At 43.5% G+C, this 57671-nt stretch carries 58 protein-coding genes, 4 tRNA genes, 2 riboswitches and 1 other annotated feature (1 of these 65 running past the window's edge); of the genes, 16 read left to right on the forward strand and 46 right to left on the reverse strand.

All coding sequences use genetic code 11. The features are described 5' to 3' along the window. Positions 1–76: 76 nt before the first annotated feature. The 5 genes from V6B33_RS19025 to V6B33_RS19045 form a co-directional block, all read right to left on the reverse strand. A tRNA-Asp gene (locus V6B33_RS19025) sits at positions 77–153 on the reverse strand. Between the two features lie 111 nt (positions 154–264). Next, positions 265–336: transfer RNA gene (locus V6B33_RS19030), tRNA-Glu, on the reverse strand. Positions 337–356: 20 nt separating this feature from the next. Beyond that, a tRNA-Ser gene (locus V6B33_RS19035) sits at positions 357–447 on the reverse strand. Between the two features lie 7 nt (positions 448–454). Beyond that, a tRNA-Asn gene (locus tag V6B33_RS19040) sits at positions 455–529 on the reverse strand. A gap of 135 nt (positions 530–664) precedes the next feature. Beyond that, the gene (locus tag V6B33_RS19045) at positions 665–1132 is read right to left on the reverse strand and encodes a SprT family protein (RefSeq protein WP_334219263.1); all 468 of its coding nucleotides are present in this window, start codon (positions 1130–1132) and stop codon (positions 665–667) included. Positions 1133–1271: 139 nt separating this feature from the next. On the opposite strand from V6B33_RS19045, the gene cmpA reads away from it, so the two are divergent. Then, complete coding sequence (gene cmpA, locus V6B33_RS19050) at positions 1272–1388, forward strand: cortex morphogenetic protein CmpA (protein WP_334219264.1); 117 nt, start codon at positions 1272–1274, stop codon at positions 1386–1388. 444 nt (positions 1389–1832) lie between these two features. Here cmpA and V6B33_RS19055 read toward each other — a convergent pair whose 3' ends face one another. The 14 genes from V6B33_RS19055 to acpS form a co-directional block, all read right to left on the reverse strand. Continuing rightward, positions 1833–3995 (reverse strand): Tex family protein, encoded by a 2163-nt coding sequence (locus V6B33_RS19055; protein WP_334219326.1) that lies wholly within the window; start codon positions 3993–3995, stop codon positions 1833–1835. A gap of 84 nt (positions 3996–4079) precedes the next feature. Beyond that, complete coding sequence (locus V6B33_RS19060) at positions 4080–4676, reverse strand: PP2C family serine/threonine-protein phosphatase (protein WP_334219265.1); 597 nt, start codon at positions 4674–4676, stop codon at positions 4080–4082. Continuing rightward, entirely contained in the window at positions 4676–5473 is a 798-nt protein-coding gene (sigB, locus tag V6B33_RS19065) for an RNA polymerase sigma factor SigB (RefSeq protein ID WP_334219266.1), read from the reverse strand. The genes V6B33_RS19060 and sigB overlap by 1 nt, the downstream gene beginning before the upstream one ends. Further along, positions 5451–5921, reverse strand: a complete 471-nt coding sequence (gene rsbW, locus V6B33_RS19070; protein ID WP_334219267.1) for an anti-sigma B factor RsbW — start codon at positions 5919–5921, stop codon at positions 5451–5453. The genes sigB and rsbW overlap by 23 nt, the downstream gene beginning before the upstream one ends. Next, positions 5918–6253 (reverse strand): anti-sigma factor antagonist, encoded by a 336-nt coding sequence (locus V6B33_RS19075; protein WP_334219268.1) that lies wholly within the window; start codon positions 6251–6253, stop codon positions 5918–5920. Before V6B33_RS19075 ends, rsbW begins: the two co-directional genes overlap by 4 nt. 76 nt (positions 6254–6329) lie before the next feature. Beyond that, positions 6330–7340 (reverse strand): PP2C family protein-serine/threonine phosphatase, encoded by a 1011-nt coding sequence (locus tag V6B33_RS19080; protein WP_334219269.1) that lies wholly within the window; start codon positions 7338–7340, stop codon positions 6330–6332. 11 nt (positions 7341–7351) lie between these two features. Then, on the reverse strand, positions 7352–7753 hold the full coding sequence (locus V6B33_RS19085) for an anti-sigma regulatory factor (RefSeq protein WP_172251688.1): 402 nt from the start codon (positions 7751–7753) through the stop codon (positions 7352–7354). A gap of 3 nt (positions 7754–7756) precedes the next feature. After that, on the reverse strand, positions 7757–8113 hold the full coding sequence (locus V6B33_RS19090) for an STAS domain-containing protein (RefSeq protein WP_058300003.1): 357 nt from the start codon (positions 8111–8113) through the stop codon (positions 7757–7759). After that, the gene (locus V6B33_RS19095; RefSeq protein WP_334219270.1) at positions 8110–8940 is read right to left on the reverse strand and encodes an RsbT co-antagonist protein RsbRA; all 831 of its coding nucleotides are present in this window, start codon (positions 8938–8940) and stop codon (positions 8110–8112) included. Before V6B33_RS19095 ends, V6B33_RS19090 begins: the two co-directional genes overlap by 4 nt. Positions 8941–9551: 611 nt before the next feature. Further along, entirely contained in the window at positions 9552–9902 is a 351-nt protein-coding gene (gene ndoA / locus V6B33_RS19100) for a type II toxin-antitoxin system endoribonuclease NdoA (protein WP_006838214.1), read from the reverse strand. A 4-nt stretch (positions 9903–9906) separates the two neighbouring features. After that, positions 9907–10188: a CopG family ribbon-helix-helix protein gene (locus tag V6B33_RS19105; protein ID WP_032085355.1), complete on the reverse strand. Its 282-nt coding sequence runs from the start codon at positions 10186–10188 to the stop codon at positions 9907–9909. A gap of 155 nt (positions 10189–10343) precedes the next feature. Further along, positions 10344–11516 carry an alanine racemase gene (alr, locus tag V6B33_RS19110; protein ID WP_334219271.1) on the reverse strand — a complete coding sequence of 391 codons (1173 nt, stop codon included), beginning with the start codon at positions 11514–11516 and terminating at the stop codon, positions 10344–10346. Between the two features lie 473 nt (positions 11517–11989). Then, positions 11990–13003, reverse strand: coding sequence for a LolA family protein (locus tag V6B33_RS19115; RefSeq protein WP_334219272.1), 1014 nt, complete (start codon positions 13001–13003; stop codon positions 11990–11992). Positions 13004–13212: 209 nt separating this feature from the next. Then, positions 13213–13563, reverse strand: a complete 351-nt coding sequence (gene acpS / locus V6B33_RS19120) for a holo-ACP synthase (RefSeq protein ID WP_334219273.1) — start codon at positions 13561–13563, stop codon at positions 13213–13215. A 110-nt stretch (positions 13564–13673) separates the two neighbouring features. On the opposite strand from acpS, the gene V6B33_RS19125 reads away from it, so the two are divergent. Beyond that, positions 13674–14258 carry a rhomboid family intramembrane serine protease gene (locus V6B33_RS19125; protein ID WP_334219274.1) on the forward strand — a complete coding sequence of 195 codons (585 nt, stop codon included), beginning with the start codon at positions 13674–13676 and terminating at the stop codon, positions 14256–14258. Positions 14259–14319: 61 nt separating this feature from the next. Here the strand turns inward: V6B33_RS19125 and V6B33_RS19130 are convergent, their stop codons facing one another. From V6B33_RS19130 to V6B33_RS19165, 8 genes are all read right to left on the reverse strand, one after another. Further along, positions 14320–15786, reverse strand: a complete 1467-nt coding sequence (locus V6B33_RS19130; protein WP_334219275.1) for a PH domain-containing protein — start codon at positions 15784–15786, stop codon at positions 14320–14322. Then, entirely contained in the window at positions 15776–16255 is a 480-nt protein-coding gene (locus tag V6B33_RS19135) for a PH domain-containing protein (protein WP_334219276.1), read from the reverse strand. Before V6B33_RS19135 ends, V6B33_RS19130 begins: the two co-directional genes overlap by 11 nt. Positions 16256–16542: 287 nt before the next feature. Further along, positions 16543–17505, reverse strand: a complete 963-nt coding sequence (gene uvsE, locus V6B33_RS19140) for a UV DNA damage repair endonuclease UvsE (protein WP_334219277.1) — start codon at positions 17503–17505, stop codon at positions 16543–16545. A 62-nt stretch (positions 17506–17567) separates the two neighbouring features. Next, the gene (locus tag V6B33_RS19145) at positions 17568–18533 is read right to left on the reverse strand and encodes a nuclease-related domain-containing protein (RefSeq protein ID WP_334219278.1); all 966 of its coding nucleotides are present in this window, start codon (positions 18531–18533) and stop codon (positions 17568–17570) included. 282 nt (positions 18534–18815) lie between these two features. Next, complete coding sequence (locus V6B33_RS19150; RefSeq protein WP_334219279.1) at positions 18816–20324, reverse strand: DEAD/DEAH box helicase; 1509 nt, start codon at positions 20322–20324, stop codon at positions 18816–18818. 342 nt (positions 20325–20666) lie between these two features. Next, positions 20667–21356: an alpha/beta hydrolase gene (locus V6B33_RS19155; protein ID WP_334219280.1), complete on the reverse strand. Its 690-nt coding sequence runs from the start codon at positions 21354–21356 to the stop codon at positions 20667–20669. Positions 21357–21492: 136 nt separating this feature from the next. Further along, positions 21493–22866 carry a UDP-N-acetylmuramoyl-tripeptide--D-alanyl-D-alanine ligase gene (locus V6B33_RS19160; protein WP_334219281.1) on the reverse strand — a complete coding sequence of 458 codons (1374 nt, stop codon included), beginning with the start codon at positions 22864–22866 and terminating at the stop codon, positions 21493–21495. A gap of 109 nt (positions 22867–22975) precedes the next feature. Next, the gene (locus V6B33_RS19165; protein WP_334219282.1) at positions 22976–24055 is read right to left on the reverse strand and encodes a D-alanine--D-alanine ligase; all 1080 of its coding nucleotides are present in this window, start codon (positions 24053–24055) and stop codon (positions 22976–22978) included. Positions 24056–24360: 305 nt separating this feature from the next. Here V6B33_RS19165 and V6B33_RS19170 point away from each other — a divergent pair, with 305 nt between their 5' ends. Then, on the forward strand, positions 24361–25548 hold the full coding sequence (locus tag V6B33_RS19170) for a dicarboxylate/amino acid:cation symporter (RefSeq protein WP_334219283.1): 1188 nt from the start codon (positions 24361–24363) through the stop codon (positions 25546–25548). A gap of 46 nt (positions 25549–25594) precedes the next feature. Here V6B33_RS19170 and rbsK read toward each other — a convergent pair whose 3' ends face one another. Then, complete coding sequence (gene rbsK / locus V6B33_RS19175) at positions 25595–26467, reverse strand: ribokinase (protein WP_334219284.1); 873 nt, start codon at positions 26465–26467, stop codon at positions 25595–25597. 116 nt (positions 26468–26583) lie between these two features. Here rbsK and V6B33_RS19180 point away from each other — a divergent pair, with 116 nt between their 5' ends. Beyond that, positions 26584–27141 (forward strand): GNAT family N-acetyltransferase, encoded by a 558-nt coding sequence (locus tag V6B33_RS19180; RefSeq protein WP_334219285.1) that lies wholly within the window; start codon positions 26584–26586, stop codon positions 27139–27141. A gap of 38 nt (positions 27142–27179) precedes the next feature. Here the strand turns inward: V6B33_RS19180 and V6B33_RS19185 are convergent, their stop codons facing one another. Next, on the reverse strand, positions 27180–27833 hold the full coding sequence (locus tag V6B33_RS19185) for a TVP38/TMEM64 family protein (protein ID WP_334219286.1): 654 nt from the start codon (positions 27831–27833) through the stop codon (positions 27180–27182). Between the two features lie 196 nt (positions 27834–28029). Here V6B33_RS19185 and V6B33_RS19190 point away from each other — a divergent pair, with 196 nt between their 5' ends. Next, positions 28030–28524, forward strand: coding sequence for a BsuPI-related putative proteinase inhibitor (locus tag V6B33_RS19190; RefSeq protein WP_334219287.1), 495 nt, complete (start codon positions 28030–28032; stop codon positions 28522–28524). Positions 28525–28681: 157 nt separating this feature from the next. Here the strand turns inward: V6B33_RS19190 and V6B33_RS19195 are convergent, their stop codons facing one another. Further along, positions 28682–29455, reverse strand: coding sequence for a hypothetical protein (locus V6B33_RS19195; RefSeq protein ID WP_334219288.1), 774 nt, complete (start codon positions 29453–29455; stop codon positions 28682–28684). A gap of 514 nt (positions 29456–29969) precedes the next feature. On the opposite strand from V6B33_RS19195, the gene V6B33_RS19200 reads away from it, so the two are divergent. From V6B33_RS19200 to V6B33_RS19210, 3 genes are all read left to right on the forward strand, one after another. Then, entirely contained in the window at positions 29970–31145 is a 1176-nt protein-coding gene (locus V6B33_RS19200) for an FtsW/RodA/SpoVE family cell cycle protein (protein WP_334219289.1), read from the forward strand. Positions 31146–31200: 55 nt separating this feature from the next. After that, positions 31201–31404, forward strand: a binding site (T-box leader). 44 nt (positions 31405–31448) lie between these two features. After that, entirely contained in the window at positions 31449–33137 is a 1689-nt protein-coding gene (gene argS / locus V6B33_RS19205) for an arginine--tRNA ligase (RefSeq protein ID WP_442915561.1), read from the forward strand. A gap of 263 nt (positions 33138–33400) precedes the next feature. Then, positions 33401–33982 (forward strand): YqaA family protein, encoded by a 582-nt coding sequence (locus V6B33_RS19210; RefSeq protein ID WP_334219290.1) that lies wholly within the window; start codon positions 33401–33403, stop codon positions 33980–33982. A gap of 63 nt (positions 33983–34045) precedes the next feature. On the opposite strand, the gene V6B33_RS19215 is transcribed toward V6B33_RS19210, so the two are convergent. The 3 genes from V6B33_RS19215 to V6B33_RS19225 all read right to left on the reverse strand — a co-directional run bounded on the left by V6B33_RS19215 (position 34046) and on the right by V6B33_RS19225 (position 35609). Further along, entirely contained in the window at positions 34046–34948 is a 903-nt protein-coding gene (locus V6B33_RS19215; protein WP_334219291.1) for a diacylglycerol/lipid kinase family protein, read from the reverse strand. 150 nt (positions 34949–35098) lie between these two features. Next, on the reverse strand, positions 35099–35383 hold the full coding sequence (locus V6B33_RS19220) for a hypothetical protein (protein ID WP_334219292.1): 285 nt from the start codon (positions 35381–35383) through the stop codon (positions 35099–35101). 67 nt (positions 35384–35450) lie between these two features. After that, positions 35451–35609: an Lmo0850 family protein gene (locus V6B33_RS19225; protein WP_312857768.1), complete on the reverse strand. Its 159-nt coding sequence runs from the start codon at positions 35607–35609 to the stop codon at positions 35451–35453. Between the two features lie 158 nt (positions 35610–35767). Here V6B33_RS19225 and safA point away from each other — a divergent pair, with 158 nt between their 5' ends. The 4 genes from safA (at position 35768) to V6B33_RS19245 (ending at position 39133) form a co-directional block, all read left to right on the forward strand. Further along, positions 35768–36388: a SafA/ExsA family spore coat assembly protein gene (gene safA / locus V6B33_RS19230; RefSeq protein ID WP_334219293.1), complete on the forward strand. Its 621-nt coding sequence runs from the start codon at positions 35768–35770 to the stop codon at positions 36386–36388. A 237-nt stretch (positions 36389–36625) separates the two neighbouring features. Next, a complete protein-coding gene (locus V6B33_RS19235) occupies positions 36626–37039 on the forward strand; it encodes a CBS domain-containing protein (RefSeq protein ID WP_334219294.1) in 414 nt (137 codons plus the stop codon). Between the two features lie 160 nt (positions 37040–37199). Continuing rightward, complete coding sequence (locus tag V6B33_RS19240; RefSeq protein WP_334219295.1) at positions 37200–37364, forward strand: hypothetical protein; 165 nt, start codon at positions 37200–37202, stop codon at positions 37362–37364. Between the two features lie 338 nt (positions 37365–37702). Beyond that, the gene (locus tag V6B33_RS19245) at positions 37703–39133 is read left to right on the forward strand and encodes an alanine/glycine:cation symporter family protein (protein ID WP_334219296.1); all 1431 of its coding nucleotides are present in this window, start codon (positions 37703–37705) and stop codon (positions 39131–39133) included. 85 nt (positions 39134–39218) lie between these two features. On the opposite strand, the gene V6B33_RS19250 is transcribed toward V6B33_RS19245, so the two are convergent. The 5 genes from V6B33_RS19250 to V6B33_RS19270 form a co-directional block, all read right to left on the reverse strand. Next, positions 39219–40328 (reverse strand): ABC transporter permease, encoded by a 1110-nt coding sequence (locus tag V6B33_RS19250; protein ID WP_334219297.1) that lies wholly within the window; start codon positions 40326–40328, stop codon positions 39219–39221. Beyond that, entirely contained in the window at positions 40325–41593 is a 1269-nt protein-coding gene (locus tag V6B33_RS19255) for an ABC transporter permease (RefSeq protein ID WP_334219298.1), read from the reverse strand. The genes V6B33_RS19250 and V6B33_RS19255 overlap by 4 nt, the downstream gene beginning before the upstream one ends. 11 nt (positions 41594–41604) lie before the next feature. After that, the gene (locus V6B33_RS19260) at positions 41605–42537 is read right to left on the reverse strand and encodes an ABC transporter ATP-binding protein (RefSeq protein WP_334219299.1); all 933 of its coding nucleotides are present in this window, start codon (positions 42535–42537) and stop codon (positions 41605–41607) included. 158 nt (positions 42538–42695) lie between these two features. Further along, entirely contained in the window at positions 42696–43328 is a 633-nt protein-coding gene (locus V6B33_RS19265) for a response regulator transcription factor (protein ID WP_334219300.1), read from the reverse strand. After that, on the reverse strand, positions 43325–44428 hold the full coding sequence (locus V6B33_RS19270; RefSeq protein WP_334219301.1) for a sensor histidine kinase: 1104 nt from the start codon (positions 44426–44428) through the stop codon (positions 43325–43327). The genes V6B33_RS19265 and V6B33_RS19270 overlap by 4 nt, the downstream gene beginning before the upstream one ends. Positions 44429–44658: 230 nt before the next feature. Here V6B33_RS19270 and V6B33_RS19275 point away from each other — a divergent pair, with 230 nt between their 5' ends. Further along, positions 44659–44922: a DUF2533 family protein gene (locus tag V6B33_RS19275; RefSeq protein ID WP_334219302.1), complete on the forward strand. Its 264-nt coding sequence runs from the start codon at positions 44659–44661 to the stop codon at positions 44920–44922. A 224-nt stretch (positions 44923–45146) separates the two neighbouring features. Here the strand turns inward: V6B33_RS19275 and V6B33_RS19280 are convergent, their stop codons facing one another. After that, a complete protein-coding gene (locus V6B33_RS19280; protein WP_334219303.1) occupies positions 45147–45419 on the reverse strand; it encodes a DUF2187 family protein in 273 nt (90 codons plus the stop codon). Between the two features lie 967 nt (positions 45420–46386). Further along, positions 46387–47559, reverse strand: a complete 1173-nt coding sequence (locus V6B33_RS19285; RefSeq protein ID WP_334219304.1) for an MFS transporter — start codon at positions 47557–47559, stop codon at positions 46387–46389. 281 nt (positions 47560–47840) lie between these two features. After that, positions 47841–47946: riboswitch (SAM riboswitch) on the forward strand. A gap of 222 nt (positions 47947–48168) precedes the next feature. Here V6B33_RS19285 and V6B33_RS19290 point away from each other — a divergent pair. Beyond that, on the forward strand, positions 48169–49485 hold the full coding sequence (locus V6B33_RS19290; protein WP_334219305.1) for a Na+/H+ antiporter NhaC family protein: 1317 nt from the start codon (positions 48169–48171) through the stop codon (positions 49483–49485). 62 nt (positions 49486–49547) lie between these two features. Here the strand turns inward: V6B33_RS19290 and V6B33_RS19295 are convergent, their stop codons facing one another. From V6B33_RS19295 to V6B33_RS19320, 6 genes are all read right to left on the reverse strand, one after another. After that, the gene (locus V6B33_RS19295; protein ID WP_334219306.1) at positions 49548–50303 is read right to left on the reverse strand and encodes a (S)-benzoin forming benzil reductase; all 756 of its coding nucleotides are present in this window, start codon (positions 50301–50303) and stop codon (positions 49548–49550) included. Positions 50304–50429: 126 nt separating this feature from the next. Then, on the reverse strand, positions 50430–50894 hold the full coding sequence (locus tag V6B33_RS19300) for a helix-hairpin-helix domain-containing protein (protein ID WP_334219307.1): 465 nt from the start codon (positions 50892–50894) through the stop codon (positions 50430–50432). A gap of 15 nt (positions 50895–50909) precedes the next feature. Next, positions 50910–52868, reverse strand: a complete 1959-nt coding sequence (locus tag V6B33_RS19305; protein ID WP_334219308.1) for an ABC transporter permease subunit — start codon at positions 52866–52868, stop codon at positions 50910–50912. A 201-nt stretch (positions 52869–53069) separates the two neighbouring features. After that, positions 53070–53783: an EAL domain-containing protein gene (locus V6B33_RS19310; protein WP_334219309.1), complete on the reverse strand. Its 714-nt coding sequence runs from the start codon at positions 53781–53783 to the stop codon at positions 53070–53072. Positions 53784–53860: 77 nt separating this feature from the next. Next, a riboswitch (cyclic di-GMP riboswitch) is annotated at positions 53861–53943 on the reverse strand. Between the two features lie 108 nt (positions 53944–54051). Then, positions 54052–54636, reverse strand: a complete 585-nt coding sequence (locus V6B33_RS19315) for a DNA-3-methyladenine glycosylase (RefSeq protein WP_334219310.1) — start codon at positions 54634–54636, stop codon at positions 54052–54054. 74 nt (positions 54637–54710) lie between these two features. Then, the gene (locus V6B33_RS19320) at positions 54711–55760 is read right to left on the reverse strand and encodes a DmpA family aminopeptidase (protein ID WP_334219311.1); all 1050 of its coding nucleotides are present in this window, start codon (positions 55758–55760) and stop codon (positions 54711–54713) included. 277 nt (positions 55761–56037) lie between these two features. Here V6B33_RS19320 and V6B33_RS19325 point away from each other — a divergent pair, with 277 nt between their 5' ends. Beyond that, positions 56038–56817, forward strand: coding sequence for a CAP domain-containing protein (locus tag V6B33_RS19325; RefSeq protein ID WP_334219312.1), 780 nt, complete (start codon positions 56038–56040; stop codon positions 56815–56817). 201 nt (positions 56818–57018) lie between these two features. After that, positions 57019–57671: the 5' portion of a LiaG family protein gene (liaG, locus tag V6B33_RS19330; RefSeq protein ID WP_334219313.1), read on the forward strand. The gene runs 211 nt beyond the window's last position; the window shows 653 of its 864 coding nt (coding positions 1–653); the start codon lies at positions 57019–57021; its stop codon lies beyond the right edge, outside the window.

The following is a 57671-nucleotide window of genomic DNA, read 5'->3' on the forward strand; positions in this document are numbered from 1 at the left end:
GCCTCAAAAAGTGACGAGGTTTATATAATAACATGTCCAACTGTTTATCGTCAATCACTTTTTTAAATAAATATTCTGGCGGTCCGGACGGGACTCGAACCCGCGACCTCCTGCGTGACAGGCAGGCATTCTAACCAACTGAACTACCGGACCAAAGTTGTTTGTGATAGCTAAATAACTATTTTTGCGCGTAAAAAAAAGATTTTTCATTTATTTGCTTTAGCAATGTCATTAATATGCTTCGGCGAAGGTGAAATTGAAAAATGACCCGTACGGGATTCGAACCCGTGTTACCGCCGTGAAAGGGCGGTGTCTTAACCGCTTGACCAACGGGCCAGGATAATGATCAAATAGTATGGCGGAGAAGGAGGGATTTGAACCCTCGCGCCAGTTGCCCGACCTACACCCTTAGCAGGGGCGCCTCTTCAGCCACTTGAGTACTTCTCCATAAAAATGGCTCCGCAGGCAGGATTCGAACCTGCGACCGATCGGTTAACAGCCGATAGCTCTACCACTGAGCTACTGCGGAACGTGAAGTATTCTAACGCTTTTAATAAATGTCTTATCGACTCTTTCGATTATAATGACTCTACTACTTCTTGTCAACTGTTTCAAAGGAGATTTTCAAGCCGAAAATACTTCAGCTTACTCCTTTATCAGCCGCTTAGGAGTCTTGTTTTATCTCTTCCCGAAAAACAAGTTTTCCCTTACAGCGACCGCATACATATTTAGATGTATTGATCCTTCTTTTCCTCTTGAATGTCAGATTGCATTTTGAACACGAGTAGATCAGGTTACGCTGGTTCCTGTTAGTTGTTGTCAGTGCGGAACAATGCCTCGGGGCATCTACTTTTTGGAGCAGGTTTCTGAAATCGGGATCTCTGTGTTTGTAGCCTCTGCCTTCAATATGAAGATGGTAATGACAAAGTTCATGTTTGATAATTCCAACCAGTTCCGCTGTTCCGTGTTCTTCCAAATACTTTCGGTTGAGATCAATATTATGGCTACCCAGCATGTATCTTCCGCCTGTCGTCCTGAGTCTTGGATTGAAATAGGCTCTATGACGAAATGGTTTATGAAAATACTGAAGTGAAATTTCTTCAACCAAGGTTTGCAGCTCATAGTTCGTCATACTATTCTCCTCACCATTTCCCGTTTTTCGGCACGGGACAATCTTTTCTTTCATACATATAGATTATATAACATACTGGAGGTATAGGCACCGGCTGACGGATCAAAAATCTGGGAGATTGGAATAAGGAGGGTACCTTATGCCAAACTGGCTCGTCAATCAGATGAGGAAGGCATATCTAGAGAAAAATCGTTATCAGATTAGACTTCTTAATCAATGCTGGAATTTTTATAGGAAGAAAAACTTCCCACACTAATGATTTCAAAAAAGCGCATGCGGCTCGCTCAGGCCCGACAAGCATAAGATGAATGGGCTGAGAAGGCGTTTTTTGCCTTCTTGGACCATTTAGCTTATGACCTCGAGGGCCTAGCCGGAGCTGGACAATAAGAAATGCGGAGGCGGCTCGCTCAGGTCCGACAAGCATAAGATGAATGGGCTGAGAAGGCGTTTTTTGCCTTCTTGGACCATTTAGCTTATGACCTCGAGGGCCTAGCCGCCGGAGCTGGACAAATAGAAAAGCGGAAGGGCTTTGCTCAGAGGCGTGTGGCATAAGACGAATCGGCCGGGAAGGCGCTTTTTGCCTTTTTGGACGGTTTGGCTTATGACATGTGCCTCTAAGCCCTGGAGCTGGACAAAAGAAAAAGCTAATTTGATGACCATTCCCGCCATCAAGTCAGCTCTTCATTATTTTTACCTTATATCATGCTTGAATCATGGTCAGAGCTACTCTTCCTTTTTTCACATCGACGCTGTCAACCCAGACCGTTACTACATCTCCAACCGACACGACATCCAACGGGTGTTTGACGAATCCTTGTTTCAGCTTGGAAATATGGACGAGTCCGTCCTGCTTGACACCTACATCGACAAACGCACCGAAATCGACTACATTCCGAACCGTGCCTTGAAGTTCCATTCCTTCCGTGAGATCCTCAAGTTTCAGTACATCTTTCTTCAGCAGCGGCTTAGGGAATTCGTCACGGGGATCCCTGCCCGGGCGAACCAAAGCATCGATGATATCTTTAAGAGTCAGCTTACCGATACCCAGTTCTTCTGATACTTCATTAAGATTCAGTTGATTAAATGCCTGTTTTAACTCCTCGCTGCCGATCGCTTCCACGCTGAATCCCGTCTTGGAAAGAAGCTGTTTAACATCTCCGTAGTTATCCGGGTGAATCGGCGTGCGATCCAGCAGTTCTTTGCCTTCCATGATGCGAAGGAATCCTATACTTTGTTCATACGTCTTGGCGCCTAGTCTTGGTATCTTCTTTAATTGAGCCCTGGACTTGAATTTACCCTCTTCTTCTCTTTTTTTTACGATATTATTGGCGACCGTCTTCGAGAGACCCGCCACATACTGCAGCAAGGAAGAGGAGGCTGTATTGACATTTACCCCCACCTGGTTGACGGCTGTCTCAACCACGAAAGTAAGTGATTCGTTCAGTTTCTTCTGGGAGACATCATGCTGGTATTGCCCCACTCCCACTGATTTCGGGTCAATTTTCACCAGTTCAGCAAGCGGATCCTGCAGTCTTCTGGCAATCGAAACTGCACTTCTTTCCTCCACTTGAAGGGAGGGGAATTCTTCCCTTGCCACATCGGAAGCGGAGTAAACGCTGGCCCCGGCTTCATTCACAATTAAGTAGAATATTTCATTATCAATATTCTTCAGGACATCTGCCACAAATTGCTCCGTTTCCCTGGAAGCCGTTCCGTTCCCGATGGCCACAACCTCTATTGAATATTGATTGATCATCTTTTTCATGACATCTTCAGATGCAGCTTTATTTGACTTAGGCGGGTGTGGATAAATAACATCCACTTTAAGCATTTTCCCTGTTTCGTCAATAACGGCAAGCTTGCAGCCCGTTCGGTAAGCTGGATCCACAGCCAATACCATTTTTCCTTTCATTGGAGGCTGTAAGAGAAGCTTCCTCAGATTTTCCGAGAAAATATGAATGGCTTGATTCTCTGCCTTTTCTGTTAAATCATTGCGTATTTCCCTTTCGACAGAGGGCTGAATCAGCCGTTTGTAGCTGTCCTCGATTGCTTCCTTTACAATAGCCGCCACTGGAGAATGTACATTTTTGATAACTTGTCTTTGTAAATATTGAAGGATGTCCTCCGCGTCCGGCAGGATATTCACTTTAATAATATCCTCTTTTTCTCCTCTATTCATCGCGAGCACCCGGTGCGGTACGACCTTGTTCACGGGCTCCCGGTATTCATAGTACATTTCGAAAACATTCTTCTCATCTTTATCTTCATTCTTCACCTTTGTTTCGATTATGCCCTTTCGAAATGTGTGATTTCGTATGTATTCACGATAAGCCGCCTCGTCGGAGATGGTTTCTGCGATGATATCCTTGGCTCCGGCAAGCGCTTCTTCAGCTGTCTTCACGTCATTTTTTTCAGAAACATAACGGGCCGCTTCATTATCAACATTGCTCGCCGTTGGAAATGTTAAGATCCACTGAGCTAAAGGCTCCAACCCTTTTTCTTTGGCTACCGTTGCCTTGGTGCGCCGTTTTTGTTTATAAGGACGATATAGATCCTCGACCTTTTGTAATTTGTCAGCTTTTTTTATTGCTTGAGACAATTCATCTGTCAGTTTATTTTGTTCATCGATCAGCCGAAGGACTTCTTCTTTTCGCTGCTCGAGATTTTGCAGGTAATTCCACTGCTCCATTATGTCTTTGATCTGTACTTCGTCCAATGCCCCCGTTTGCTCCTTACGATAGCGGGCAATGAATGGCACCGTGTTACCTTCTTCCAATAAGGAAATGACATTCTTTACGTTTTTAAGAGATACATTCACGTTCTTTGAAACGATTTGCAGTAAGTTTTCTTGATTCGTTATCATTACAGTCAATGTTTCGACCTCCATCTACAAGGGTTCTCAATAAGTTTACCATAGGTTCAAGCAAAAAAAGAAAGCTTACCCTGATTAGAGCAAGCTTCCTACTATATAGGTGGTATCATCAGCGGTTCCATCCACTAAGGATTGGATGTCATGCATAGTGCTATGCAGTGTAGGATACTTTTGAAGGACAGCCTTAACACCTGAAATATTCAATCCATCCGAATGCAGCAGAAATCTTGAGTTTGCTTCGTAGGAATAACGTTTTGTCTGATACTTCTGTGGTCTTCCAGATAGAAAGCCCGTCACAGGCAAAGGATATGTAATCTTTCCTTCAGGAGAATACATGTAAAACCTGATATTACCGACACAACTATAGACAAATTCTTTCGAGTGGTAATATGCCTTTATAATCGCGACTGCAGCTCCACGTTTCTTTTGAAGCGCGTTATTGCATAAATCCATGAGGATCCCTACATCCTCATGATGATTCTGTTCCACGATTTCTACTACTTCATGAGAAGATTCATAAGCATACTTCCCACTTCCCAAACCATCGGCTAACACACAGACAAAGTAATCATTTGTAGAGGCATAATAATAACTGTCCCCACAATAAGGGTTCCCGTTTTTTGACACTTGTTCTGCATACAACTCAATTTCATTTTGTTGAAAATAACCCATTAATAAGGACTCTCCGACTCGAAAGCCTCATCTTGGATGGCTTCACGCAGTTTCTTGATCGCTCTGCGCTGCAAACGGGAGACATGCATTTGAGAAATGCCAAGTTTCTCGCCGGCTTCTTTCTGACTCAGGTTTTCCAAATACGTATATTGGATAATCGCTTTCTCCCTTTCAGAAAGAACATGCAGTACTTTCTCCAGTACCATGCGCTGATTGACCTTTTCATAACCTTCATCCTGATTCCCTACAATATCTAAGATTGTAACGGTACTTCCCTCAGAATCAGCTTCTATGGAATGGTCCACTGAAAGGGCTTGGTAACTCCTGCCCATCTCCATTGCTTCCAGCACTTCTTCTTCACTCACTTCAAGATACTCAGCAATTTCATGAACTTGTGGAGAACGTTCCAATTTATTGGTTAATTCTTCGACGGTGGATTTAATCTTCGGGCCGAGCTCTTTGATCCGTCTCGGGACATGGACGCTCCATGTCTTATCACGGAGGAAACGCTTGATTTCCCCGATGACGGTGGGGATTGCAAAAGCTTCAAAGGATCTTCCAAACGATTCATCGTAACGTCTGATTGCCCCAAGCAGCCCGATCATTCCCACTTGAATAATATCTTCGTGAAATGATCTGCCTTTGGAATATTTCCTTGCAATCGACTCAACAAGATTCTGATAATGGAGAATTAGCTGACTTTGAGCATCATCGTCCTGATGCTCCTGATAAGCTTTGATCCATTGAAGGACTTTTTCCTTTTGTTCCTGCTGGTTAGGTTGAGATAGTTTTTTCATCCCTCTCCACCTGCTCTCCTGATAGGAATTTGGTCATGAAGACCGTCACTCCCTCTTTATGATGGACTTTCACATCGTCCATGAGACTTTCAATAAGGTAAAGACCTAACCCACCTTCTCTAAGGAATTCCACGGAATGGTCTGCATGATATGGTCCTACGGCACTTCGGATTGCTTTAAAGTCGAAGCTTTCCCCATGATCAGCTACCATTACCTCTAGTCGGTCCTCGTAAAGGGCAAAGCCGACCACCACTTCCCCGCCATCTCCTTTGTAAGCATGCTGCACGGCATTCGTGATCGCCTCGCTTGTCGCGATCTTCAAGTCTTCTATCGCATCATAATCAAAGCCCATACGGCTTGATATCCCTGACAGCGTCAGACGAATAACCCCTACGTATTCAGGCTTTGCAGGAATCTTCATCTCGATGTAATCAAAAGCTTGCATCATTCCACTCCACCTTCTACTTTGGAATTTATATTCATAATATCCCCTAAACCGGTGATATCAAACAACCTTTGTAAACGCTCAGATAAACCAACTAGCTTCAACTGGCCTCCGCGGGCATTAATAGTCTTGAATAAGCCTACGAATACGCCCAGTCCGGTACTGTCCATATAGGAAACCTCTGAAAGATCTACAACGATATCTTTATCATTTTCAGCTTCAGCAGAAGGTTGAAGAGTTTCTTTTAATTTAGGTGCTGTATATGCATCAATTTCGCCGGCAACTTTCACGAATAATTCGTTTTCTCTCTCTTGGATATCTATTGACAAGTTCATAAAAAGACCACCTTTTTTAACAACATAATAAAATCTCTTATTCGTTTACCCTATTACATAACAAGATAAACAAGATTCAGGAAATTCTTTTTATAATAATAAGGGTGAAGTCATCGCGCAGTTCAAAATGCTGCAATTTCTCTAATTCTTTATAAACATTGGTCACAATTTCATCCGAAGGCAGGTGTTTATGCTGACTGATCAGTTCGACTAAATCTTCCCGTTCAATAAAGCCTTCCTCCGTGCGGCATTCGGTGACTCCGTCAGATAACAGGATGATCATGTCCCCGAGCTCCACCCGTCTCTCATATTGTCTGTACTTAGCTCTCTTATCCACTCCAAGTAAAAGCCCTTTCGCATCCAGGTCTTCGAATTGGCCTGATGCTGCATTATAGAAGAAGCCGGGTTCATGACCGGCTGATGAATAAGAAAACAAGTGCTTATGAGAATTGTAGACACCGTAGAACATCGTAATGAACATACTTGCATCCACGTTCTGTTCCACGACCCTGTTCAAACTTTCCAATACGGCATTAGGTTCATTACGGTATTCCGGCAGACTGTCCATCGCATATTTAATCATCGACATACAGAGTGCAGCCGGTATCCCTTTACCGATTACGTCCGCAATGGCTACGCTGACTGTGTCGTTTTCGTCTTGTACAAAGTGATAGTAATCACCATTCATTTTCTTCGCAGGTACGCTGACTGCAGCGATATCGAGTTCATTCACTTCCGGCACGCTTGTCCCCAGCAGGGTTTGCTGCATGTTGGAAGCAATATCGATCTCATTGTTCAATTCCTGCTGTTTGCTCCGCAGGCTTTGGTGCTCACGATAAGCAAACCCATATCCGATCATGACTTCCAGTAAAATATCAAAGGCATGCAGGACATGGTGCGGAATATCCGGTTCCATCTCAATGATTACACTTTTATGAAGGCTGATGATCTCTTCCGGTGACACATGGTGCTCAATAGATTTGCGACTGAATTTTTGACCGAGATACAAAGCCTTTTCATCCTGTTCATTCAGGTAGTGCTCAATGATCTCTCTATATTTTGAATCCATCAATTCTCTAAAGTTCAATGTAACTCCCCCTAGCGGAGCCATTTTGTTGCCCGGATGTCTGTCCCTTCTCCAGGTACAGATTCTACGTTAAATTCATCCATCAAACGTTTAACTCCAGGCAGCCCGGCTCCTAAACCACCTGATGTGGAATAACCGTCTTCCATCACTTTTCTGATATCGTTGATACCGGGACCGTCATCCAAAGCGATGATCCGTACTCCCTTTTTTCCGCCATCGAAAAGTTTTTCTATACATATCTGACCATGACCGGCATAAAGATAAATATTTCGTGCCAGTTCACTGATTGCGGTAGTGATTCGAGCCTGGTCAACCGTACCAAACCCCAGCTCTTTCGCCACATTTCTTCCTAACTGGCGGGCAGCAACGATGTCCCATTCATTCGTGATCTTCACGCAGGATTGACTATCCATTCACTAGTCCCCCAGTTCCGTTTGTAATTTCTCCAGACCTTTTTCCAAATCCAGAGCGGTCAGCACATCGTCCAACCTGATGCCTAGTTCGATCAACGTAATGGCAACAGCAGGCTGAATACCTGTAATTACAACTTTAGCTCCCATTAATCTGGACATATTTATAACATCACCAAGTACTTTGGCGATAAAAGAATCGATAAAATCGATCGATGTAATATCGATGACAACGCCTCTCGCACTCGTTTCATGTATTTTATGCAAAAGGTCCTCTTGAAATTGAAGGGCCGTTTGATCATCAAGTTCCCACTGGATTGAAATTAACAAGCAATCATGCAATTTTAAAATCGGTATTCTCACTCTGATCCCTCCGCTGCAACAATTTTTCTATCAGTCATTTCAAGAGCCTTTTCAATTCCTTTTCGCAAAGTGCTGTTCGTGCTGAATTGATTAAGGTCAATCCCGAGGTTAACGATTGTCTGGGCAATTTCAGGTCTGATACCTACCAGCATGCATTTAGCACCCACCAGCCGAACCGCGTCTGCAGCCTGGATGATGTGGTGAGCGACCATCGTATCCACTACAGGGACACCTGTTATATCAATAAGGACCACTTCAGCCCGATGCTTCACGACACCGTTCAGAAGGTTCTCCATGATTAAACGTGCTCTTTCCGTATCGATGGTACCGACGAGTGGCATCACTGAGATCTTCTCGAACACAGGAATCAACGGCGCTGACAATTCCTGCAGCGCAATCTTTTGAAGGGATACGGTTCTTTCCCAAGATTCTGTATAAGCGCTGATTACTTTGTTATACATCGGGGTAACCCATTTATCGAATATTTCAATCTGTTCGGTATGATTTTCATCAGTAATCAGTTTGTCTTTCCGCATCCCTTCATACACGACTTTCGCAAAGGTGCTCAATGCACTCGTAACAAAAGTCAAAGGCCATCCGAATCGTACAACCTTATCGGCGAAATCCTCCAATCTTGAAGTGAATTCGTTTGAATCTCTCAGATTGGATGCAATCATTTCCACAAACTCATGGCTTGTCTTAGTGAAAATTTGATCTGAAACAACCTGAAGGAATTTTTCATCCGCTTCTTCCTTCATCCGCTCCATCCAAACATCCGTTAACTCCGACTTATTGCTCTGGATATAATCCGTGATCTCGGTGAACATATAACTCTCCCCATTCTACCATACGAGATTTACACCAATTGCTATATACAAAAAGATGTAACGTATTTTTAATCTAATCCGTTCTTATGCTTACATTCAGGCTCTTTTTGCAAACTTTGTTACTTGAGACACAAGGAAATGCCGGAACTTGGGTATTTTCGATTGCACGTCCCCAACTCGTTTAAACTTGAGTTTGAAAAGAGCACGTCTCCACGCTCATTCAGAATTCAGGCTTTGTACGAACTGTAACAACCTTTATAGAAAACAGCATACATTTAACACAGTTAATAATATAGTAACAAAAAAATGACTAATTGAAAAAAACTATGCCTTTTCGGGTATTTTCTCCATGTTCACATTTATTATAAATTGTTACACGTTTTTTGTCATAAAAATAACTATATTTACCTCAGGTCTATTTTTCTACACGAGGATAGATATGGATAACCGGGGATATGGGAGCTCGGAAGTCACTAGTCCAATACAAAAACAGAAGGCTTGCTGATCAATTTTTTATCTTGATCAGCAAGCCTTCTGTTTTTGTAGCTGTGTTGTCATTTATTATTGTACTGTCGTACGTAAAGATACAACCACATGGTATGAAACAAATTCTAAAACTGGATCAGGCCGACACTGATTTGGAGGGCATCATCCACTTTTTCCATCATCTCATCATCCAAATGTGTAATTTTATCTGTCAGACGTTGTTTATCAATCGTTCGAATTTGTTCAAGCAAGATAACAGAATCACGTTCAAAGCCATAACGTTTTGCATCAATTTCAACATGAGTAGGAAGTTTTGCTTTTTGAATTTGTGCGGTAATAGCAGCAACGATCACTGTGGGACTAAATCGGTTCCCAATATCGTTTTGAATGACAAGTACCGGTCGAACTCCGCCTTGTTCAGAACCTACTACAGGAGAAAGATCTGCAAAATATACGTCACCACGCTTTACAATCAAAGGATTAACCTCCGCTTACTAAGCGTTCGACTGTATGTTCTGCCTCATATTCTGCTTGTATCGCCTCTGAAGCGATTGCAAGATTAATCTTAGCCATCTCCATATAGCCGCGTCTCATAGATTCGCGTAGTTGTCGCTTTTTACGCTCTCTTAAATACATTTTGGTTGCACGATAAATAAACTCATTGCGATTCACATTCTCTTGATCTGCAAAGCCGTCTAATTCTGTAACGAGCTGTTGCGGCAGACGAATTAAGATTTCTGTTGTTGCGCTGGATTCAGACACAAACTACACCTCCACCAATCACTACATACCGTTTCTGTTCAATAACATACTAATCATACCATTAAATAGTGGGAATGAAAAGACAATTTATCAATCTCCTCTATTATCGGCCATATAAAATACTAATTATTCATTGAAATTCAGATTTTACCGTTTCACAAGCCGGAAGACAGCAGTTTATTAGAAACTTCCACTGGCTTTCCGTCCCTTATATACACCCTTGGAACCCTCCAGGAAATGATACAGGGAATTTCATAATTGATCGTTTCGAGCTTTTCTGCAATTTCGTCTATCGTAACAGCTTCATTCCCCTGCTGTCCGATAAGGGTTACCTTTGTGCCTGATTTTAAAGAATGCGGAAGTGAAATCATACATTGATCCATGCAGATCCTCCCCACTACCTGAGCCCTTTTCCCCTCAACAAGCACTTCCTGGCCCTGCAGCTTCCGCAGCCATCCATCCGCATAACCGACCGGAATCGTACCTATCCATTCATTTCCCGACGTCTCGTACGTGGCTCCGTAGCTGATCTTATCCCCCGCTTCCGCCTCTTTCGTAAGAATCAGCCTTGAGTGCAGGGAGAACACTTCCTTTAATCGGACAGGCAGCACCTCTTTCATTTCCTGAGAGGGAGAGAGTCCATACATCGAAATACCAATCCGCACCGAATTGAAATAGGTTTCTGATTTCCGAAGCGCTGCCGCACTATTGGAGGAATGAACATATGTCGGAAGTTCTTCAAGAACGTCCAGCATCTCTTTGAATTTCTCCAGCTGGCGATCGAGATAGGCATCATCCAATTCATCAGCCGTAGCAAAGTGCGTGAAGATCCCTTCCAAGTGTAAACAGCTGCGGGTATGAATATATTTCTCCATTCGTTTCAATTCTTCAGCGGACCGGACTCCGATTCTGCCCATCCCTGTATCGCATTTAATATGCAGGTTCAGGGAAGCCGTTTGCTCCAATTCTTCCACCGCTTCTTCCAACCACTCCAAACTGAAGGCCGTCAATGAAATAGTATACTCGGAGGCAAGTTTCACATCTTTTGCCCGAGTGGCGCCGAGCACAAGGATCGGAGCTTTTATCCCCGACTCTCTCAGCAAAATGGCCTCATCCAGAAATGCGACTGCAAGTCCGTGAGCCCCCGCTTCTAAAGCAGCTGTTGCAATTTGGACATAACCATGTCCGTATGCGTTCGCTTTAACGACAGCAAATAGTTTCACTTCATCAGAAGCGATGTGCTGTTTGATGTTTCTAATATTTTCATTCAAATAGTCCAGGTTGATTTCTGCCCAAGTATCACGAAAGAACTGCGTCAGTGTTTCCACTCTGGTCACTTCCTCATATCAACAAAACATTGTCAGTCTATTCAAGAATATCTTTGATTATTCATCTATTCTCTTATTGTGTCAAATTAATTTTTTTGAGGCAAGTGATCTTTGGAAGTGTCAAGGGAAGGAGGTTAGATTGAGATGGATCGCGGTAAGCATGAGGAATATGGAGATTTTTCGACAAGCGGCTCAAATATCGGGATTTCGGCACGATTATTTTAATTCCGGCACAATTAACGTCCCTGGAATCATAAATTCTTAATTGGGAGCCGGCATCACAATCCACTTGACAGATTATAATCAAATCAAGTGCATTCTTGTAAAAAACAGACTTTTTTCCAAAAAGCAGCTTAAATCTATAAGCAAAGTTCGGTATAAAGGCCGCACCCAAGTGTATGCGTTAGCAGCAATGAGCTAAAAGAGCCAAAAGAAAAGAGGCAAACCAATTTGGTTCACCCCATTTGAACGTTCTATTTCACCATCGATCCTTGAACGGACTGAGCAAGCATCACCATTTCAGATGGAGTCAGGTCATTGGAAGCAAGCATATAATCGACTCCGTTACTCGTCCATCGTATTGAATTATCGGTCATCGCAGCGACTGTGAATCCAAGGTCCACCAGTTCCCCTTTCAGTGAAGTCGATACCGTCATGGTAGGGACCACTGTTGTTTTCTCCTGGATGATCGTGAAGGATTTCTCCCCATCATACGTTAAGATGACGCGTTTACCATCTTCGGTCGCCACCTCTTTTTCCTCTACCAACTCGGTTCCTGTAATTTCAGACATAGGGTAGAGGACAGTGAACTCCGTGTCTTCCACGTTTGCTGTAACCGGAACTTCAAGCTGGGCGCCAGTCATATTCTTCTTCATATCAAAGTCTTTTTTATCAAACGCCGCTTTCATATCCATTTTCGAGAATTCCACTTTCACAAGAGAGTTATTATCCGCGTCCATCACCTTGACGGTAGCAGGGGAAAGGTCTTTCTTGTTAAAGGTAATCTCCTGGGTCGGAAGCATCTGCTTATTCTGATATCGGGTCTTTGTCGTAAATACATAGTGATTCTTCGTTTCTTTAAAGGTCGCTTCCTTATCCTCAAGCACATCCTGGACCAGAGATTCATACAGATAAGCCTGACTGCTGTTGTTCGGCCATTCACTTTGGAAGCGGAAGCTCTTATTCAGCGCAGGGGTTAAGACAAATACTCCTTCGTCATTCCGGAGAATCATTTGACTTTGATCCTTCGCGGCGTTTTTGAGGGCCACCCGGTAGTAATTAGGGTTATTATGCCACACTTCCACATCGTAGGTCTGTGGTTCATCACCAACTTGAAGAGTCATTTTGGCGTCTGCTTTATACCCCTTCATGTCCTCTACCTTTGACTTCAGATCCTTTGTCACGTCTTCCTTCGATTTCTCCCCGCAAGCAGCCAGCATCAGCACTGCAAGCATGGCCATCACTAGTACAACTAGCTTTTTCTTCATTTTTTCAACCCCTTTTGTCTCAAGATAAACGTAATTGAGAGAGGGGAAAGCTAGACAGTATAAGAAAAAGACGCTCTTTATCTTTGTCTCTCTTACAATCGGATGTACCGACAGTATATACCTAGCCTTGTCTCTCCTATTGCACTACTGAATATATGAGACAACCCAAGGGAATATGCTAGCGAAGATGACAAGCCTGAACTTTTTTATCAATCTTCAATGATGACTTGTGCGGCGGCAAACTCCCTGCTGTGGGTGATGGACAGATGAGCGTTCACCCCGTCAGGCTTTGAAAAAAACGGCTTGCCGTTCGGGTCCTTGCTTATCTCGATATCCTGAAAAGAAAGAGAATGGCCGATCCCCGTCCCTTTTGCTTTTGCAAAAGCCTCCTTTGCTGCAAACCTGCCCGCAATGAATTCAATCGAGCGTGAACCCGTCAAAGCGGCCAGATGCTCCTGTTCGCTTGCGGTCAAAACCCTCTTGATCAATTTCGGCTGTCGTTCGACTAATTGCTGTATACGTCGGATTTCGATTATATCCAAACCTATTCCTTTAATCATATGTAGATCTCCTTCTACTCTTGTCCTTTTTCTCATATAGTTTATTTATAGTATATAATGGAACCATGTAATTTTTCAGTGTCGGTACTATTCTATTAGGAGGATACACTATGTTTGTCAGAACGGAAAGCTTCTCCCAGTTTTTACGATTATATCCGGTCATTTCACTGATCGTATTCATCCATATCGTGCTCTTTTTAGTCAGTGCACTGCCCATTTTCCCGCAGCTTTGGGTGTATGAACAGCTGGCGGGTGTGAATCTATATATCAAAGAAGGTGAATGGTGGAGACTGATCACCCCTATCTTCGTCCATCTCGGATTCGCTCATCTTTTGTTCAATTCTTTTTCACTCGTATTATTCGGACCCCCGCTAGAACAACGTCTGGGCAAGGTCCGGTTTATTCTTCTATATTTGGCGAGCGGCATTTTCGCTAATATTATTACCTATATCATCAAACCACTGACCTACAGCCACGTGGGGGCTTCAGGAGCCATCTTCGGTTTGTTCGGTTTCTACATCGCCATGATCCTGCTGAAAAAACAATTCATAACGAAAGAAAGCCGCCAGATCATCCTCCCCATCGTTGTGATCGGAGTGGTCATGACATTCATGCAATCCGGCATAAACATCACTGCCCATCTTTTCGGGCTGCTTGGCGGTTTCATCATCGGATGGATTTCGGGGAAGAAATGAATGTCAATCCGAAAGGCTAAAAAGGCGGCCGCTCATTACCCCGAGCCGGCCGCCTTTTTACTCATTCATGAGAAAACCATTTATACATTTCAGCTGCATTTTCCATTTCCACATCTTTCAACTCACTTGAATAACCCGTTTGTCCGGATTTAAGCGTAGTTGAAATACTGGACAAGTTTCTCCTTGCCTGAAACCAGCTCTGTTTTGAATCGAAGGATTGTACCCTGCTCTTCTTCATATAAGCAGTATGTTTTAATATCCAACGGTACTGGAGTGCCAGTTGTTGACCGGAGATACCCCATCCACCCGCACGATACTGATAAAAGCCCAGCAAACTGAAAGGAACAACCAGCAGGATGCTGAGGAGGCCAAGCGGCCAGTACATGATCGCGAGGATGACAACCGGGATGATTACCCAAAACGCGGTACGGAAGATGTATCGCCTGAGGGAACGTTTCGGAAGCCTGTGAAATTCTTCCGTCAGCTCATAGTCAGGGAATATAGCTTGCAAGAGCCCCTGAACCTTTTTCTTTCTGACTACGGGAATAAGTTTGATCGTCGAACTGTCTTTCTCAAGCACAGATCCCCCCGCGTTCTCAATCACGACTGTACAGTAACCTAACAACTGGCGGACCGGATTCTCCACGATCCGTATGCCCTGTACCCTATTAAGCGGGATGGTCACCTGTTTTTTCTCCAGCAAGCCCCTTGTGATGACGATATTGTCATCATTCAGCCTGATTTTAAAATCACCGTAAACGATAAATGTCCAGCCTACCGATAAAATCCATGCCGCGAGCAGGACGACGAACACCATGACTGCCACGAAGACAATCCCGCTTTTGACAAAGACCATGATTTCATCAAACACCGCGTCGTACGGAATGAATTCAGAGAACTGCGAGAAGAAAACGGCCACCCCGGATAGAATGACACCAATTCCCCCTGAGGTTGCGGCAAGCACCCAGATATCTTTCTGGCTCATTTCAAAAACAGCCGTCTCTTTTTTATGCGGTGCCTCTTGCCCGGCGACAGGTTCTTCTGTCATTTCCGCCCGCTGAACTTTTTTCTTTTCACGGTAAATAATTCTTTCAAGCTCCAGCGCTTCTTCTTTTCGTATCGCTGTCAGCTCGGCTTCTGATTCCCTTGGGTTCGACGAGCCGGCTGTTTCCACCTTCACCTTCACCAAGCCAAACGGCCGGTGGATGATTCCCTCTGAAAAATTCAGGCTCTGAATGCGGTCAAATGGGATATAACGTTTCTTCTTCACGAAGAGACCGTATTCGATCCTGAGCTCTCCTTTTTCTAACCGGTATGTGAAACGAAGCCACTTGACCACCCCTGCCGCAAGGACGATCACAAGGACCGCGCCCATCGAGATAAGGGGCATATAATCCCAGAAACCGCCCTTCTCCCCCCTGCCATTCAGTACAAATAACAGCACAAACGGGATGATCAATTCTTTTAATTGTTTCAGAAAATTCGATACGGCAGAAATCGGGTGAAGCCGTTTAAATTCAGACATCATCTTCCGCCACCCTTGCAAGTAACGATATCGAATGTCTTAATTCATCGGCTTCCCCGGTCTCAAGTGCAGGAATTTCATGAACCGTGGCTGCCGTCGAAATCGTAATCGTAGATAAATTATATCTCTTTAAAATCGGTCCCTGCACTGTATCGACATGCTGCACCCTCACCATCGGAACCAGCGTCCGTTTCACTATCAAAAGCCCTCTTTGAAGCTCAATTTCCTGCTCACGCACTTCATATCTCCATCGCTTCCAGCGAACCGACGGAAGGAAAAAGATCATTAAATAAGTAAATAAGAGCAATACACCAATGGCCCCTGCCATAATCCAGACTGGCCAATCAAATATTGTCGCCAACACGACGATCCCGGCGACCAGAACAGCCAGCACCAATGTCTGAATTACGCCATGCAGCCTCCACACCTTCAGCGCCTTCGGCGAAATCCGTTTCTGCGGCTCTCCTCTCATATCCATCCTCCTCTATTGCTTTCTCATCATGTATGTTTTTGTAACTTTGGCGCTTCTTGGACATTCAATCCTAAATCGCAAATGAATAGGCGAAAGAAGCCATAATGAAAATACACTCTGTATAAATCTTACAGTATGTTTGCGTTTGAAGATAGGATAGGTTTCATTTTTGGGGGTGAAAAGTTTCTGGAACAGGCTCATTCTCGATGTGCAGTTTTATTTTATCCCTACGGAGCTCTGCAAAAAAAATGCCTGCAGACACCTTTCTGGGCGGGTTCAGGCACAGTTTAATGAATGATAAAAGAAGAGGGATCGACCCATTCAATTTCCTGGACCGACTTTAGATCTTCGACCAATTTGAACAGGGCGTCATCTTTTTTCTTCGCTTCAATCATGCAGTCAATCTGGTCGACGGAACCCCTGATTCCTTTTAGGAAATCCATGAACATCGAGGGTTCTATGTAATCAGCGTGCGCCTTGTAATCCCTATCAGAACGCGGACTGGAAATATGCATTTTCACAGGCAGCGGCGACTGGCTCCACGTCGATACGATTCGTTCCCAATCCGACTGCCAATCCTTTTCATGATAGGCAAGATGATGATGATAATCGAACACTTGAGGAATGCCAAGTTTTTCACAAAGATATAAAGCATCCGAGGCACTAAATACAGTATCATCATTCTCGATTATGATCATTTCCTGAAGAGGTGCCGGCGTGAGCCCCCAATTATGGATAAACTGTTCAAGCGCCTTTTCTTTATCATCATAAGCTCCGCCAATATGTAAAACACATCGATGAACCGGGTCGATTCCCATTCCTTTAAGCAAGTCCCTGTGCATTTTGAGCGTATTGAAGGTATTTTTGAGAATGTCCACGTCACTGGTATTCAGAAGGACAAAATGATCCGGATGGAAATCAACCCGCATTGGATGAGCGAGTAAATATTCTTTAATATGCTGCAGTTCGGCTTTAAGCGGCGAGATGAAATCCCACCCTTTCAATTCAGGGTGATTGGCAAGAGGAATCAGCTTGGAGCTGAACCGAAAAAAGTGGATGTCATGAAGTACATTATGCTTCAGCAGCCGCAGGCAATTTTCAAGATTGGAACGGGCAATCCGCTCAAGCCTGGCAATCGCCGCTTCCCTGTCCTTTATCGCGGAAAACTGCTTGAACGTCATAGTCTGGGAAGGCGATGCATTTTGAAGGTTCATGCTCATGGCAACGTATCCGAGTCTGATGAGAGTCATATTGGGTTGAGGCTCCTTTTTTTGTGGTTAGTATGTGCGGGGATGGGTGGAAAATGCAGATTCTATTTATAATAATAAATGCCCTTGCCTGATCCTGAGGATTTTAAGTTTAGGGATTTAAGCATATAGGTTGCTGTGTTCCGGGAAGGGATATGAAGAAATTCCCTTAGGGTTCTGTTTGTAATACGGTCATCCATGAGTAAAAAGTAATCGTCAAGAGCTTGAATATGTGCCGTTTTTGATTTATAGGAACACTGAAAACACGTCCAATAATTACTTATCCGAGTTAGTGGGGAAACATTATTACAACGTTCACATAGTACACCTGTTAATATTTCATTCCTAGTCAAGCCGTAAATATCAAGAATATTTGAAAGTAGTACAGAGTGTTTCTTTAATAACATCTTCTTAAGTTTCTGGACTTCTTTACTGGTCATAACTTCATTATTATATTTATTGTTTAATGTTGTAACATACTGAAGAATATTTTGGGAATGAATTATTTTGGTGTATTGAGAATGTGGCGCCGGCCTCATTGTGTAGTCGATTGTTGTTTGGGGATTGCTTATTACTACGAGGAATTCGATCGAAGTAGTTTGAAACCCATGTTGAGAAAGCCATTTTTTAAACAGAAGTGTTGATTTTTCCACCTGGGAAATAGGGTCTATGAAACCTTCTTGAGTATCATTAAGTATGCGTGTACACTGTCTTATTTGAGGATCAATTCTTATGATACCAGCCAAGTTTTTCACTTCGATTATGACAATATAACAAGTAGTGATTATTAAGGTATCAATTTGAAAGTACTGTGAACCGACTTGCAATCTAATGTTATGGAAAATGGAGTATTTTTTGTCTTCCAGGTAACCAAGATGATAATCTACAGTCTTTTCCCCCTTGTATCCAGCTGCAATATTCTTTAAATCTGACTCCACGCGAGGTCTCACCTCGTGATTTTTCCTAATTCTCTTTAATAACGCATTGTTTTGATGAATTCTTATCGGAAATTCTCTTTCTTTTACAGCCAAGCTATCACTCCTTATATTTTTACTATTTAATAAGTTCGGCTTAAGGAGCAAAAAACCTTTATTATTAGGATAATTTTATTGACCGAAGATTTATGCTGACTTTTCTGGATATATGCTGAATTATTGCGATTTATGCTGACAAATTTGATTTTATGCTGACGAATTTTAATATATGCTGACTTTGATAATAAATGGAAATTATTGCACCTCCCCGGCCAAACCGCCGCCTAAACAAAAAAACACGACAACCCCCAAAAGGTCATCGTGTTCCACTAAATACGTTTAGTTATTGTTATATGACTTGCGTCGGCCGGAAGATTGTGGTCTGCCGCCGCCTCGACGGTCGCCTCCGCGTGATGATCCACCGCGTGAACCGCCGCCGCGCGGGCCGCCGCTTCCACCGCGTCCGCCGCCTTTGCCGCTGCGGGATCCGCCTTTGTAGCCGCCGCGGTTACCACCGCCGCCTCTTGATGGCAATGGACGCTCTTCAGTAATGTCTACTGGAGTTGTATCCGGTTCTTTTGTCAATACACGGATCGCCGCTGCTACTGCTTGAACAGGATCTTGATCTCCAAGGAACTCTTCAGCTAATTGATAATAATCTTTAATATCATTTTCTTTTGCTGCTTCGGCTAATTTTTCTAGAGCCAGGCGTTGTTGACCTTCTAGGGCTTCGTTTAAGCTAGGTGGCTTAAGGGCCGTCATTTTCTTCTTCGTTGTTTGTTCAACGATTTTCAGGTAACCCATTTCTCTTGGTGTTACAAACGTGATGGACATACCTTTCTTACCTGCACGACCTGTACGTCCGATACGGTGAACGTAGCTTTCAGGATCTTGAGGAATATCAAAGTTATAAACATGCGTTACACCAGAAATGTCTAATCCACGAGCAGCAACGTCTGTTGCGATCAGGATATCGATACGGCCTTCTTTGAATTTCTTAAGAACCGTCATACGACGGGCTTGAGAAAGATCTCCGTGGATTCCTTCAGCCAGGTAGCCTCGGATGCTAAGAGCTCTTGCCAATTCATCTACTCTACGTTTTGTACGACCGAACACGATCGCAAGCTCTGGTGATTGAACGTCGATTAAACGGGAAAGAGTATCGAATTTTTCTTTTTCACTTACTTTTGTGAAGAATTGTTCGATGTTCGAAACCGTTACTTCTTTTGATTTCACCTTGATTACTTCCGGATCTGTCATGAAACGTTCAGCTATGCGGCGGATCGGATCCGGCATTGTTGCAGAGAATAGAAGTGTCTGTCTTGTGCTTGGAACGGTTTCAAGGATGCTTTCAATGTCATCGATGAAGCCCATGTTCAGCATTTCGTCCGCTTCGTCGAGTACCAGTGTTTCAACGTTATCAAGCTTCAGCGTGCGGCGCTTGATGTGGTCAAGTAAACGTCCCGGTGTACCAACGATGATATGCGGGTTCTTTTTCATCGCGCGGATTTGGCGCTGGATATCCTGTCCGCCGTATACAGACAATACGCGTGCACGCTTATCTGAACCGATGCGGTATAATTCTTCCGAAACCTGAATTGCAAGCTCACGGGTAGGAGCGATTACAAGAGCCTGAACGTTCGGGTTCTTCATATCGATCTTCTCGATCATCGGGATACCAAATGCTGTCGTTTTACCTGTTCCGGTTTGTGCCTGGCCGATGATGTCCTTGCCTTCCAGACCTGCTGGAATTGTACTTGCCTGGATTGGGGTTGCTTCTTCAAAGCCCATACGTTTAACTGATTTCAACGTTGATGCGCTTAAATTTAAATCTGAAAACTTTGTCAATGCTATTCATTCTCCTTTTGATTTACATCTTTTATAACTAATCAAATGTGCTGATTATATTTTTAAATCGGAACGAAATCTTACACACCGAAAGACTTCGGTATCTAATCTAAAATCGTCTATGCGAGATGTTTATTTTTAAATTATAGTGCAATCCATTGGAATGTTTGCTGCTATGTGTATTACATCTTATTGTAAGGTGTGCTGCGGATTTTGCAAGGTTCTATGCAAAAAAATACACTCTTCTAAATTGAAGAGCTGACACGTCCAACAAATAGAACAATGTTGTAGTTATGTTACCACTTATGAAGATGAATTTCAATCTATTGTAAAATAGTCGCTCTATTCACTCTGCAAAAAATGGTAGATCTCTCCAAATAATTCGTGATTATCTTCACTATGACATATTAAATGAGCTGCTTTCGAGGAAAAATATAGGTTTTTTTCTTCAGATGAAATGGTCTCATATATATATTTTGCACTTCTTGGCGGGACTATTCCATCATTTTCGCCTTGAGCAATAAATGTTGGGATCCGTACGTTTTTCAGGATTGGACGAGCAACACGAACGACCTTTTTGAACTCGTATGCAGAAAGGAACGGGGTATTCGATACTTTATATTTATATCGATTGTAAAGCTCGTTTTCAAGAATTTTCCCCTGCAGCCCTTCCTTAATTAAATTCCCAATATCTTTTGTAAGCTGTTTGAAATTTAAATAGTAGACAGCCGCACTCAATAAGACAAGTTTGTCCACATTGTATTTGACAGACAGGTAGGAGGCAATCAGACCGCCCATGGAAAATCCAATGACATAGACAATGTCACATGTCGATATAAGGTGCTTCAATTCTTCCTCTGCATGCTCGATCCATTCGGCATGTTTGATCCCTTTTAAAGAAAGGGTTTCCCCATGACCTGGAAGAGTAGGCACGATGATTTCCCACTCGGTCTTTTCACTCAAATACTCTGCCAGAGGCTCCACTTCATAAGGACCGCCTGTGAATCCATGAATAAGTAAACATCCAATCATTATGATCCCCACTTACTTGAAGTCTGATTTCTCTTTATGAGAAGAGGAACTGCTAATAAGAAGAGGGAGATTGGCCCCCCTCTTCCTGCCCATTCTCATTCTGTACACTTATTTAACATTCTAACCGCTGTCCTGCTTAAGACAATGCATCAATGACTTCTTCCAGCTTCATTCCCCTGGAAGCTTTGAACAGTATCAGTTCTCCGCCATGTGTGTAGTCTTTCAACTTTTGGGCAAGTTCATTCTTATCCTGGAAAGCGTGAACATTTTCAAGTGAAAATCTTTCGAGTGCACCTTTTGCGATGAATTTCCCAAGCTCGCCGTAAGTATAGACGCGCTGGATCTTCTCGGGGTCGATCATTCTTCCGATTTCAAGGTGGAACTCCTCTTCGTTGTCACCAAGCTCAAGCATATCTCCCAGTACAAGCATTTTGGTGTTGAACCCTTCAAGTTCTGAAACAAGCCGGACCGCTGCTTTCATGGAAGTGGGACTTGCGTTATAGGCATCGTTGATGATTTTCTCGCCTTTTTGTCCTTCTGTCATTTCCATCCGCATCCCGGTAAGCTTTAGCGAATTCAGTCCTTTCTTCATCTCTTCGACTGTGACACCAAATTCTTTGGCAATCAAAATGGCGGCCAGGGCATTATGGATATTGTGCTGCCCCAGTACAGGAAGGAAGAATGCTTCTCCTTCATAACATGAGGTTTCAAACCGGCTTCCCTCATTGTTCATATCGATTTTCACTGGGTAAATGGTATTCGCTTCGCTTCGTCCGAACGTTTCCACATGGTTAAGAGATAAGTCCTTTACCTGTTCCTTCAACAGGGGCTCGTCTCCGTAGTAGGCGAATAATCCGCCTTCTTTTAATCCCTGGACGATTTCAAGCTTGGCTTTTGTGATGCCTTCACGCGACCCAAGATCCTGAAGATGTGATTCTCCGATATTTGTAATGATCGCTGCATCGGGCTGGGAGATCTCAGATAATAATTCAATTTCACCGAACCCGCTCATTCCCATTTCTAACACAGCCACTTCTGCGTCATGCGGGAGCGCCAGGATAGTTAATGGCAGACCGATATGGTTATTGTAGTTTCCTTGTGTCTTATGAACATTGTATTTTGTGCCCAGCAGACTGGCGACCATATCCTTGGTCGTTGTCTTTCCGTTACTGCCTGTGATGCCGACCACTTTCAGATCAAGCTGATGGCGGTATTGATTTGCCAGTGACTGCAGCGCAAGCAGCGGGTCGTCTACGACCAGGACAGGGATATCTTCAGGAGGATTCGGAACGTTTTTATCCCAGAGAGCTGCAGATGCTCCCTTTTCAACCGCCTGTCTTACGAATCGGTGACCGTCCACATTTTCACCTTTGAAAGGGACAAATAAGTTTCCTTTTTCGATTTTACGTGTGTCAATGCTTACGCCCTTTATGATAAGGTCTTCAAATTGAGCAAGGTCATTTTGGACATGAAGCATTTCACACGTTTCTTTTAAACTCTTTTCAAACATTTTCTTTCTCCTTTACGGGTTACTATAAGAAAAGCGGAAGGGCTTTGACAAAGAGGCGGGACTGCTAGTAGATGATCATCCTCCAGTCAGTCCCTTCCTAGTTCAGTTATTACATCGTATGTTTGATTGTCTGTTTTTCTTCATAGCGCTCCAACCCGAGCTCGACTAATTTCCCGATCAGTGTCGGATAGTCGACGCCTGTATGTTTCCACAGCAGCGGGAACATACTGAATGGCGTGAAGCCCGGCATTGTATTCACTTCGTTCATGTAAATCCGCCCGTCTTCAGTCAGGAAGAAATCTGCACGGACCAGACCGGAGCAGTCAAGGGCCTTGAAGGATTGAATCGCGATCTCTTTCATGTTGGCGTATGTTTCCTGATCGACCTCTGCAGGGATGATGAGTGCCGTATCGCCGTCTTCATATTTTGCCTTATAATCATAGAAATCCTTCTTCGGAACGATTTCACCTGCAACAGAGCATTCAGGCTGATCGTTTCCCAGCACTCCCAGTTCAATTTCGCGCGCCTTTACGCCTTCTTCAATGATGATCTTGCGGTCGAATTGGAATGCTTCATTGAATGCCGCCGCCAACTCATCACGGGATGTACATTTACTGATTCCAACGGATGAACCAAGGTTCGCCGGTTTTACGAAACATGGATATCCGATTTCCTCTTCCACTTGTTTATATGCATTCTCAGGGTTTCCTTTCCACGTGCTGCGGATGAACCAAGTGTAATTCACTTGAGGGATCCCCGCCTGTGCGAAAAGATTCTTCATGATCACTTTATCCATTCCTGCTGATGACGCAAGGACACCATTCCCCACATAAGGAAGGTTCAGTAATTCAAGCATCCCTTGAACGGTTCCGTCTTCTCCATTAGGACCGTGAAGCAGCGGAAAGATCATATCGTATCCTTCACTTTCTTTGGATTCAGCTGGAGTGATTGCCGTGCTTAACGCGTTGGGAGAAATCTCTTCCCCGTTATTGAATTGCAATGCTTTTACATCGTCAACAGGAGCATCAAGCTGGGGGCCTTTGACCCACCGGCCCTCTGTTGAGATGAATACAGGGTGAATTTCATATTTATTTAAGTCTAAGGCTCCGATGACAGCCTTAGCTGTTTGCAAGGATACGTTATGTTCGGCTGACTTGCCGCCGTACAATAAACAAAGCTTGGTTTTCATGTATGAGTACCTCCAATATTAACAATAGATGTTTCTATTTTATCACTTTCAACTAAAAGGGAAAGAATGATTAGTTGGAAAAATAAAATCACCACCATTGTCCTTGATTCAACAGCTCTTTCCCGTTGGAGTTCCGTCTTTATATATGTATGTTTACCCAGCCTGGTCCCGCTACAGGGTTATGGGCTTTATTTTATCTGAATACACTTAAGATTCCGCCTTTTCAATTTCCTCTTAAAATATTCTTCTCCCGGGTGTATAATCCTCCTATCGAAAACAATTGTACATTCAAGGAGGACATCAAGATGAGAAAGCTTGGTTTACTGCCTAAGATCCTGTTGGGGATTGCGTTAGGTATAGTGATTGGTTCAATTGCACCAGAATGGGTCGTGAAATTATTCGCTACGTTTAATGGACTTTTCGGTAATTTCCTTGGGTTCGCGATCCCATTGATTATCATAGGATTCATTGCACCTGGAATCGGTTCGATGGGAAAAGGGGCAGGAAAACTCCTGGGACTGACCACAGGGCTTGCTTACGGGTCCACAGTTCTTGCGGGACTGCTGACATATTCCGTCGCTAAGAGTATTTACCCTTCCCTATTGGCAAATCAAACTTCTCAATCATTTGAAAATCCTGAAGAAGCTCTCTTAAAAGGGTTCTTCACGGTGGACATGCCTCCTGTCATGGGAGTAATGACGGCGCTCCTGATCGCCTTCACTATCGGACTTGGAATGGCTGCAATCAAAGGCGGCTCCCTCCAAAAAGGAATGGATGAATTCAGGCAGATCGTTGAATTGGTCATTGAGAAAATCATCATCCCGCTGCTTCCTGTTCATATTCTGGGGATATTCGCGAATATGACTCAGGGCGGACAAGTCAGTGCGATCATGTCTGTGTTTGCGAAAGTGTTTGTGATGATTATCTTATTGCATGTGATTTTCCTGGCCTTCCAATACACGGCGGCCGGTACGATGCGCAAACAAAATCCGTTCGTGATGATGAAGGGCATGCTGCCTGCTTACTTTACTGCATTGGGTACACAGTCATCCGCTTCAACCATCCCGGTAACATTGGAACGCACTAAGAAACTTGGAGTGAAAGAACGCATTTCTGACTTCTCCGTTCCGTTGCTGGCTACGATCCACTTATCCGGGAGCACGATTACGCTTGTGAGCTGTGCAATGGCGGTTATGTTCATTCAGGGCGAAGCTTTGTCATTCACTCAGTTATTCCCATTCATCCTGATGCTCGGGATCACCATGATTGCAGCACCCGGGGTTCCGGGCGGCGCGGTAATGGCTGCACTCGGTTTGCTTGAATCGATGTTAGGATTCGGTCCTACGATGACTTCCCTCATGATCGCTCTCTACCTGGCACAGGACAGCTTTGGAACTGCCTGCAATGTCACTGGTGACGGAGCCATCACGTCCATCGTCGACAAGCTGACAAATAAGAAAAAAGCTGCTGTCTCAAGTGCAAAAGCTAGCTGATACCGAAGACCCGACCTGCTTTTTAGCGGATCGGGTCTTGTTTATTTCAGCCATTGCCGACGTCCTCCCTGGTGGGCATACCGCCTTGCGCCCCGAACTTGGAGACGGAAATGGAAGCCGCTTTATTGGCGAATTGAAGGCTTTTTTCGACTCCTTTCCCTTCAGATAAAGCGACGGCAAAGGCTGCGTTGAACGTATCCCCCGCTCCGGTTGTATCGACGACATTCACCGGATAGGAAGGGACGACCACTTCCTTCTTCCCGTCAAAGTAACGAACCCCCTGCATTCCTTGTGTCACAAACAGTTTACCAGGATACTTCCTGATTGCCTCCTGTATACCCATGCCATCAAATAACAGGGAAGCCTCATGTTCATTCGGTGTCAGGAACCTGGCAGCTTCAATCACTTCTTGTTCCGTTTTTCTGGCCGGAGCTGGATTCAGTATGAGCGGAACGTTCAGTTTTTTGCACAGTCTGCTCACATAGCGGACGGTTTCAACGGGTATTTCCTGCTGGATCAGCACCATATCAGATTCCGAAAGAACTTCTCCGGCCCTCGATACCAGTTCAGGTGTCACATGCCTATTGGCGCCTTGAACGACAATAATGCTATTATCATCTTCTGCTATCACAATATGTGCAGTCCCGCTCTCTCCATTAATAACTTCAACAAAATCTGTGTTCACACCATTTTGCTGAAGGTTCTTTACGATCTCTTCTCCGTATCGATCGGTTCCGACACATCCAACCATATATACTTCAGCACCCAGGCGGGAAGCGGCCACTGCCTGGTTCGCCCCTTTTCCGCCCGGCACGGTCTTAAACGAATCTCCAAGGAGTGTTTCTCCCGCCAGCGGCCTCTTTGGCGCAGTCACTACAAGATCCATCGAACTGCTGCCAATCACCATTATTTTTGTCATTTCTCTTCCCCCTTATTTTTAATAGGCACCAAACATCTGTATAATGGAATTAACAGGAAATATCCTTTCCCTGATTATGTACTTAAGCCAACTAATATCACAAGGAGCGGACATAATTGAATTCAACCAGTAAAAGAGTGACCCTCAGACAAATAGAAGAAGATGATTTAGAAATACTTTGGAAATACATCCATAAAGAACCTTCACCTCAATGGAAGAATTGGGATGCCCCTTATTTTGAACATAAACAAATGTCATTTGAAGAATATAAGCAATCTTTCCTGAACACTGTCGAGAAAACCAATGATCATCAACGGATCATTGAAGTACAGGGAAACATCATCGGAACGGTAAGCTACTACTGGGAGTATGAACCAACGAGATGGCTTGAGGCGGGTATTGTGATTTATGACCCCGGCTATTGGAACGGGGGTTATGGGACCGATGCGCTATCTCAATGGATTGATCATCTATTTGAAACAAAGGAAATCGGCAGGGTCGGTATCACTACCTGGTCGGGTAATGAACGAATGATGAAGGCAGCAGAAAAAATCGGCATGAAGCTTGAAGGCAGGATGAGGAAATGCCGTTATTATAATGGTGTCTATTACGATTCCATTCGAATGGGCATGATTCGGGAAGAGTGGGAATCCAAACGAGTCAGGGTTCAATAGAAGAAAGGGGATGAAGCTCCGTCCCCTACTCTTCCATATTAGTCATCTTTAGAGTCACCGAACCAAAACTTCAATTTCTTTCTGGTGAAAATGACAAGCAGGGAGAGGAACACGAACATTCCGATTGCCACATAGAGATGCATCCGGTCTTCCCCGCTTAAACCAGAACCAAAGAAGACGAATCCGATCGTCCCCGGGATGATCCCTATGGCTGTAGCAGCAATATAAGGAAGAAATCGCACTTTCGCTGCTCCCGCTAAATAACTCACAAGATCGAAATTCAGAAACGGCACCAATCGGAGCATCAATATATAGAAAAAACCATTTTCAGCCATTTTATCCCGGATGATGGTCACCTTGGGAGAAGATTTCTTCCAAAGCCTCAATCCAAGGAAACTGGAGGCAGCATATGCAACACTTGCCCCTCCAAGTGCACCGGCGAGAGTAACCACTAGGCCAATGTAAGGGCCAAATGCCAATCCAGCCGCAATGGAAAAAATTGTAGTCGGAATTAAAACGACTGGACGGATCGTCAGCATGATAATGAAGACGATAGGTGCTCCCCACCCAAACGGCATGATCCAGTCTCTGATATCATGCGGCCGTATCTCCCAGAAGCCGCGGCTATACCAGAGGAAGATGAGGAGGAGGGCAGAGAAGCCGGCCATCTTTAGGATATCTATTTTCTTCAACGCCTTCCCTCCTCTTTACCTGATTTTGATTTTTATTTTTACATTTCTTCTTCCATTGTACTGACCACTCCTGAGAAAACCAAACTATATCGCTTTTCTATTTTTTCTGGGTGATTGGTCTTACTTTGATAATGAGGAACAAAGTCTTGAAACTTTTCTGCTGTTTTTAAGTCTAATAAACTAGAGGTGATGGGACATGATGAAATTGATCATCGCATTGACCGGCGCTCTCGTGGTCGGGGGCTTGACCGGTTGCGGAACTTCCGACGACCCCAAACAGGAGGATGTTGGACAGGAGACCAGCGGCACCGCTGACACAAATCAAACAGAGAAAGGAATTGTTGCAGGCAGTATGGAACCTTCTTTAATCGAGCAGGATGCAAAAAATGGACAAGCGGTCTACGAGTTTAAAATCAAAAACCAAACGGAAAAAGAAAAAACCTTCGTCTTTTCATCCGGTCAAAAGATCGACTTCACGTTGAAAGACAAGGATGGAAACGTGGTATACCGCGAATCCGAAAACAAAATGTATACACAGGCCATACAGGAAATCCCGCTTAAACAAGGGGAGGCATTTACCCAGCAGCTGGTGCTGCCAAAGCTTGACAGCGGCACTTATACATTGACAGTGTGGCTGACAGCAAAGGGAGAAAATGATTACAAAGTGGAGAAAGACATACTCATTCCATAATCAAAAGGATTAATCCCTGTAAAGAAGTTCATTCAACTTAGAATGTTGATGAAGTCCTGTACACTGATTAATCCTTCTTATCTTTTTTATAAACTGAGTAAAAGGGGTAGCGGATCCATCCCTACACTCTATTCTCCATTTTGCTGTTTGTGCCTGCCTAACGGATCGATGAACTCCAGTTCTTTGTTTTACGGTCGAAAATAAGCAGACCATTAGCAGGTGATTTACTGAATTGCTGATAATCTTCCATCATTTCATCCATATTGAAGTAGTCCCCAATGACCCAGATCGGAATCTCGATCTTCCCTCTGCTCACAATGGCTTTTTCTATGGAAATGATCATTCCTTCCTTTATCTTCTCTTTAAAAGAAGTGATGATCTGAGGACCGATCACGGGAAACTGCTTTTCCTTTTTCATGCCGAATAATCCTTTACCGCCTTTTACGCTTCCCAATTTCGAAGCAACCGTTGAACCTAACAGCTCGTAAAAGTCATCAAAGTCACGGTAATAAATTTTATTAAACCACCCATCATCATGAGAGAGGTACGCGAAACGGTTGTTCAATTTGGAGTAAAACGGTGCGCTCAGCGGCTGCTTCAGATGCCCCATGTAGAGCAGCTCTGCGATTTCCTGCCCGTTCAATTCATTGACACCTGCTTCTTCGTCAAAATCGATCCAGCAGAAGTCACCGTAGCCCGCTACGTTGTCATTTATGATCTTGTCCGTTTCTTCCTGTTCAACATATTCCAGATGAGTGTGAATATTAAATGCCCCATGCTCATACTGATGTTTGATCAAGAGCAAATTTCTTAGAGGCTGCGGTGTATGTAAAGCAAATTCCTGAAAGTTAATTCCGTAAGAAACTACATATTGCCGATCTATATTTTTATGCACATAGATGATATCTTTGATTTGCTTGTTTGACTTCAAAACATTCCCTCCATCTGATTTACACGATGCGTATCTACTAGTATCTATATTAGCAAAGAAACATGGATATCGTTCTTTTCTATTTCATTTCAAAATGATGACAAAAGTCGCAGGAAACTGTCGGAAAAAGTCATTCGACAGGGTCGGCTGCTTATTGCGCCCGCAAATATCGGTTTGAATCCGATAGTACAGAAGGCTTGCTGCCTTCATTTGAAAGGATTTTGATTCGTTTCAACCAGCCTTAAGCTTTCTAGCTAATTAGTATAGGAAATGTTACATTTGTACTCGGGAGTTTTACTTTTGGATTCCCAGTGCATTCATGTAATATATGGAAAAGGAAATACTGCATACCCTGACAAATTCTTCTTTACCTGCAGTCTGCTGTCTTTTCATCTTGCCTCCTGGTATAAACAGGTGAAAAATAAGCTTGTCGTCAATGACAGCCAGTAGAAATTTTCCTCCGTTTCTATTAGACTAGGAATGTGAAATCTTACGAAATTCAGGTGAAATGATTATGGAAACTCGCCAGCGATTTGCTGATAAATTTGACTGGGGACTTGCGTTTTTATTGATGATGTTCTTTATCGTCAGTGCTCTTGGCATAAGCAGCGCACAGACCTCCAGTGTATATGAAACAAACTTCGTCATCCGACAGGCCTTCTGGTATGTGGTTGGAGGTATCATTATCGGAGGAGCACTATTCTTTGACCCGGAGCAATACAAACGGCTTTCCTGGTATCTTTATGGTCTTGGTATAGCCCTGCTCCTCGTGCTGCTCATTTCTCCGGAAAGTATTGCACCTTACCGGAATGGAGCGAAGAGCTGGTTCATGCTCGGACCTTTGGGATCGATTCAGCCTTCCGAATTCATGAAAACTTTCTTGATCCTTGTCCTTGCCAGGATCATTACAATTCATCATGAAATGAATCCGAGAAAGACGATCGAAACAGATTTCAAGCTGCTGTTGAAAATCGGCGCAGCCACCTTTTTGCCGCTCGCCTTCATTATGCAGCAGCCTGACTTGGGTACATCTCTTGTCATTCTCGCAATCATGACAGGAATCATCCTCGTCTCGGGGATAACGTGGAAGATTATCGTTCCTATTTATGCTTCGATCACGTTCCTTGGCGGAATTGTCATTTCCCTTGTCATATGGGCTCCGGATATATTGGAAAAATACTTAAATGTAAAGCCTTATCAATTCGGGCGGATCTATGCATGGCTCGACCCTTATAACTATTCCAAACTGGAAGGATTCCATTTGATCAATTCATTGAATGCGATCGGATCCGGGCAGATTTTCGGAAAGGGCTATAACGATGGAGAGGTATATATCCCTGAAAACCATACTGACTTTATCTTCAGTGTCATCGGTGAGGAATACGGGTTTATCGGTGCAAGTGTCGTCATCAGTCTCTACTTCCTGTTAATCTATCATTTGACTAAGACAGCGCTGGACACGAAAGAACAGTTCAATGCCTACGTATGCGCAGGAATCATTTCGATGATCACATTCCACGTCTTTCAGAACATTGGAATGACGATTCAATTATTGCCGATCACAGGGATCCCGCTTCCGTTCATCAGTTACGGGGGGAGTTCCCTGATGGGGAACATGCTGGCACTGGGAATTGTATTCAGTATGAGATACCATCATAAAACGTATATGTTCTCTTCAGAAGATTCTTAACAATATATGTTGTATTTATCTCCAAATTGTGTAAAATAATATCTAACTATATACAAGATATTCCATGATGAAGAGAGTAATTCTGACGCAGATCCATTAGCGAACCAGGGATGGTGCAAGCCTGGTGTGAAGCCCGGAATGAAGCGCACTTCTGAGAAGTCTTTCTTGAAAGCAGTAGAGAAAGACCGGTTTGCACCGTTAACCTATGAGCGCCCTTCGGGAAAAAGAGTGGTACCGCGAGCATAAACTCGTCTCTATAACAAATAGAGACGGGTTTTTTTATTTTATTTGGAGGTGGAAATGATGGATTTAAAGTCAGTATTAGCGACAGAAATGAAGTCCCAGGTTCTTTCTTCCTGGCCTGAAGAAGATATTTGCAAGTTAATCGAAATACCGAAGCACGCCCATCTGGGAGACCTGGCTTTCCCGTGCTTCAGATTAGCCAAAGAATGGAGAAAATCCCCTGGAGTGATTGCTGCAGAAATAGCCCAGACATTTCATTCCCCAACATTCAAAAATGTGGAGGCAGTGGGTCCTTATGTGAATGTACGTTTTGATCCCGCACTCACCGGGAAGGAGATTGTCTCCTCGATTCTTAAGCAAGGAGTTCAATACGGTTCCCATCCATTCGGGAATGGCAAGACGATCGTGCTGGATATGTCTTCTCCTAATATTGCTAAACCCTTCTCGATGGGGCACCTCCGTTCCACTGTAATTGGCAATGCCCTCGCCAATTTAGCAGAAAAATGCGGATATGAAACCGTCAAAATCAACTATATCGGGGATTGGGGCACACAATTCGGGAAACTGATCGTCGCCTTCAAAAAATGGGGCGATGAAGAGAAGGTAAAAGAAAACCCGATTGCCGAATTATTTACCCTTTATAAGAAATTCCATGAAGAGGCTGTTCAGGACCCTGCGCTTGAAGAAGAAGGCCGTAAAGCATTCAAGCTTCTCGAAGACGGCGATGAAGAAATCACCGGGTTATGGAAATGGTTCAAGTGTGAATCATTCGAAGCATTTAAAACCATCTATACACTACTTGGAGTGAACTTCGATTCCTACAATGGCGAGGCATTCTTTAACGATAAAATGGAAGAGGTAGTACAACTGCTGCAGGAGAAGGCTCTCCTTGAAACGTCACAGGGTGCCCGCGTCGTGTGGCTGGAGGACGAGACACTGCCTCCATGTTTAATCAAAAAAACAGATGGCGCAACCCTCTATGCTACAAGGGATCTGGCAGCCGCCCTTTATCGCCAACGCGAATATTCCTTCGATGAAGCGCTGTACGTTGTCGGCCAGGAGCAGACCGTCCACTTCAAACAAGTCAAGGGGGTGCTTGAGAAATTGGAATTTGATTGGGCAAGAAGCATGAAGCATATACCTTTTGGCCTTTACTTGAAGGACGGAAAGAAAATGTCGACTCGTAAAGGACGCGTCATTCTACTGGAAGAAGTGCTTGCCGAAGCGGTCGCGATGGCAGATGAAAATATCAAAAAGAAAAACCCGCATCTTAAAGGAGCAGAAGCTGTTGCCCGGGATGTCGGAGTCGGGGCGGTCATTTTCCATGATTTAAAAAATGACCGTTTGAACGATATTGAGTTTTCCCTTGAACACATGCTTACCTTCGAAGGGGAAACCGGCCCCTATCTGCAATACACTCATGCGAGAGCCCAATCGATCCTGAGAAAAGCCGGAGTCGCTTCACCTTACACGTTTAATGGACTGAAAGACTCAGCCAGCTGGGAAGTAATCAAGCAGCTTCGACTATTTCCTGAAACAGTCGAAAGAGCTTGGAAGGGCTGCGCACCTTCCATCCTGGCAAAATACCTGCTGGAGCTCGCAAAGTCGTTTAACAGCTACTATGGAAATACAAAAATCATTAACCCGGACCCGGAGCAGGAATCCCGTTTGGCACTCGTCTTCGCAGCAGCGTCTCTGTTATCACAAGGTTTGAGCCTGTTAGGCATCAAATCACCGGACGAAATGTAGAATTGCCAGACATCCTGTCACTATTTCCCGAGAAATGACTTATTTTTTCACTCCACTCAGCCCTCTTCTTTATGGATCACTCTATTTACTCAATTGTGATCTATACTGAGCGGGGTCTTTTCTATGACTGCTTCCTCTCTTCTAATATAGTCCAATCAGATATTCCATGACGCTCCCCTTAAAAAGTGATATACTTTCTTATGTTATTTCAAAAACCGACAATACGTTTGACAATAATTGCATGATAATAAAGGAGATATCTTATGTCTGAACTACTTCACGCTTTTGAAGCCTGGTTGCTCGATTACGGGATTTGGGGACTGATTCTTGTATCCTTTGCAGATTCGTCTTTCTTTCCGATTCCACCAGATGTCCTGTTAATCCCGCTGGCGATCGCCAACCCTGAAAATGCTTTGCTCTATGCTTTATATACAACGGCTGCGTCAGTCATCGGTGCGTTATTCGGCTGGTGGATCGGTAAAAAACTCGGTCGGCCGATACTGGTATACCTATTCTCAGAAGCAAGAATTCAGAAGGTGGAAGAATACTTTATGAAATACGGTCCCATGGCCCTGCTTATTGCCGGCCTCACACCCGTTCCATATAAAATCTTCACCATCTTTGCCGGTGTTTCCGGAGTAAAAATCAGAGTACTCGTCATATGGTCGATCATCGGACGGGGCATCCGCTTCTTTCTTGAAGGAGCAATCATATTGGCCCTTGGAGCAAAAGCAAAACCGTTTATCGAAGAAAACTTCACCATGCTGACACTCGCAGCAGGCGGTATCTTACTACTGGCCTACATTATCTACCTTGTCATCAGAAAGAAAAGACATACTGTATAAACTAAATTGATTCAACCAGATTCAGTAAAAAAGAGAGTATTGGAGGACCACTCCAATACTCTCTTATTCATTCTCCCCTACAATAAACCGCAGATGATGCTTCAAGACTACCAAGGTATGGTTCTGTTCTTCATAGAGCTCTCCGTCCATATCCACTTTCTCATCTTCCTCTATATGAATCGTAGCCTCCGAAGCCCGGATATGAATGATATCATTTGACGGATCGTTTACTTCTCCTGTGCTTCTTATCATGAAAAATTCCTTCAATAATGGGAATCCTGTTTTTTTAACCATATATATATCGATCAGGCCATCTTCAAGATCAATATTGGCTGGCAGCGGGTTTGTGCCAATTGAGCGCCCGTTCGCCGCCAGGAGCATCACCACTTGTTCCTTGTATACTTTCCCGTTAGCCGAAATGACTGCCCGCAACAGCGGCGGATCCTGGATGGATTGAAATGCGCTGATATAATAACTGAGCTTTCCGAGAACACTTTTAGATCCCATGTCGATATTATCACTTGTTTTAGAAACCAGGCCTGTCCCCCAGAAATTACTGAAATAGCGGTCGCCTGCTTTGACGATATCGATATCCTTTTCCAGGGGTGAGTCCGTAATGGTTTTGACGGCTTGTCCCAAATTCACGGGTATATTCAGGGAACGTGCAAAGTCGTTACAGGTTCCCCCTGGAAGGATGGCGGCCTTTGGCTTCGATGCAAGACTGGCTAACCCGTTAACCGCTTCATGTACAGTACCGTCCCCGCCCATGATGACAACCAGATCATATTCTTGCCCGGTGTTTCTGCATATTTTTTCTGCATCGCCCTTGTCTTTCGTTTTATGAACAGTCAATGTATCACAAATATCCAAAAGCTCCGGGGTGACTTCCATCAATTGAGTTTCCAATTCCCCCTGACCTGCTTTCCCATTACAAACCAACAATATCTTTGGATAGATAATAGTCATCACGTCACCTGCCTTTACAAATATCCTTACAAAAAAAGAGGCTGACCCAAAAAGATGAAGTGATCACCCTTAAAGGATCAGTCCTTAATGAGCCAATCGTCTAATGATTCAAATCTCTAGACATTCGTTATTCTTGGGTCAACCTCTTTATTAAGCTGTGTTCGAGTCTTCTTGAGGGCTTTGAAGGATTGTTCTGTACGCCAACCGCAGACGACCATTAATATAGCTTTGTCCGTCACAGGCGATATGCGTGTTTTGCATCCGGTGGATTTCCATTTCTGCAAACATGGATAATGCCCGGGAAACCTGATCCAATGCCAAGTTGACACTGTAAGGATCGGCTGGCTGAGAGGCGCTCATGCAGCGGTATGAAATTTCATCTGCCCTCTTTCTTATTTCCTTTAGCGTTTGGACATCAAACAACACTCTTTCCATGCCATTCCCTCCTTTTCACTATTTCTTATTATATCGTGAAAAAAAGAGAAATATGCCTTGCAAACCGTTATGAATCCTGAGTTAACGTCTTAGGTAATGGTTGATATTGCTTTAGTGAATGAAGGATCTCCCGTCTGGACTTTGTTTTAGAAATATTGACGCCGACTTTCGATAAACTGGTTATCACCTTTTTAAAGCGATCGTTCTCCTTTACCACGTTATTCACCTCTTCGATTAAATTCGTTACCTATTTGTACGTATGAAATAAAAAAAGGTTTCACTTTATTCTAGATGGTTTTCCTATTCCCTATAAATGAAACAATAATCCTATTTTTTGTTTTTCTTTATAAGAATATTTCACATTTAAATACACAATTTATACGTATGAAAACAAAATTAGCGATGATAATGGTCACAATGTCCCTTGCCTTTGGTCTTACAGGAATCACCGGTGCCCAGGCAGCACAAACTTATCACGTAAAGAAAGGAGACACTCTTTGGAAAATTTCCAAAAAGTTTCAAATCGGGTTATCTGAAATGATTGATGCAAACCCTCAAATTCCAAATCCGGATTTAATATATCCTACTCAAAAAATCAATATTCCAATCATCAAATCAACAAAGTCTGTTGAAAGCCAGGTGATTGATCTTACAAACCAGGAAAGGCAGAAAGCCGGACTCGCTCCTCTTCAATTAGACTGGCAGCTGTCCAGAGTGGCACGATATAAATCCCGGGATATGAGAGATACAGGATATTTTGCTCACCGAAGCCCTCAATATGGCTCACCTTTTGATATGATGAAAAGATTTAATATCCAGTACACTTCAGCAGGTGAAAATATTGCAGTCGGACAAACAAGTCCGGAACAAGTTGTTAAAGAATGGATGAGCAGCCCCGGACATCGTAAAAACATCCTCAATGACACCTACACCTATATCGGGGTCGGATACGCGAAGGGCGGTTCATACGGCACCTATTGGACGCAGATGTTCATTTCAAAATAGAAGGATCTACGGATTTTCTGTAGATCCTTCTATTTTATCAGCCAAAACCATATCAAATTCATTTTAAGATTGATTTATTTTCAACTTTCGACTGTTTATTTTCAACTTCCCTGCATTTATTTTCAACTAAGCTTATATCCACCTTTTCAATTAACTTCCTCCAGATCGAAAGAATATTGCAAGCAAATATTCAAATAATAAAGATTGTACTGCCACAACAATTGAGGGGGAATTTAAATGAAAGTACGCGATCTAATGTCGACAAATGTTGAAGCTGCATCCAATCAGGATTCTTTACAAAATGTTGCATCTAAAATGCAATCGAAGAATGTTGGTTCTGTACCTGTAGTGGAAAACGGACAAGTTGTCGGAATGGTAACGGACCGCGACATCGCCACTCGCGGACTGACGAATGGTACTCAGGATACTGCGTCTCAGGTTATGACCCAAAACGTTGTGACGATCTCACCGGATGCTTCCGCCGAAGAAGCTGCGTCGTTAATGTCACAGCATCAGGTCCGCCGCCTTCCAGTAGTCGAAAACGGAAACCTGGTCGGAATGCTTGCATTGGGCGATCTAGCAGTACAACAAAAGTCTGATCAAAGCGCTGGCGGCGCTCTTAGTCAGATCTCAGAAAATCAAACAAGATAGATGATTCCCTGTAATACCTTAGAGGCCGAATTCATTCGGCCTCTTGTTTTACCTCCCCCCGATACGACAATTTTTTCACATACAGGCAGGATTTTCTTGTTTTTTCGAGAATATCTTTAGTTATGGAATGGTTATGAATGTGAAGATTGGAGGTATTGGGATGAGTCGTTCAGCTTATTATCGAAAAGAAGTAAAGAATTTTAAGCGGGAAAGCCGTAAAAAGGTTTTTGTAGACGGAATACTTGATTTCTTATTTATGATATTTGGCATTTCCATGATTACGGGAGTACTTTTATTTGTATTAGGCTACTGGAACTACTACTGATCCCTCGACAGATTATTTATGACGCGTTCTCATTTATATGTCCAAGTGACAAACCAGCCTTCCAGATGCCATAGAACATTTCTGTGGCATTTTTATTTTTAAAAAAATTATTATTTTATATTCTATTTTTCATTATTTCAGAATAATTTTCCCTCCCCTCGTCTATCCTTCCTTACCTCTTTAAAAACTTTAAAATCCCTTATTTACTATGACAACATATTTTGAAACCCTAAATAGTCACTTGGTAAAAATTTAATATTCAGATAATTACTTGACTTCTGATTCTAATTTTCAGATAATAATAAACGTAACCGATTCAAATTTTCGAGGGGGTTATCATGGAGATTTTAAACAACTTAGTCAGCGAAGCAAATTCATATTTATGGGGTTATATCTTAATCGGATTACTAATTATTTTAGGTGTATACTTTACAGTCGGTTCGAAATTCGTCCAAATTCGACATATTGGGGAAATGTTCCGATTACTAGGCGATAAAGATGTTCAGAAGGCAGAAGGCGAGAAGCAGATTTCTTCCCTGCAGGCATTCTTTATCGGAGCAGGTACTCGAATTGGTACAGGTAATTTAGCGGGAGTAGCCATTGCCTTAGCACTTGGAGGTCCTGGAGCTGTGTTCTGGATGTGGGTCGTAGCGGTCCTCGGAGGAGCCAGTGCTTTTGTGGAAAGTACGCTTGCCCAAATTTATAAAGTGAAAGATAAGGTTGGTTTCAAAGGCGGTCCTGGCTACTACATGGAGAAACAATTAGGGAAACGCTGGATGAGTTCGATCTTTGCAGTGACAATCCTGCTATCTTTCGGTACAACATTCAATGCTGTACAGAGTAATACCATCTCGGTTGCATTTAATAATTCTTTCGGTATTAACTCGCTATTAATCGGAATTGTTCTCGCAGGATTAACCGCACTCGTTATTTTTGGCGGAGTGCAGCGAATTGCCAATTTCTCATCCGCGATCGTGCCGTTAATGGCAGGTTTTTATATCATTCTTGCATTGTTTGTCGTCATCACAAACATTACGGAAATGCCGCAAGTGTTTGCTCTCATTTTCAAAAGTGCGTTCGGGTTTGAACAGGTAGTCGGCGGTGGTATCGGTGCTGCCATCATGAACGGTGTGAAACGCGGACTATTCTCAAATGAAGCGGGTATGGGTAGTGCGCCAAATGCTGCAGCGACAGCATCCGTGTCCCACCCGGTAAAACAAGGTTTCATTCAGGCACTGGGTGTTTTCTTCGATACCTTGCTGGTATGTTCTGCAACCGCTTTCATCATCCTGACTTCTGATGCTTACTCCTCGGGAGTGACGGGTATTGAGCTTTCTCAAGCTGCGATGTCAGAACACTTCCAATCATGGGCTGGTATCTTTCTTGCCATTGCGATCTTTACGTTTGCTTTCAGTTCGATCATTGGAAGCTATTACTACGGTGAAGCGAACCTGCCATTCATCAGTAAGAGTAAAACAGGTCTTCTGGTTTACCGCTTCATCGCATTAGGAATGGTCGTATTCGGTTCTGTGGCGAGCCTTGATATTGTATGGAGTCTGGCCGATTTCTCAATGGCGCTCATGGCCATCACAAACTTGATTGCCATCGGGATTCTTGCCCCTATTGCCTTTAAGGCGCTCGACAATTATATGGTACAGCGCCGTCAAGGATTGGATCCTGTGTTCTACGCAGACGATATTCCCGGCTTAAAAGGAGTGGAAAGCTGGCCGAAACGAGAAGAAGTACGTAAGAAGGCGGCCAATGAGTAAATCCGTTTATAAAGGTAAAAAACAGGCACCCTCAACAGGTGCCTGTTCTTTTGTCATTCTTTAAGAGGAACGTTTTCACTCTCACCTAAATATGCCGCTTCTCCATAAAGTTAATCCCGATTCCCATCATGAGAACGCCCATAAGTACTAAGACAGAAACAGGCAGCATCAATTGCTCCAATCCCCACCCATTGATGGTCGCTCCCTTTAAGGCTTCCATTCCATAGGTGAGCGGCACTACTTTAGACAACGCCAGCAGTACCGGTGATTCAACGATTTCCAGCGGCCAGTAAGCACCTCCTATCATCGCCATGCTTACCGCAACGAGCGGGATGACAGCATTGAAATGCTGTACCTTTTTAACAAGTCCCGTGATCAGCATGGAAAGAGCGACGATGGCAAATACATAAGGGACCAGCAACAGTAAGACGGTATGGAATCCACCGTAAAATTTCACTTCCGTCAGATAGCGGAAGACGAAAAATATCAATGCCAGCTGGATATAACCGAGGATAAAGCTGTATATCAGATTACCTGCATACATTTCCCATTTACGTATCGGTGAAAGGATCATGCGGTCCCATACTCCCTCCCTCTTTTCATAGAGAATGGAGGCAACGTTATAAGCGATCGTATAGATGACGAAGAACAGCGAAAAGCCAAAGAGTGACTGCAGTTTAGGATCATATACAAACGTATCACTGCCCTTGAATGATGTTTGCTTTATTGAAAAGACGGGCGACGTTTCTGCTGCTGAATACCAGGACTCCACTTCTTGTTCTTGTATCCCTTTGGATGCTGCAGCTTCCTTCAACGCTTCTTTTTGTCCAACCTCCCCATATGCTTTACCAGCCACCTGCTGCAGTAAGGAAGTCGTACCTGTGCGTGAGGAAATAATGATATTGAACTCACCTTCCTTTATGATCAGCCCGCCTTCCCTCTTTCCTTCACTCACCAGCTCATTCAATTCATCCTGTGTGACTTCATGAAAATGGAACGCCTCTGCTTGTGACAACTCTTCTACAATCAGATCCGTCTGATCAGATGAAGCGGCCACACTATAGGGGATGGGTATCTTATTTACTCCGCCCTGACTTGTAAAGAAAGCGAACATGACACAGACAGCTGTCATGATGACAAACAGCCAGGGTTTACGAAGGAACATTTTCATTTTCGCAAAGAGGATTCCCTTCATTTCGCTGTTCCCCCTTCCTTTGGAAATAGTAAGACAGCCAGAATGAGAATAATGATACTGAACAGTACCAACATGAGAAGCTCAGACTGTACACTTGATAAAGGATAGCCTTGAAATAGTTTGAAATAGGCTGTCATCCCTGCACCGTTCGGAGTGAGATTCCCGATCTTCCGGATGAAATCAGATGAAAACATTTCACCAAAGCTTCCTCCCACAAATGCAAATACCGTTACAATCACCGTGGAGAAAAAGTTAGAAAAAGTCTCAGAGTGTGCACGGTAGTTCAATGATGTGAGCAATGCGCCTATGCTGCCCACTGCCAGACTGAGTGCAATGGTCACCAGTAAAAACGAACCTAAAGCCGGCCACGTCACACCGTAAAATAGGGCGCAGACCCCAAACAGGATACCCAGTTGAAGGGCAGCGAGAATAATAGTTGTCAGCAGAATGCTGGTGAAGTATTTCCAGATTGAAACATTCGCCAGGATCATACGGTCAAACACATGGTCTTCTTTTTCCTGGTAAGCAAATGAACCCATATTGGAAGCAATATATAAAACAAACATGACACTCATTCCTACTGCATAATAAGCGGTTGAAGTGAGGGGTTCGCGGTCCTCCACATTCGATACTTTTCCTATCACTTCGGTATCCATGGAGTCAGCACTCAGAATGCTTTCATCAGATTCACCAATTTTAGCTGCAAGGGAATATTGTTCTTGAAAACTTGTGAGTAAATCTTCTGTGAGATTGGATGTCAATTCTTTTCCTTCATTCCGGTAAAGTTTGAGCTGCGGACGTTCTTCTTCTTTGAGGAACATCGAAGAAAGAATCTGTTCGGAGAAGCCTTCAGGTATTTCAATGATGACCGAATAGGAGTCATCGTCCTTTGTTTCTTTCAGAGCTTCAGGCTCTATCTCATGAACGGAAATGTATTTTTTCAGTTCTGGATTTTTCAACACTTCACTCTTCAACTGTTCGACCGGTAACAGTTGTTTGGCGGATTGAGAGATTGCAGACTTTGCTTCCTGCGGAAGTTTGGAAGACTCCAGTTTTTTCAGAAAATGGTTTAATTCCTGATCGCTGTCCCCATGTTCGATGATGGCAACCTTCGCTTTCACACTTACTTCTCCCCCATTCATAACACTCCCGAGGGCAAAACCGAGGATCGTAATCAGGATGAGCGGCATCCCGATCAAAATGAGGAGAATTTGCGGATTCCGAATAATCAGGAGGAGCTGTTTCTTTATAAATTGGACAATCATTCTGACCCCTCCTAATCTCTGAGTGCTCTGCCTGTGAGGTGAAGGAATACATCCTCAAGGGTAGGCGTCTGCCGGTCGATTGTTACGATGGCTGCATCGGTTTCTTCTGCTAGTTGAAAGATCTGGTTGAACGGATGCACTTCTTTAGGGATTACGATGGTGACCGTCTTCTCATGGGAGGTGACCGTTTTGATAAATGCGAGCTCCTTTAATTTCTCCGTAAATGCCGGTGAGCTCTTATCCAGCTTTATGAGGATGGTTGATTCAGAAGAGAGGATACTTTTGATTTCATCTTTTGTTCCTGAAGCAATGATATGCCCTTTATCCATGATATAAATGCGGTCACAGAGGAATTCCACCTCTTCCATGTAATGGCTGGTATACAAAATTGTCATGTTCTTTTCCCTGTTCAACCTTTTGACCCCTTCAAGAATATAGTTTCTGGATTGCGGGTCGATCCCGACAGTAGGTTCATCCATAATGAGGATTTCAGGGTCATGAAGTAATGCAACACCTATATTCAGCCGTCTTTTCATCCCGCCTGAGAATGTTTTCACTACATCATTCTGCCTTTCTGCCAGGCCGATCTGCTCAAGGATTCCCTCTATTCTTTCCTTTAGTTTCTTTCCTTTTAAACGGTGGATCTTCCCGAAGAATTCCAGATTCTCTTTAGCTGTCAGATCCGTGTATAAAGCAATTTCCTGAGGAACCACTCCCAGGACTTTCCTCAGCTTCCCGGGAGATGTAAGGATGCTGTTATTGTTCAGCCTCACATCGCCTTCAGACGGGGAAATAAGAGATGAAATCATGGATATGATCGTAGATTTCCCGGCTCCATTGGGTCCGAGCAGCCCGACCGTTTCTCCTTTTTCAAGAAAAATATTCACCCCGTCCACTGCCTTGTTCTTCTTGTAACGCTTCGACAGGCTTACCACTTCGAGCATCCATTCCGCCTCCTCTTCAATCTATATTCCTATTGTATTTCGCATTCATGATATCTCCTACTTACCTCTGTCACATCTTCACCTGAAAATGACGTGACCTCCGTCACATATTTCGGTTGGACAGTCCACAAAAATAACTGACCTAATGAACAGGTCAGTCAGGCGATGTCATTTTTGACAGCATATATGGCCAGCTGGGTCCGGTCGCGGAGCTCTAATTTCTGAAGGATCTGCGTCAGGTGATTTTTTACTGTGCCGATGGATAAATGCAATTCACCGGCTATTTCTTTATTGGTCCTTCCCTTTCCCACCAATTGGGTGATCGACAATTCTCTCTCTGTTAAGGGAGGGATTTGCTGAGGGTCCTTTTGATGAGACAGCAATTTCGGCACTACTTTGGCTGCTACTTCGTCCTGAAGACTCATGCCTCCTTTTAAACAGCTGTGAATCGATTGAATAAGCTTCTCTCCTTGAGAAGTCTTCAGCAGGAATCCGTTCGCTCCTTCCTTCAATGCTTGTAAAGCGTATTCATCATCATTAAAGGTAGTCAGGATCAGAATTTTTACGAGTGGCCACTGTTTTTTAATGATTCTAGTCGCTTCAAGGCCATTCATTTCCGGCATGCGGATATCCATGATAATCACATCAATGGCATGAGACTGCATTTGATTGATCGCCTGAAGCCCATTTTCCGCTTCCGCTGACACGTTTAGCGTTTTGTCTTGTTCAATCATCATTTTAAGTCCCTGCCGCACAATCCCCTGGTCTTCAACTAACAGGATATTCTTCATGCAATAACCCCCTCTTCCACTGGAAACGATCCACTGAGAACGAACTCTTTTTCGGTTTGATTGATTTCGAGCTTACCATAAATTTCCTCCACCCGTTCTTTCATATTGGTTAAACCGAACCCCATTCGAAATGGAAGGCACCCTTCGATGTTGTTGGTGATTTTAAAATGGAGATGGCCGAGTGCTGTCTTTCCCAGTATCACTTTCACTTCCCTGACCGAACTATGCTTCATCGCATTCGTGATCCCTTCCTGTATACTCCGGTAAACTGCGATACTCTGTTTATTCGATAGACGTGTGGAAAGCACACCCTGCTGCGTCGTCAACTCAACCATGATTCCGCTCTCTGATTCCAGTTTCCTTATTAGTTGGATGACAGACTGAATCCCTTCCACTTCTCCTTCTTTCAAAGCTTTAACCGCTTCTCTTGTTTCTTCCAGGCTATCTGCTGCAAGCTCTTTTAAGTCTTTGAAGTGGTGCTCTCCATACTGGATGGATAACATCTCGATTTTCATCAGAAGCGCTGTAAGATTGTGACCGACAGCGTCATGGATATCCCTCGCAATCCTTGTTCTTTCTTCTGCTCTTGAATTCCGTTCTGTGACATAAAGAACCCTTTTCAGCTTTCTGTATTCCCCTAAAAGCTGATCATAAAGGTGCCTTTGTTCCTTCATATCGGCATTTATCTCATTTAATTTCATTGTAATGAAAAAGAACATGGCAAAAACGGACAGAGCTGCGATTGAAAAGGATTCCCCAAAAAGGAATGCTTCGATCCCAAAGAATATGAGCGTACTGCAAAGAAAAAGCCGATACTTCGCGGGCTGAAGAATAATGCATGCTTCAATGTGGAAATAGAATAAGACACTCCAGGCTAAAGCCGGTGTCGAGCCTGCCAGAGTCGACACCAAGAGAAGAATGGCCTGACATATAAAGATAAAAAGAGGGTTTCCAGTAATAGGAGTAATAAAAAAGAGTGCAAAAGAAAGAGAGCAGATCAACAGCTGTATGATAAGCGAGAGTAAATCATCCGAAGAATTGTATATGTATGCGCCCCAAAGTACGCTTAAAAAACTTGTACGAATCAATGCGTATTTCACCCATTTCACTCCATTCCTGCAGCTTACTTTGAAACTACTAAAATAGAACGTTCAAGTCAACATAATAATTGGCATATTTTAGTATTCATTCAGCACTTTTAACATTCAATGTAAACTCCGGGCGGGGTCTACTTGTGAATCAGGATGAATTAATAAAGGAGCATTGCCATTTCATCAATAAAAAAGCATAATAAAGACAGAGAATATTCCGGACGGAGAGGATTGAGGACATGAGTGTACATAAGGCCATTACCAAACATTCCACTAAACAAAATCATCTTGTACAACAATTCATGAGGTTAGACGAAGAAAGAGAACAGGCAATCGACGAAGCAGTGAAACTTTGTCAGGCAGACGAGATTTTTTCAACTGGAAGAATAAACGACGCCACACAGAAGATCAATGCCCTTGCACGTCAGGGAGTTGTGCCGCAGCGGAAATTAGTGACCAAAGAAATGATCGAAGAGTATGTGGGAAGGCTGAATAAAAAATAAGAAATGCGGAGGCGGATCGTTCAGACCCGACAAGCATAAGATGAATGGGCCTGGAAGGCGGTTTTTATGCCTTCTTGGACCATTTAGCTTATGACCTCGAGGTCCTAGCCGCCGGAGCTGGATAATTAGAAATGCGAAGGCGGATCGATCAGCCGATAATCGTTGCAGCTGGACATAGAAAAAGGCTGACACCCCATTTGGTTGGGAGGTCAGCCTTTTAAGTTCTATGCTTTTAATGCACTGTTCCAGCCGTCATACACGAAGACCGGCTGTGTTTCTGCACCCGCCCGTTCCACGATGACATAGTTTTTGTGGGAAACTACTGTCTGATGATCGGGAAGGTCCAGTTTTTTCGCATCATCATTTTCCACGCTGACGATGACTGTATTTTCTCTTAACGAAGTCACCACACCGTTCACGATATGCTTCTTTCGTTTAAATTCAATCTTATCTCCAAGATTTGCATTGTTTTTTGAGTATAGAAAGTTGTTATCCATGTGATCGAACTCCTTTTCGATTAGTTAGCATTTTTATCATTTAAATAATTTATTTTATGGCAGTTTGTTGATTGATTTGTTTTACTTATTTCTTTTTGTACCTCTTTTTGAGAAAATTCAAACCTTTAATGGGAAAATTATTTTGAGAAAATATCTTCCTTTACTACCGCTAATGATTTCCGTGCAAGATTTCGTTTTCCCGCTGCTGGCTGTGTATTAAAATATTGAACAAAAAACTGCCTGAAAATTTCTTAACGGTTTCGGATCTCGAATTTAAAAACTAAATTAGCACACCGATTAGCAGTCCTATTCGCAACTGAATTAGACTGCTTCTTTTTGTTGATATATATAGCGGTTGAAATAAGTAAATCTGCCCTTTGAACCCCTTTTAACAGGGTCATAAGCTTATTTATGTAGCATGAAAATTCACATGCGAATTGTTATCCCACTTGGTGTGCTGCGGATGCTATTTAACTAGCAGGAGGTGGGTGCTGATTTCTAGAGGCAGATAAAAGAGGCAGATTTTTTCATCCTTTATTGTGAGTAACGTCTTTGATTGTTTAAATAAGGGAAGTTTTTTCCGTTATCCATCAGAATAGGGTTAGGTTCGAGGGATATAAGGGCAGTTTTTCCCGTTAAGGCAAAGAAGAACGTTCCATTTTCATGCTTTTGAAGTAATTAGAGGAAATTTTCACCTCTATTTACTCTGTTTTTCGTGCTGTTTCCTCAATAAGAGGAGTTTCTTCCCTTATTTTAGTAGCTTATTTTCTGGATATTCTTGTAGATTTGGAAATCGCCAACCAATGCGAATCTTAGGATGAAAAAATGCTTGGAGCATATTAATATGTCTCCAAGCATTTTCCATTTTAATTCCGGTGCGAATTACTATACGATAAGCACTGGTCATTCATGTTTTGTACTTCAAAACAGAACCACTTTAAAAATTTCTCATTCAGCTTTTACGCAGTTAATAGGCAAGAACTTCTTTCTTCTCTTCTTTCATCAATACAAAGCAAAGGACAATGCCGATTAATGAGAGGAGTGCAAAAAATAAATAGACTGCATAGATGGAGAATGTTTCGAGAATGAACCCGCCGATAAAGGTACTGAACCAGTTTCCCAGACCATTTCCGATTGCCGAATAAATGGTGACCGCTGTAGCTGTGATATGAGCTGGGGTGATTTCCCTTATATAACGCAGTCCTGCCGGAACGAATAGACCGATTGCGAGACCCTGCATGACAGCTGAGCTGTACACAAGCCAAAGACTTGGTTCCGTGAAGTAGAACAGCCAGCGGATCAAGGACGCAGCTCCTGCCAAAGCCGCTACCGTCAATAAACCAAAGCGGTCAATCCAGCTGCCTGCCACTCTCATGAAAGGCACTTCGGATAGTACGGCGATCAAGAATGCAAGACCGATTCCGGCATATGTTCCGCCGGAGTCTTCAACGAATAATCCGAAGTACGTATTATTCGCGAGATTCGGACCGAACACCATGAACGTGACGGCCAAAAAGATCAAAAATTTCTTCAGTGCGAATAGTTCCTTCATCCCAGCTTTCAAATCAAGCTTTGCCGCAGCCCGTTCCTTCGGGAAACGGAAAGCCAGTACGGCTGAAAACACAAGACAGATGAAGAAGGCGTAGAAAATGATGGTCGGTCCTATGAAACCTTCCGATAATCTTCCCATCACATACACGGCAACACCGAACCCCAATGAACCAAACAAACGAATATTTCCATAATTGTAACGGACTTTACTCGTATATTTCAGACTGATACTATCTGAAACCGGGATAATCGCACTCTGAAAAACTGCAACGAGTATTGCAATCAGAAGCAGTCCGTAATAAAGATCGGTTATAAGATACCCGAGGGCAAATATGCCGGCAACCAATGAAGTAAAGGCCAGCACCTGTGTAGGCCGGTTGGTCGCGTCACTTACCATCCCCCAGACCGGCTGAAAGAATATCATCATGATCGGCCCGATCGACATGATTGTCCCGATCTGGTATCCATTCAATCCCACACTTTCACTCAGATATACACTTAACAGCGGATATAAACTCCCCACTCCAAAAAAGGTTAAAAAGTAAAAACCTTGCAGTGTAAAAACTTGATTTCGTATCGTTCTTTCCACTTCCGTATCCCCCAGATGTTTTTTTATCCCTATAATACTAGTCCTATTCAAGGTAATTGTAAATAAAATCATTCCTTTTTCTGGATACATCTTTTCACCTGTTGAACGGCTGATTTGATGGAAAAATCCCATAGTAATCAACTTGCCAGATTCCCATTCAACAATGACGGATGCACTGATTTCGCTGTCCCTTAGAAAAGGAAAACAAATTCCCGTTTGACTTTTTTTCTTAAACGTCTTAAAGTATGTAAGTATAATTTCACAAATGAATAGGATAATTCTTCTTATCCAGAGAGACGGAGGGACTGGCCCTGTGATGTCTCGGCAGCGGACTCAATTCGAGTGCTGTGCCACATCCAGCAAGCAGAGATGCTTGAAAGATAAGGAGAGTGTTTCTCATATTGGAAACCTCTTCTTAATTTGAAGAGGTTTTTTATTTTTATCGTTACTATTTTATCGGCCCGGATAATGAAAGGTCGTTGAAATTGGTACCGATAGGACAGGCTTGCTGGCCGCCGTCAACATTCGTCGCCTGAAGTAGTATTGCCGGTAAATGTCCATCCCATAAAAATTCATCACGAAAGCCAATTGTCAAAAGGAGTTGTTCGAATGTTTGAAGAAAAAGGTAAACTGTCGGCATTATTGCCATTACTCATATTTGTTTCACTCTTTCTGGGTGCGGGAATCCTTTCAGGAGATTTTTACGCTTTCCCAGTATTAGTTTCCATTATTATCGCTGCTGTTGCGGCGCTTCTCATGAATCGAAAGGAATCTCTGAATGCTAAAGTGGAACGCTTTGCTAAAGGTGCAGGACACCCTGATATTATGATCATGGTCTTCATCTTCCTTTTAGCCGGTGCGTTCTCGGGAGTAGCAGAAAAAATGGGCGCCGTTGATTCAACGGTGAACCTTGCCCTATCTGTACTTCCAGAAAATCTACTGATTGTTGGATTATTTTTAATTGCAGCGTTCGTTTCACTATCCATGGGTACTTCAATGGGTACGATCGCGGCACTTGCCCCAATCGGTGTCGGGATCAGTTCAGGTACTGACATCGCCATGCCTATTGCGATGGCTACTGTCATCGGAGGAGCGATGTTCGGTGACAATCTATCGTTCATTTCTGATACAACGATAGCAGCCGTGCGTACACAGAAAACGGAGATGAAAGATAAATTCAAGGTGAATTTCTTTATTGTTCTTCCTGCAGCGATTCTTACGATGGTGATCTTATTCTTTATAACCGCAGGAAATCATTCAACTGTAGACGCACAGACCTATAATTGGGTGAAAATCCTTCCTTACCTGGGAGTCATCATCGGTGCATTGGCAGGTTTGAATGTGTTCGTGGTTTTATTTGGAGGAATTGTCTTTTCCGGAATCATCGGATTTATTGATGGAAGCTTTACACCTGCCAGTTATTTCGGAAGCATTGCCGATGGAATGACCGGCATGGCGGAAATCGTCATTCTGACTGTGCTGATCGGCGGCGTGGTTGAACTTATCCGCTATAACGGGGGCATCCAGGCGCTGCTTTATCTTGCCACCCGCAGGATCAGATCACCGCAGGGAGCACAATTGGCAACAGCAGGACTTGTCAGTTCAACGAATCTTTGCACGGCGAACAATACGATTTCTATTATCATTGCAGGTCCGCTGGCAAAAGAGATCGGTGACAATTATGGAGTAGACGCCCGTAAGTCTGCTAGTATTCTGGATATATTCTCTTGCTCCGTTCAAGGCCTGATCCCTTATGGAGCACAGGCATTATTGGTTGCAGAAACGGCAGGAATATCACCAGTAAGCGTTATTCCATATGCTTTCTATCCAATCCTGACAGCAGTATGCGGTCTGGTGGCGATCCGATTCGCACTGCCGAAGTTCACACGATCCAAAGCAGCCGAACCGAGCACAGTACGCTCGTAAAAAGAAGAGACAAATCTCATTTAATTGAGATTTGTCTCTTTCTTTGTATTGTCAATACAGAATTACAATAAATCATTCACATGATAAAGCTTGCCTGATTCGATTTCTGTTTCGGTTACAAGCTTCACCAGGACCTCTGCGACTGTATCCGTGTCTCTCAGCATGCCCTGCTCTTTGTATCTCTTAAAGTTTTCTACATCTGCAAATGATTCTTCCGAAGAGGAACGGATTGTACCCTGCATATCGGTATCCATTACCCCTGGACTGAAAGCAATGGCTTTATGCCGGCTCCCGTTCTTTGAAAGCTCCAGGCTCACGGTTTCTGTCAGCATATTGATTCCCGCTTTCGTGGAACAGTACGTACTCCAGCCGTAAACAGGTCTGCTCCCTGCCCCTGAGCTGACGTTGACCATGATCAGCTGACTACTGGATCCTTGCGAAGCCATCAGCATTTCATTCGTCACAATCATGGGCGACAGCAGGTTCACATGGACGCTCTTCTTGAGATCGCTGTTATCCACCTGCCCCGAAGGATTGATCGGCGTCACTACCCCTGCGTTTTGCACGAGGTAGATTCGGTCTGCATTCAAGCTGAATACATGACTTCCCGCTTCCCTCATCATTTCCTCTGTTTCCTGCGGATCAGACAGGTCGCATTGGAAGAACTGATAGGATACGCTTCTTTCTTCACAAAGCTCTCTTAACGAAGCATTATCCGACCTAGAAACATTGATGAGTGAAATCCCTTTCTCAATGAAACGTTTCGCGATTGACTCGCCAAGCCCCCTTGTGGCTCCAGTAATCATTGCATAATCCATGTGACCCTCTCCTTTCTTATTCTTTGATTATATAGGAGACATAATGAATCACAAAAACTTTTGATCCTCTCATCCAAAAGAGCTTCATCGTTGAGTAAGGGAAGCTCCTTGGTTACTGATATTTACTTAACGCGCATCCCACGCTTTTGTCGGACGGTCAGACGGGTAGCCGTGCTTGTTTCTGTATGCTTTTCTCTCTTCGGTAAAGTCCCACCAGTTCTTACTGCTGTCCGGGTTACGGGCATGGTGTACAACACACCTCAGGGAATCTTCCACGCAAGGGTCCATCCACACTCCGTATTTCTTCTCGAGCGTCAGGGTGAGGTCTTCCCCTTTTTCATTCTTAATCTCTTCATATGAATAGTATTGAAGATCTTCCACTACATTATGGGCCATGTTCGGACCGATTGAGGGGATTCTCTGAAAAATGGCCATCCCGACTAAATAACGCGCTCTCTCGAACGATAGATTCAATCTGTCACTCAATTCTTCAGGAGTAAGCTCATAAAGGTCGCTCAGTTTAATCTTTTCCCGGCGCAATGATTTTCTCTCTTCGTCTGTCAAGGGCAGCTTCGGTCTTGTACCACTCATATCCATTTCCCCCTTCTATCCTTTAAGATTATGCTGCTGAGTAAACTGGAAATCCTCCAATACAGGCTGGTATGTTTTCTTTTTCACCAGCTTGTGCTTTGTTTGGATAGGGGTATTGTCAACCAGTACCCCGACTTTCTGCTGCTGGATCTCCTTCACACCCTGTACGATGAGCTGCATGGCGATGATGGCGAGCATAAACGCAACAAGCGGAGCAACCGCAATCCAATATTTTCCGGTCATCAGTGAATACCTGGCAGAACTGATCAATCCCGCCCATTCGAATGTCCCCGATTTTGGCGGGTCAGGCATGTCGCCCCCGGTGATGATGGTTCCGCCCAGGAACAGATGGAATAATCCCATATGCACCAGTATAAGAAGGGTCTGAATGAATTGATTGCCGAATATAATGAATAATCTCGGTGCAAGATGAGGGAAGAGATGCGTCCAGAGTAAGTGCTTGTTACTGCCTCCAAGCAATTTCGCCGACAGCACAAAATCTTTCCTTCCTATCAGTTTCAGTTCATTCCCGATTAATACGGTCGTTAATGGCAAGACGAGGATAGTGAGTATGATGGCTTCATACATAAGACGCTCAAACATTGAATTATCCCATCCGAGCACTGGCAATCCCCATAAAACAGGTCTCAGCAATAAGTAAGCAATCAGGCTTAAAGGGAGGAAATGAATGGAGTCGACCATCCGATTGAGCCAATTCTTCTTGTTTTCTTTCAAGTAAAAGTGATAGACAACCCCTAAATAAAATCCTCCGACCACCCGTAATAAAGCGACAACCAGTGCAAATACTAATGTATACTTTGCACCGACAATCAACTGATCCAGAATGCTGTATCCATAAATATCCGAACCAAGGATCATTTCACCAAACGGCTTATGAGGAGGAGCAGAAATGATCCTTCCCTCTTCGTTTTGCATAAATTGAATGAATTTGATCGGCTTTTCTTTTAATATTGAATGACCAAAACTATATAGAATCATAATGATAAGCGCACTGCAGCCTACAGCAAACTTAGGGTTGTGCATATGCTGCCACCACAACCTTCTTAGCGTACCGAGCCACCCCCAGATCTTCCATTCAGTCCATTTCTTCTTATCTTTCTTATACTTCGTTTCATCTTCCATGCTTCCACCATTTACCCAAAGGTAGACCCCTTGATATAGAACAAAGAACGGGGTGAAAATAAGCATAAGGGAAATGGCAATCACCATCGGTCTGAAATCCTGGACAATGTAATATGTAATTCCTCTCATATTGAAGATTGTTTCAATCACAAACAAACTTGATAGCATTCCCCAGATAATGATTTTTCCGTGGTAGAAAAAGCTCGGTGATATGTTTTTCAGAACATGGGAGAACAAGATTCTCCCTTTGGACATCCCTTTACTCTGTGCAAATTCAATATGCGGTTTGATCAGTTCTTCCTCTGTAATCAATAATAGGATACGAAAGAATGAAATCATGGGAATGACCGAGAGTGTAATCATGGGGGCCAAATAGATTTTTTCCTCTCCCAATTCTGTAAATTGCATCAGCTCAAACCCGAATTTCTGAAAGATATATACGATAAGCAACTGGAGCAAGAAAGCAAACAACAGATCAGGAACTGTTTCCAGCATGTTCAGGAGCTTCTTAAGTGACGATGACAGCCAGCGGGGGAGAAATACTGTGATGACGGTTAACACAAATGCCAATAGAAGTCCTATTGCCAAGGCACCGCCTAATACCTGCAAGGAATACAGATACGGCTCCCAGAGCATCTCCATGAAATGTACAGTATATCCTTTATAAGAATAACTCCAGCTGTCTATATCCATAAATGCATAGATGAATCGGATGATTTCCTCGAAGTACCCGATAAAGTTATACAGCCCTCTCTCCCTGACAGCTTGAGGAGCTACGCTTATCGCCATGATTCCGAGAAGACCGAGAATGTAATAGAAAACCAATTTCATCGGAAACCTCATATACTTCATCTTCATTCCCCTTTTTTCTTTTTTCTACAGTCTAATCCATTTTTTGAATTATTTCAATTTTATTTCAATTATAACAATTCCTTACAAATGTTTGCCGCTATCCAATCATTCAGCTTTTTCAGTAAAAAGGAGACCGGGTTTTCAGTCCATCTATAACTGAAAATCCGGTCTTCTCCATCGTTAAGCAAGAAGCTGCTTACTGGGCCTTCCCAAGTAGTACCCCTGTCCAAGAGTGATTCCCAGCTCTTTGGCCACCAGCATATCTTCCTCCTGTTCAATGCCTTCCAATATGATCAGGGTATCGTTTCCATAAAATTGATTAAAGAAAGAGAGGAACCGCTGCTTCCTTTCACTTTCAGCCAGGTTTTTCGCAAAGTACCGATCGAGCTTGATAATATCAGGTTCAAATTCTATGGATTTTTTGATGGATGCTGTACCTTGACCGAAGTCATCAATCGCGTATAAAACGTCATAGTGCCTTAGGCTTTTCAATGTTTTCGCTAATAATGGGTTCTGCCAGAGCTCGTCCGGGGTGGACTCATTCAGCTCAAGAACAAGCCTCCCCCGCAGAGTGGGAAATGCGTCCATAAGATAATCAAAATACTTGTGAAAACTGGGATGTAAGATCGTTGTGACATACACATTCACGAACAGCTTCCCAATCTGATTTCGATTATGGAAGAATCCCTCGATTGCTTTGGAAATGGAGAGGGTATCCAGTTTATATAATATATTTGCCTTTATTGCAGACTGAAAAAGCTTTTCGGGATTCATCTTATGCGTATTCCGAAGCAGCGCTTCATATCCGTAAAGCGATTGAGTCTGTTCAATTGTGTATAAAGGCTGGTAATCATGATAGATAAAGTCATCTTGGAAAATCGAAAATATATTCATATAACCCCTGTACTCTCTTTATGGTAGGTTTTTGGAACGGTATAAGAAAAAAGACCACATGAAAGAACGAGGATACGTCCGTATGTGGTCGGTTGCGCTACTAGCTCCCCTGAATGTAAGCGCCCATCTATCATGTCAGGTTCACAGCTCCCAATGCGAAATTTATCATGTTATGTAGAATTAGGTTGCATTAAGTAAAATATACCATAAAACTAGTCCATTTGGTGTGTTTTTTCTTTATTTTTTAGAAAATTTAAAATACACAGTCTCACCTGGAGATATACGGGCTGCCCTTGACCCAGAAACGGTACGGATAATCCCTAGCTTCTCCCGTATTATCAATGCCGATTCTCTTGCCGCAAGCAATCTCATCTGGAGTATATCCCTCTGCGATGATAAGCGGAGGTTCTGTATAAAAACTTCCATAGTCCTCCATGGTGATTCCTAAGGCTTTCGTCAGTTTACCCGGGCCGCTCGTCCAATTTTTCATCGGCTGCCCTTTCCTTCGCTGCTCCATTAAACCAAGTCCCTCCAACGGTTCAACGGCACGTATCAGAATTGCATTCGGCACCCCGGGCGCTGCAGCTACGACATTGACGAGGCAGTGGGTATGCATGACATACGTATAAACACGGCCGGCTTCATGAAACATGATTTCCGTCCGTTTCGTACGACGGTTACCGAAGCTGTGGGCTGCCCTGTCTTCAGGTCCGAGATAAGCTTCTGTTTCAACAATGTAGCCTGAAGCGGTCCCTTCCTCTGTTTCTTTTACCAGCACACAGCCTAAAAGTGACTGGGAGAGTTCTAACGTCGGCTGATTGTAGAAAGAAAGAGGCAATGGTGTATAGTTCATCGTTTCACATCCTTTCCTTGTATCCTATCCTTATACTTCCACAATGCTTTCAGGAGAAAACAATATTTTTTCCATTATGTCTTTAACCCGGTCAGCACCTCCAACGGAATGGCTTCCACTCTCCTGCCACTTCTTCCTGACGTCGTTTCTGCCTTCGCCAGGGCATTCCATATTGCTTCCTCGACACAATCGACTGCCATTTCGAATAGCGTGGAGATCATCTCCCCATCTTCTTTAATGAACGAGTATGTCATCGTATTTTCTTCAGAAGGTTGATGTGGAATCTTGTGGGCAGTAGAAAAAGCAAGGACGATATCACCGCTTCCGTGCGCTGCATAAGAGCCGGTTCTGGAAAGACCGAATGACGCCCGTTTCGCCAGCCTCTTGAGCTGCCTTTCGTTCATAGGGGCATCCGTGGCCAAAATAATCATGATCGATCCATCCGGGATTTCCCGTTCTTCTTCCTTCTCAACAGGGAAGCGCAGGTCAGACCGACGTCCGAAATTCGTCACTACAAGGGCACCGACTGAGTAATGCTCATCATTAAATTTGTGTTTCCTGGAACTAGTACCGATACCACCCTTGTATCCTAAACAGAGCATCCCGGTCCCGGCACCGACGCACCCCTCTTCAATGAATTCTGAGTGAGCATGCAGAATGGCTTTCACGGCATCATTCGGGGCTACATGAAGTCCCCTGATGTCATTCAGATACCCGTCATTGCATTCCCCCACGAATACATTGACCGTTCCTGCCGTGTCGCCGATCTCCGGGTTTTCCTCCATCATATATTGAATCGTTCCCCTCATGACATCTCCGACAGAAAGGGTATTTGTAAGCATGACCGGACTTTCAAGCACACCCAATTCCTCGATTTGAATGGTTCCCGCCGTCTTGCCGAATCCGTTGATGATATGGGTGGCTGCGAAGACTTTTTCTCTGAAGACATTACCTTCATGAGGCAAAATAGCTGTCACACCCGTGCGTACAGCTTTCCCATCTCTATCCTGATAAAGTGTTTGATGCCCCACTTTGACACCTTCTATATCGGTAATGCTATTAGCTGGCCCCGCAGGATAAGAACCGATCTTCACTCCAAGGTCACGCAGTCTTTTTCTCTCCATGAAACTGGACACTCCTTTATAATCTACTCCTTTTATTATTCGGTTTTAAATGGGGTATTACCTTTTTCTCTTTATTATTCGGTGCCTGGCTCGATCCAGCCTTTGAGCCAGGCACCATTTTTTAACACATAAATTAACCACATCGTTCCATAGCCTGGCACTTGCACTCCCACATATTTCTCAGAATATCGCACTTGGAAGGTGCAAATATTAATAACTGTGGCAGCAATCCATAGCCATTCAGCCCGTGATAATAAATCATATGGAGGAAAGCAATTTGAAAAAACATCTTAGATTGATAAGCATATGTGCGATGGTCCCTTTGATGCTTTTAACAGCATGTAACAATAATGACGGCAATGAGAACCTTACAGGGACGCGAGACGTCAACTATGACCCTGTAAGCTACGGCAACGCAGATTATCCCAACGGAAATTCAGATCGCGGCAGAGCGGCGGATATGGGCGGTGCTAATGTAAATGACGGCAACCAGAATGCCCTTCACCGGTTCATGGCGCCGATTGATCCCAATGGAGAATTACGTGAGTTCACACATTTAGATCCTGGAGAAGATTTCAATCAGAACGGGGAAAAGAAAGCTCAACAGCCAAATAATGGACAGCCTGAGCCCCCGGCAAAACAGCCCCAGAAAAAAGCTCAAACCCCAGATGCAAGCGGTTTTGTGAAACAAGTCGTTGATTTAACCAACCAGGAACGCAAAAAGAATGGATTGGGTGCACTTAAGACAGACGGTGAATTATCAAATGTTGCTGAAATGAAATCAGAGGATATGAAAGATAAGGATTATTTTTCCCATACCTCACCGACTTACGGCTCTCCATTTGAGATGATGCAAAACTTCGGAGTTGATTATTCTTCTGCTGCAGAAAACATAGCTGTCGGGCAAGAATCTCCACAATCAGTTGTAAATGCCTGGATGAACAGCCCAGGTCACCGCAAAAACATTCTAAACGGCCAACTAACACATATCGGAGTTGGAATCGCTAAAGACAACAGCCAGGGTATTTACTGGACCCAAATGTTCATATCAAAATAATAGAAGCAAAAAGAAGGGCTGATTGCAATCGGTCCTTCTTTTTGCTTCTACTTACTTTTTTCAAATTAAGGTCCATTACTCACCGTCCTGTACGTCTTAAGACCGAGTAGAAATTAATTCTGTGGCGTCATTGTTGTGAAAGACGGCATCCATTACAATAAACTTATGATTTGGAAATACAAACCAAAGCGAGGGATTGGGATGAAGAATATTTTTGCCGTGATTATTGCATTGTTGGCTTTAGGTGCACTCTACATCATTTTAAATGATCAAACTTCACTGTTCGCGAAAGAAAATACATCAGGAGATTCCGTCAAGGTTACAAATGAGATCGATCGAATTGAACTGTTTCTCGAAAGCGGCGAGACGGAAATCATTCCGACTGATGATAATGAAGTAAAAGTTGAAATTGACGGTAAAGGAAAACTTACTTTGAAAGAAAAAGGAGATACAATCGAAGTTGTAGTGAAACATAAGTGGTATCAATGGATTGCCTTCAATCGCAAATCCGATGTCACCGTTTATCTTCCAAAAAAGTACGACCGTAATATGACAATTGAGCTCGGATCGGGAGAAGCTGTATTTAACGGCGGCTCTCAATCGAAACCCATGCAATTGGATGAACTGACGGTTAAGATGGGTTCTGGTGATTTGGAGCTTGCTCACTTCGATACAAATGTATTCCGTCATCATGGTTCTTCAGGAGATTTCACCCTTAATCATGTGAAGACAAAAGACGGGAAAGTCGAACTCAGTTCGGGAGATGTGGAAATTTCAAACTACGAAGGTCCGCTTAGCGGAGACGTTTCTTCAGGAGATCTATCTGTCATGATGCAGAAGATGGCAGGAGACAT

Origin of the sequence: Mangrovibacillus sp. Mu-81 (genome assembly GCF_036867415.1) — a bacterium.
In the GTDB taxonomy this organism is placed as follows: Bacteria; Bacillota; Bacilli; order Bacillales; family Bacillaceae_B; genus Rossellomorea.

Excerpts from the sequence above, each read along its gene's own strand:
- V6B33_RS19085 (WP_172251688.1), bottom strand. The coding sequence starts at position 7,753 with ATGGATAGTCAATCCTGCGTGAAGATCACGAATGAATGGGACATCGTT.
- V6B33_RS19095 (WP_334219270.1), bottom strand. The coding sequence starts at position 8,940 with ATGTTCACCGAGATCACGGATTATATCCAGAGCAATAAGTCGGAGTTA.
- V6B33_RS19315 (WP_334219310.1), bottom strand. The coding sequence starts at position 54,636 with ATGAACTATACACCATTGCCTCTTTCTTTCTACAATCAGCCGACGTTA.
- V6B33_RS19130 (WP_334219275.1), bottom strand. The coding sequence starts at position 15,786 with ATGATGTCTGAATTTAAACGGCTTCACCCGATTTCTGCCGTATCGAAT.
- V6B33_RS19200 (WP_334219289.1), top strand. The coding sequence starts at position 29,970 with ATGGAAACTCGCCAGCGATTTGCTGATAAATTTGACTGGGGACTTGCG.
- V6B33_RS19075 (WP_334219268.1), bottom strand. The coding sequence starts at position 6,253 with ATGAACTTGTCAATAGATATCCAAGAGAGAGAAAACGAATTATTCGTG.
- V6B33_RS19320 (WP_334219311.1), bottom strand. The coding sequence starts at position 55,760 with ATGGAGAGAAAAAGACTGCGTGACCTTGGAGTGAAGATCGGTTCTTAT.
- argS (WP_442915561.1), top strand. The coding sequence starts at position 31,449 with ATGGATTTAAAGTCAGTATTAGCGACAGAAATGAAGTCCCAGGTTCTT.
- V6B33_RS19255 (WP_334219298.1), bottom strand. The coding sequence starts at position 41,593 with ATGATTGTCCAATTTATAAAGAAACAGCTCCTCCTGATTATTCGGAAT.
- V6B33_RS19115 (WP_334219272.1), bottom strand. The coding sequence starts at position 13,003 with ATGAAGAAAAAGCTAGTTGTACTAGTGATGGCCATGCTTGCAGTGCTG.
- V6B33_RS19245 (WP_334219296.1), top strand. The coding sequence starts at position 37,703 with ATGGAGATTTTAAACAACTTAGTCAGCGAAGCAAATTCATATTTATGG.
- sigB (WP_334219266.1), bottom strand. The coding sequence starts at position 5,473 with ATGAAAAAACTATCTCAACCTAACCAGCAGGAACAAAAGGAAAAAGTC.
- acpS (WP_334219273.1), bottom strand. The coding sequence starts at position 13,563 with ATGATTAAAGGAATAGGTTTGGATATAATCGAAATCCGACGTATACAG.
- V6B33_RS19155 (WP_334219280.1), bottom strand. The coding sequence starts at position 21,356 with ATGATTGGATGTTTACTTATTCATGGATTCACAGGCGGTCCTTATGAA.
- V6B33_RS19160 (WP_334219281.1), bottom strand. The coding sequence starts at position 22,866 with ATGTTTGAAAAGAGTTTAAAAGAAACGTGTGAAATGCTTCATGTCCAA.
- V6B33_RS19170 (WP_334219283.1), top strand. The coding sequence starts at position 24,361 with ATGAGAAAGCTTGGTTTACTGCCTAAGATCCTGTTGGGGATTGCGTTA.
- V6B33_RS19290 (WP_334219305.1), top strand. The coding sequence starts at position 48,169 with ATGTTTGAAGAAAAAGGTAAACTGTCGGCATTATTGCCATTACTCATA.
- V6B33_RS19310 (WP_334219309.1), bottom strand. The coding sequence starts at position 53,783 with ATGAATATATTTTCGATTTTCCAAGATGACTTTATCTATCATGATTAC.
- uvsE (WP_334219277.1), bottom strand. The coding sequence starts at position 17,505 with ATGACTCTCATCAGACTCGGATACGTTGCCATGAGCATGAACCTTCAA.
- V6B33_RS19295 (WP_334219306.1), bottom strand. The coding sequence starts at position 50,303 with ATGGATTATGCAATGATTACTGGAGCCACAAGGGGGCTTGGCGAGTCA.
- cmpA (WP_334219264.1), top strand. The coding sequence starts at position 1,272 with ATGCCAAACTGGCTCGTCAATCAGATGAGGAAGGCATATCTAGAGAAA.
- V6B33_RS19210 (WP_334219290.1), top strand. The coding sequence starts at position 33,401 with ATGTCTGAACTACTTCACGCTTTTGAAGCCTGGTTGCTCGATTACGGG.
- V6B33_RS19260 (WP_334219299.1), bottom strand. The coding sequence starts at position 42,537 with ATGCTCGAAGTGGTAAGCCTGTCGAAGCGTTACAAGAAGAACAAGGCA.
- safA (WP_334219293.1), top strand. The coding sequence starts at position 35,768 with ATGAAAACAAAATTAGCGATGATAATGGTCACAATGTCCCTTGCCTTT.
- V6B33_RS19135 (WP_334219276.1), bottom strand. The coding sequence starts at position 16,255 with ATGAGAGGAGAGCCGCAGAAACGGATTTCGCCGAAGGCGCTGAAGGTG.
- V6B33_RS19250 (WP_334219297.1), bottom strand. The coding sequence starts at position 40,328 with ATGAAGGGAATCCTCTTTGCGAAAATGAAAATGTTCCTTCGTAAACCC.
- V6B33_RS19265 (WP_334219300.1), bottom strand. The coding sequence starts at position 43,328 with ATGAAGAATATCCTGTTAGTTGAAGACCAGGGGATTGTGCGGCAGGGA.
- V6B33_RS19055 (WP_334219326.1), bottom strand. The coding sequence starts at position 3,995 with ATGATAACGAATCAAGAAAACTTACTGCAAATCGTTTCAAAGAACGTG.
- V6B33_RS19275 (WP_334219302.1), top strand. The coding sequence starts at position 44,659 with ATGAGTGTACATAAGGCCATTACCAAACATTCCACTAAACAAAATCAT.
- V6B33_RS19305 (WP_334219308.1), bottom strand. The coding sequence starts at position 52,868 with ATGAAATTGGTTTTCTATTACATTCTCGGTCTTCTCGGAATCATGGCG.
- V6B33_RS19280 (WP_334219303.1), bottom strand. The coding sequence starts at position 45,419 with ATGGATAACAACTTTCTATACTCAAAAAACAATGCAAATCTTGGAGAT.
- V6B33_RS19165 (WP_334219282.1), bottom strand. The coding sequence starts at position 24,055 with ATGAAAACCAAGCTTTGTTTATTGTACGGCGGCAAGTCAGCCGAACAT.
- V6B33_RS19300 (WP_334219307.1), bottom strand. The coding sequence starts at position 50,894 with ATGAGTGGTACAAGACCGAAGCTGCCCTTGACAGACGAAGAGAGAAAA.
- V6B33_RS19045 (WP_334219263.1), bottom strand. The coding sequence starts at position 1,132 with ATGACGAACTATGAGCTGCAAACCTTGGTTGAAGAAATTTCACTTCAG.
- V6B33_RS19060 (WP_334219265.1), bottom strand. The coding sequence starts at position 4,676 with ATGGGTTATTTTCAACAAAATGAAATTGAGTTGTATGCAGAACAAGTG.
- V6B33_RS19215 (WP_334219291.1), bottom strand. The coding sequence starts at position 34,948 with ATGACTATTATCTATCCAAAGATATTGTTGGTTTGTAATGGGAAAGCA.
- rsbW (WP_334219267.1), bottom strand. The coding sequence starts at position 5,921 with ATGATGCAAGCTTTTGATTACATCGAGATGAAGATTCCTGCAAAGCCT.
- V6B33_RS19220 (WP_334219292.1), bottom strand. The coding sequence starts at position 35,383 with ATGGAAAGAGTGTTGTTTGATGTCCAAACGCTAAAGGAAATAAGAAAG.
- V6B33_RS19235 (WP_334219294.1), top strand. The coding sequence starts at position 36,626 with ATGAAAGTACGCGATCTAATGTCGACAAATGTTGAAGCTGCATCCAAT.
- V6B33_RS19125 (WP_334219274.1), top strand. The coding sequence starts at position 13,674 with ATGTTTGTCAGAACGGAAAGCTTCTCCCAGTTTTTACGATTATATCCG.
- rbsK (WP_334219284.1), bottom strand. The coding sequence starts at position 26,467 with ATGACAAAAATAATGGTGATTGGCAGCAGTTCGATGGATCTTGTAGTG.
- V6B33_RS19240 (WP_334219295.1), top strand. The coding sequence starts at position 37,200 with ATGAGTCGTTCAGCTTATTATCGAAAAGAAGTAAAGAATTTTAAGCGG.
- V6B33_RS19190 (WP_334219287.1), top strand. The coding sequence starts at position 28,030 with ATGATGAAATTGATCATCGCATTGACCGGCGCTCTCGTGGTCGGGGGC.